This window comes from Deinococcus humi (assembly GCF_014201875.1).
GTDB classification, from domain to species: domain Bacteria; phylum Deinococcota; class Deinococci; order Deinococcales; family Deinococcaceae; genus Deinococcus; species Deinococcus humi.
In genome coordinates this window covers 1-56,734 of sequence record NZ_JACHFL010000010.1, presented here as the reverse complement: position 1 = coordinate 56,734, position 56,734 = coordinate 1, and the positions used below count along the sequence as shown (strand labels likewise).

Sequence of the window (56,734 nt, the reverse complement as noted above, 5' to 3'; positions counted from 1 at the left end):
CCCGCAGGGTGAACCGGAAGGTGAGCAGCAGCGAGAGCCCGAACAGGGACTGGGCAGCCGTCAGAAACACCTCATCGACCGACTGAGCTGTTAGGGGCAGCGATGCGATGTGCCCCCGCCCAACGCTGTACGCCAAGGGAATTGCGGCAATCAGCAGCGTCCACTGGTTGAGCTTTGATGAGATCAGGTTGCTCAGCCCCTTGCCTGCAAACACGATCATGCCGGCCCAGATGAACGCTGTCAGGCTTTCAGGAAACTCTGAGAGGAAGGGCGCGACCCACTGGATCAGGATGAACTGCGACACGCCCATCTGCCGGGCGACTTGAAGCACCGCGTCGATGAACGGTTCTGCTCCAAAAAGCAGCACGTAGGCTCCCGCCAACAGGAACAGGATGATGACCGGAGTGCGCGTTGCAGGCGGGAGATGCTTGAGGCGGGCGGCCACACCAATGTCCGCACCTTCGTCTCCCTCGTCGGTGTCCTCCGGGGGTTCGCGGCTGGCTGCCGAGTTCGAACGGCGATCCGTTTCCGTGAGGACGCCCGCAGGAGCTGGGCGCCGCTTGGACTGGCGGAACGCGGTGAGAATATAGGCGACGTAGATCGCGATGAGTATAGCCGAGTCAAACAGGCTGAATGACCGCTTCACCACCAGCACAAAAGCGTACAGGGAGGCAAGCAGCAGGAACAACAGTTCGGGCGCGTTCCGCGCGTCGAGCTGTATCTCCGTGAAACGCTGCCCCTTTCGCCGGGCACTCAGGAATGCTACGACCATAATCAGGGGCCAGCCCAGGCCGAGCAGCAACCGGTTGGCACCCGTCATGCTGGCCGCGGCCAATTCTGTCTGACCGCGGTAGGCCAGCAGAACCTCAAACGCGTACTCGGGCGCAACCTCAATCAGGGCGAGCAAAGCGAGGGCCACAGATTGGGGCACCACGGTTTCGAGGCCCTCTGTGGCCCACGAGAGGAAAAAAGCTGCGGCGATGATCGCCATCCCCAGCACCAGCGAGATGAGCAGCGGGTGCCCTTGCGCCAGGCCACTGAAGCGGACGAGGGAGAAGGGCACGAGGGTCAGGGCGGCCACCGCGATGGTGAGCCAATCGCCGCGGGTGAACCTGAAGCGCGTGCCAGGGCCAAGAGTTGGGGGTATCGGTTGACGCTGCAAGGTCGGGTTCTCCTGACATGACTGGAGTTCGGGGGGGGGCACCTGCCCCTCATTGTGCAAATTCTTTATAAATCTGTACAGATATACATCCTTTAGGAAAGCCGCTAGACTTTCACGGTGAATGAGATGGCCCCAGCACCGTCAGTCGAACCTTTCGACGATCTTCTTCAGGAGATCCGCGTGCTGCTCGCCGGTTCACAGGTGCTCACTGCCTTTCTAATGACGGTGCCATTCAGCAGCGGCTTTACTCACCTCAACGGCGTGGAACGCAACGTGTTTGCGGCAACGTTCCTGACCGTGCTGCTGAGTCTGATTCTCTTCGCCACGCCTGCGGCCTATCACCGCCTGGTCTGGCCCGTGCCGGATCGTCGGCGCTTCAAGCGGCTCTCGACGCGCCTGGTCATCGCAGGACTGGTTCCTCTGTCCATCGCCCTGGTTCTGGCCACGCAACTGGTTCTGAATGAAGTGTTCAAAGCCGCTGAAACCAGCATTGGGACGGCACTCGTGGCTGCCGTGATTCTGGGGATGTGGTGGCTCTGGCCGCTGGCCCATCGCCGTGGATCCCAGGAATGATCCTGACAGCCACAGGCACACGTGCCTTCCAGATGACGTGGGCCGTCACCGGGTCGTCTCCTGTGTGGCTCTGCGGCGGCTCCGCCGGCTTATGCAGCGCTGGAGATGGTGAGTCCGTTGCCCAGGCAAGAACAAGACAAAAGCCATGGTCAGGGAGGTTCTCCTGTATTGCTTACAGATGCCGCTTTACCGGTCACGCCCTAGCTTCCAACCCGTTCTCACCTTTGCTTGGGCATGAGCGCTGCCCCCGGCAGGTGCACTGACCATTTCACTGGGAACCCACCCTCCGGCTGTAGCGTTGACCGAACATTTTTCATCGGAGTGAACTGGCAGTGGACAGCCTGTTCCCCGTTCCTCCTGAGGTGGCCAATATGACTCATCCGAACGCTCCGCTGGTACGGCCAGAACTCCGCGTCGCCCGACGCTGGATGACTGCTGCGCTGCTCCTCACCCTCGCCGCCTGCGGCACTCCCCCAACGCCGTCCTCCGGCCCGCCTCCAGCGTCTACGCCCCCAACGCCCACTCCGACCAGCGCTCCGCCGCAGGTTCACCTCGCCAATCTGGCGACGGTGCCGTACGCCGACCGGCTGGTCTTCAACCGAATCCAGAATCCCAACCCGAGCATTCCCAACGTGGTGCACGATACCAATGTGCTGCGTCTGAGCAACACGGGGGGCCAGCCCCTGGTTATCAGCGCCCTGAAGGTGCAGGACGCCTGGCGCCTCGATAATCCCCCCAACCTCCCGCTGACCCTCGCTCCCGGCGCCAGCCAGGAGCTCACGCTGCGCTTCACCGCCACCAATACGGGCTACCACAGTGGCAGCCTGACCATCGCGTCGAACGATCCCAGCACTCCAAATCGGATGGTTGAGTTGCGTGGCCTATGGCAGGATCATTCCGAGGACAACCAGGAGCCGGCACTCCAAGACATCGTCAAGGCGCTCGGGTACCGGATCAATCTGGTGGGCAGCCCCGTCACCGAGACTGGCAACACTGCACTCAGTAACTACTTAGCTGTCCGGCAAAACGGCGTGGTGAAACCTCAGGGTGAGGAAGTGATCTCCGCATACTGGCAGCGGGCCGACGAGACTCAGCCGGTGCAGGTCACCCAGGTGGCCTCATACCACACCCAGGGCGATGCCTCGACGTTGCGCTGGTACGCTCAGGTGAACACTGGCAACGAACCCCTGCACACGATTCTGACCACCGCAGGAAACGACGCGCAGAGCCTGCTCCCCCACCAGAACGGCTCGGCGCAGCTGGCCTCCGGCTCCTTTGTGCCCGCGTCCGCTACGAGCTCGGCCGTGGCAACGTTTGGTTTCAAGGTGGACGCCGAGTGGAGCGACCCGGTCAAAAATGGTCAGACCGCTGACGTGAATCATGGGTGTCCGAGGCCGTGTGGGCAGCACCTGCGCTTCTGGCCGGTTCGTGACCGTGCTGGTCAGCGGGTGTCCGGGCAGTACCTGCTCGTTGTCGACTACGCCGGGATCAACTACGACTATCAGGATCAGATGTATGTGATCAGCAATCTCAGGCCGGCCCCCCTGCTGATCGACGTGGGCACCAGTAGCGGGTACACGGATCCTGCCGGCAATGTGTGGCGGCCGGACAGGGATCAGAACGGAGTGGCCACCTATACGCCCTCCACCGCCATCGCAGAACCCTCGACCGCGTATACCGGCGCCATCGCCGGTACCCTCAACCCGCAGCTGTACCGCACCTACCGGGGCAATGTGGGAACCAGCACCCCGCAGGATCAGCGCCTCCTGAACTTCGATATTCCGGTTGGCAACGGCACCTACCAGGTGAAGCTCCACTTCGCCGATCTGGCGTGGACGCAGGCGGGCAAACGCGTCTTCGACGTCAGTATCGAGAACCAGCTCCGGGTACCGAACCTGGACATCGCGGGCCAGGTCGGAGGCAAGGCGGCGCTTGTCGTACCGGTGGATGTGCAGGTGGCGGACGGGCTGCTGAGCCTGAGTCTCAAGGCCAGCGTGGACTTCCCGTCCATTGCCGGGATCGAAATCACCCCGCATTGAACACCGGGACGGCACCGACGGAAACACTGGAGCCATCCCCTGCACCGCCATCCCCGTCCACCCGGCCCGCAGGAGGCGCGCGGCGGGATTGAAATGCGAGATCCTCTTGCCGGGAGGGGAGGGTCAGGCAATCAGCAGTGAGAAGGAAGATGTGCCTCTCACGCAGCGCGCGGCCAGCAGACCGTCTCCAATCCGGCTGTGGAGCGTGGGCATGGTCAGACTGATGAACCTCTTGAAGGCGAGGAGCGCTTGATAGTCACGGAGACTCAGGGCGCGGACGATGCTTGGGAGCGCGGCGGAGAGCGCCGCAGGTTCTGCAGCAACAGCACGCCGCCCACGACCCAGACATCGGCGAGGTTGAAAACGGAAATTCACCCTGACCCAGGACGCGCGTCACTGCAGAAAGAGTGTGCGACGACAATGTATCCATGACCTTGCCGAGCCGCCACCCATCGAGCGAATTGCTGAGCGCTCCAGCAGCAATCAGGATCAGGGCCAGGCCGGTCAGGCGCGGAACGGAGTGGCGGGTCAGGTACACCAGCAGCCACACCCCCACCAACTGCAGCACGGCCAGGGGAAGCGCGGCCCCGGAAAAGAGGCTTCACGCCGCCCCAATATTGTAAATCAACCCCAGACTCAATACGCCGGGGATCACCTCACGGAACCTGCCGAGCGGGAACTCCCGGACTGCCCTGGCCTTGAGGGTCTGATCGAGCACCAAACACAGGAGCACCCCGAAGACCACCGCGCGCGGGGGCACGATCACGCCCGCGTGCCTCAGCGCCACAGGGCCCACCCCAGGATGGCGAGGCCCACGACGACGCGGTACACCGCGAAACCTCGGAAGGTATGCCGGGAGACATACCGCAGCAGCCAACCCACCGCGAGGAGCGCCGTGATGAACGAGACGGCCAGCCCGACCGTCAGTGGACCGAGTTGTGCTGTGCCCAGAACGCCCCGCCCTTTGACCAGGGCATACAGGGTGGCCGCGCCGAGGGTCGGGATCGACAGGTAAAACGAGAACGCGGTTGCTGTGGGTCGGTCGAGGCCGGTCAGCAGGCCGCCGATGATGCTCGACGCGCTGCGCGAGACGCCGGGCACCAGGGCGAGGCACTGAGCGCATCCCACCAGCAGGGCCTGGCGCGGGCTCACCTGCGTGAGGCCGTGCGTGGTGGCGGCCACCGGCCTTCCTTCGATCACCCACAGCACCATGCCGCCGACGATCAGGGAGATGGCCACAACAACTGGGGAAAAAAGGTAGCGCGTGATCAGGCTGCTGAACAGGAAACCCAGCACAGCCGCTGGAAGGAAGGCCAGAGCGACCCCCAGCCACAGTTGGCGGACATCCCGGTCGACGGACAGCGCCCGCGCCTGGGTGAGCAGGTCACGCCAGTAGTACGCGATCACTGCCAGCACCGCCCCAAGTTGGATGACGATCTCAAACGTGCCGCCCGAGTCCCTGAACTTCAGCAGATCGGCGGCGACGATCAGATGGCCCGTGGAGGAGACTGGCAGGAACTCGGTGATGCCTTCGACAAGGCCCAGCAGGGCCGCAGTGACAGATTGGTTCAAGAGGAAGATCCTTTGGAGGCAGGAAGTGGGATAGAACTCCCCACAGGGGCCATATTCACATGGCTCTGGCGTGCTCCAGCACGTCCGCGATCAGCCGCGTGACGTGATCGTTCGCCAGTCGGTAGTAGGCGATGCGGCCTACCTTCTTGAAGGTCACCAGGCCCAGCGCGCGCAGGTGACGGAGCTGGTGGCTCATGGTCGACTCGTTGATCCCCGCAATCACCGCGAGATCGCACACGCACAGGTCCTCCAGCGCAAGAGCGCAGAGAATGCGCAGCCGGGTCGGATCGGACACCACCTTGGTCAGGGTGGTCGCGCGCTCGATTAGGGCGTCATCCGGCAGGGCCGCCTCCGCGCGCGCCACGGCCTCTGGATGGACGCTGTGGATCTCGCAATCGGCGGCGCGATCAGTCTTGACGTCAGGAACAGTCGTGGTCATGCGCCATTGTCTCTCAGGGCAGCCTCCAGGAAGGGGCGCTGATCCTCGAATGTTCCGGAGAAGGCCTGCTCACCGACCTCGGTCACGGGGGCGATCCGGACATTGGCCCGGGCCAGCATCTCCGCGAGCGCGGCAGGATCCTCCCGCACGTTCTTCTATAGCTGACCCCCCGGGCTGTCAGGTGGCGTTTGACGGCTTCGCACGATGGGCACTGGGGGACGGTGTAAACGATGACGGGCGGCTGCATGAGAACTTCGGGTGCGGAGGATGGTGACCACAGGTGTCAGTGAGTGGATCAGGCCTCTTCAATGCTGCACGTCATGTAATCTGTACAGACATACAGTCCTTCTGGCCGAAGGAACATTAAAGCGCAACGTTCGATCCTCTGCGGCCCGGAATGCCTCATGCCGGTGAGCGGCGGGGTCATCGTCCTGGCCACAACAAAACGGTGCCGTCGTGACCGCCAGCCGACGCAAGAACCGTGCCATCCCGACTGAATGCGACGTCGCTCACCCCATCCCGGTGGGCGCGTGACAGCCACAGGAGGTCACCTGTGGCCGCCCGCCACACCCGAACCGCACCGTCGGCTCCCCCCGCTGCGAGCGACGTGCCGTGTGGATCCCAGGCGAGTGCCGTGATCGGCCCTTGGGTGCCCTGCAGAGTGCGGCGTTCTTCACCACTCGCCAGCGACCAGAGCTTGATGCTGCCGTCCGAGCTGCCCGACACCAGCGTCTGGCCATCTGGACTCACGGAGAGTGCGTTCACATAATCCGAGTGACCGAGCAGGGTCCGGACTTCACGGCGCGTGACGACACTCCACACACGAACTGTCTTGTCGCGGCTGGCACTCACAAGCGTCGCCCCGTTGGGGCTGAACGCCACGTCCGTGACGATATTCGTGTGTCCCTGCAACGTGAAGCGGAGGCGTCCGCTCTTAACGTCCCATACCTTGACACTGTTGCCAGCCCCAGACAGGGCCGTATTGTCGCCCCCGCCTGTGGCAAGGAGGGTGCCGTCCGGACTAAAGCTCACCGAAGTGGCGATGGTCGTGCTCAGGTTCATGACGCGCACTTGCCGACCCGTGGCAACCTGCCACAGACGGGCCCGGCCATCTGCGCCAGCCGTGGCAAGCCACTGCCCGTCCGGGCTGAAGCAGAGCGCCGTCACCGCCGCTCCCTGACGCAGTTCCCGCGTGGGGACGTTTCCCGGGGAGCGCCACAGTTTGATGACGCCGTCCCCGCCCCCGGTGGCAAACACCTTCCCAGGGCCAAAGGTGACGGCAGTGAGATTGGCGCCGCCCGCCTTGACCGCCTGGATCGGCGTTGGCGCCGCCACGATCGGCGTCGGCATGGCTGTGCTGGAAGTCGCGGCGGTCATGGAGGCAACTGCAGCGGTGCTGCACAGCACGGCGGCCATGGTGAGGTACCCCAGCTTCATCATCGGTGCTCCGGTCAGGCTCGAAGAGACAAGCGCCCGGCACGGCCTGTTCCGGCCGGGCGCTGATGGGAAACCGCTGCGCGTTCAGGTGAAGATGCGCTGATCCGCTGACGCCGTGCTTACTTGGGCTTGACGAGCGTGATGGTGCCCTTCACGTTGGGGTCACTCTCGCTGAGTTGCGCCACGTACAGGTTGCCATTCGAGCGATCCTCAGTGAGGTTGAGCGGACTGGGGTTGAAGTTTGTCAGGCCGTCGATGTTCGTCTGCATTGATCCCACGATCGCGCCGCCTGAACCGCTGGGATCAAGCGCCACAATGTCTTTGCCTGCGCTGTAGCGCACCACCAGCAGGTGGTGATTCAGTGCTGAGCCCGGGCGAATGTACTCAATCACGCCGTTGGCAGAGGTGTGGTCCGGGAACACGAAGGCGGGCTGACGGTAGTTGGGGTCAGGTTGGACACCCACGGGGTAGACCGGCACCTCGACAACGTCTGCGCCAGCGGTGGGATTGCCGCCGTCAAGGGTGTACTCGCAGCGTGCCGGATTGGGGTGGCCGTAGTATCCGCCCTTGTCAATACGAAACAGAAAGTCGGGTTCCGTCCAGCGCACATTGGTGATGGCAGGCGCGGCAGGCAGGGTAGTGCGGCCGTCCGCGCGCTTCGCGCAGGTGGCCGGCAGAGGGCTGGGGGTGGCAGGGGTATTGCCGCCTGCCGCCGACCCATTGGCCGGGATGTACAGCTGCCCGTTGCTGTGCCACACCATGGAGTAGCCGTTGCGAATGCCCGTCGCGTGAAGGGTGAGTGGCGCACCGCTCGCGTACGGGTTGTATGTGCCGCCCTCCTCAGTCTGAACGTTGAGCGGTGCTCCCGCGAGGTTGACCTTGGTGAGGTCGAGACGCAGGAGCGCGGCGCTCAGCGCGCGTTCCGGGCGATTGTCCCACGCCGGATCCGGGGCGCCAGAGGCGTTGTTGGCACCCTGCACGAAATACAGGACGTTCGGCTCCTTCGGGTTGAAGGAGACGTTGTTGGTCATGTGATCCTTGGTCGAGCGCGGCAGTCCCACGACAACGTCTTGGACAGTCTCCAGATTCGGTCCACTCAGCCTGGTGATCTTGCCCGTCCAGTCGGGGACCTGTTTGGTGAAATCGTAGTAGTAGTTGTTGCTGATCCACAACACCAGATTGTCGGCAGTGGACGAGGGATCAAACGCCAGGCCGATGATGCTGCGGTTGCCCTGTTGGGCCTGCAGGGATTTGATGGACTGTGCTGAGCCCAGGGTTCCGTCAGCATTGATGGGGAAGCGCAGAATCTCGCCGGTGAGCGTGGCAGCGTACAGCTTGTGATCCGGGCCGATCTCCAGGGTCGTGTAGTAGTTGGCGGGCACGCTGGCGAGGGCGACCCGGGTAAATGCGCTGGGGCCAGTGACGGCAGCGGCACCTGTCGTAAAGGTGGAGGTAAATGACTCGAAGCCCACACCGTTGAGATCCTTGAGCGCTCCCGTGACCTCGAACACGTATCTGGTGTTGGCCTTGAGGGGCGCATTGGGGTGAAGCACGATGACATCCCCACCGCCTGAGGTATTGGTCGTGGCGTCCACGGGAGTCTTGGTGCTGGCCTCGACAAGGTGCACCGCACTCGACGTGACTGTCCGGGGGTCGATGCCATTGCCGCCCCCCGGCGCGCTCAGAAGCTGGACGTCTGCAGTCACGGAGGTGGTCGTATCGACGCCCGTTTGTCCGTCGCTCGGGCTGACGGAACGCACCGACGGAGCCGTGACCACTGGAGTGGGGGGTGCGGGCGTGGACGTGCAGGCGACGAGTCCGGCAGTCAGCATGACGCCCAGCCAGGTGCGGGAGGTGGAACGAAGGCGCGGGTGGAGTTGGGTCATCAGACGTGTTGTTCCTCTCTGGTGTGGTGAACGGAAGGGCCGTAGCGGAGTGTCGTTACCGCGCCTGCTTCAGGTGCTGTCGAGGGAGTATGGCGCAGACAGCCCGGTCGGCACATGAGACGGGTACGGGCGGCGTGAAAATGAAATGGTGGATGCTCACCCGACGGCAGGCTCAAGGCGTTAGCGGTCATCAGTACGGTCAGGCCGAGGAGTGGGGTCACCAGGTCATGTCATTCAGGGCGCCCAGGACACAGAGCACAACCCCAACCACAGACAGGCGGATCGCGTTGATGCATAGGAATTTCGGGCCACGGTGGCTGCTTTGTCCATCGTGCCGCTCAGGTGGGCCACCCGTGTGGTGATGAAGGACCCGGCGGTCGTCGCGCTGCAGAGCGCAGTGAGCGCGGCGTGGTTTGTCCAGGTCCAGCCATGCACGGGGTACACGCAGACGGTGAGCACGAGGGCCAGCAGGGTCAAGCCGCTGCCGAGAATGGTTTGGAGTCCCTTGGTGCGTGCGGTCGTCACGGCCACTCCCATGACAGCCGCCAACAGCCAGGCCACGTTGGGGAAGCGAATGGGGTCACACAGCACGTCCCCCTGGCCGGATTTCCAGACGATGATCGGCTGCCCGCGGGTGTAGCGCGGCCCATCCACATCGAACAGGGCGTGAACAGGTCGCCGTTGTTCAGCGTCACCAGGTCTTCGTTTCTGGTGGACCGCTGCTCGCATTGGCCATGTAGATGTTCCCCTGGAGATGGGGATGGTGGCAATGGACGCACCCACCCAGCAGGAGGGGCAACACCAAGAGCACCATGACCAATAAGCGTGTAAGGCCGGTTGATCAACACAAGACCGAGGGAGATATGAACATCACGGCCCACACTTTATCTGTATTCCTGTACAGGCGACAGTGAACTGCCGTTGCTATCGTTCCTTACCAGCCGTGACGCCCGTCACCAGCGCTTCACGGACGCCCTGCGCGATGCCCAAAGCGACCCGGTCAAGGTAATTGGTGTCCTTGAGATTGAGGCCGTCTACAGGATGGCTGGTGTACCCGATCTCGATTAACGCGGCTGGAATCCGGCTGTTGCGCAGAACAGACAGGGAGCTGGTGTTTTTCAGGCCCCGGGAAAAAGCACCTGTGACGGCCGTCACGTTGTTTTGAATCAGCGCTGCCAGCGCGCTGGACAGTGGGTGATTTGGATTCCACCATGTTTCGACCCCGTAGCCCCTCAGGGCGCTGGCGGCCGGAAGAGCATTCACGTGAATGCTCACGAACACCTGCGTGCCAGGGGACGCCAACTCCGCCCGCATCCTCAAGTCAGTGGCCTTGTCCGGCACCAGCGCCCGGTCCGTGTCACGCGTCATGATCACGTCGACGCCCGCCTTGCTGAGCAGGTCGCGGACCCGGAGGGCCACCTCCAGCGCCACTTGCTTTTCGATCACGGCACCAATCCCTCCGGAATCGCGACCGCCATGTCCAGGATCAATCACCGCACGCGGTTTCACCAGGGCTGCACCGAGGGCCAACATGGCAGTGCCCCGAGCCACAGGTGTGGCCGGCACCGCAGCAAGCACGCGCTCCCTCGGCGTAAGGGGCGTCAGGTCTGCCAGAGAGGGTGAGAGATCAATCGCAAGGCGAGAACGGTCGGTGCCAGGCAGGGGTAAAACCAGTTGGGCCCGCCAGCCACTGCGGTTCGTAACAGGTGTGCCAGTCAGCAGCGTTACCGTGAGGCCATCCGTGCCCGGCTCGTAGCGCCAGGCCTGCAGTTCCGGACTGATGGCCTGCGCCTCCAGGGGAGCGGCGCTCACCCCCGTCAATTCGACGCGCAGGCCGAGACTGCTGGGCAACATGCGGTACGCAGCACCCGGTGGAAGCTCCAGCACCACGCGGGTCAGGCCCGGATTCTTCCCGATGCGGGGGGCGGGCAGAAGGGCCCCCGGTTGAATCCGGCCCTGCGCTTGCCCCGAGAGGGCGCTAACCTGCCCGGGCACCCCACCCGGCAGCGGGGGCGGCGCAGCAGGCGGGGTGACGCCAGACGTGGCAGACAACATGTCACTGGGCGTAACGCCTCCCGGCGTCCCTGTCCCTGCGACAGAGGCGCTGATGGCCAGCCCCTGAGGCGCCCCAGACAGCCGCGTGATCAGCCCGCGCAGGTTCTCTCCAGCCCCACCCAGGACATCAGGGCCAAGATCCAGGATCAGGACCCTTATGCCACTGGCCAGCGTGGCCTCGCTCGCCCGCCATCCTGTGGTGCGGGTCAGGGCAAACGGCGTGATCAGGCTGACCTGGGTGCCTGACACGCGCTGGTCCACCACGCTGATGCCCAGTGCCGTGCGTACAGGCGCCAGAATTTCAGCACCGGCCACATCGATGCGCAGGCCGTCCACTGTGGGGATAAGCGCGTACGTTACCCCTAACGCCAGGTCAAACACCACGCGCGTGTGGTTGCCTTCATTGCTGGATCTCGGGTTGCCAAAGATCGCGTGCTGAAACGTTGTCCCGCCGGTGGGTGCACCCATCTGACGTGAGGGGGTGGGTAGGGTCGGCCCCTGACTTTGCGCCGCCGCCGGGCAAGCGAGCAGGGCACAGCAGACCATAGCGGCGAGTCTCAGCCTGGGGGTGGGCGTCATCAGGTGAGACACGGCAGGGTGTACAGACATCTTGAACCTCAGGCACGGGTGGGCGCAGGGGCGGAGGCCGCCAAGCAAGGAAAATGGGTGGGCAGGGGAGAAAGCAAGGACACAAGGTAAGGTGACGCCTACAGCTCCCCTGACCGTTGAACACATGCGGCCAACGCCAGGAGGACTATAAAGTCCATCTGTACAGACCTACAGACGATGAGCGCCGTGCCCGGTGCGATCAGACGCTCAACGAACGTGACAAGGCTTCAGACCACCGCCTTCAAGTAGATTCCGCTCCAGCTGTTTCACTTGCCGAGGCCGCTTCCGAGAGGATCTCCCGGCCGCCATTGGCTGCAATGGCTGACACCAGCAGTCCGAGGATCAGGTCCGGCAGCTTGGAGTCCAACCACATCACCAGCGCGCCGGACAGCACGATCGCCAGGTTGACGAGGGAATCATTGCTGGTGAAAATAGCGGACGCCTTGAAGTTGACATCCTCGCCCTGATGGCGCTTGAGCAGGTGCAGACAGATCAGGTTCAGGGCCGCGTTGACGGCCGCCATGGCCATCATCGCGGGGCCGATCGGTTCCTCACCACCGAAAAACCGGCGCAGCACCTCCACGAGCAGCAGAACGCTCAATCCAATCAGCAGCCACCCGGACAGACGGGCGGCGCGCACCTTGATGGCTGCGGCGCGGCCCACCGCGTACAGGCTGACCCCGTAGACCGACGCGTCGGCCAAGTTGTCAAGGGCGGCGCCGATCACGGCGGTCGAGGAGGCCCAGAAGCCAACCGCAGCGCCGGTCAGGCACTGTGCGAGGTTGATCAGCAGCACCAGCCACAAAATGCGGCGGTCAGCGGCCTGGTTGGCGTCAAGGGTAGGTTCGTCGTTTTCACTCATGGTCATTCACCTGTTGTCAGGACCGCCATTCACCGCACGCATGCAGACTGCCTCGGTGGCGGCCACTCATTGGCGTCAACGTCCCGGGAGTGTGGTTGAGGTATCCGAAATTGGCGGTCCTGCGGCCACCCGTGACCCTTGCAAAGCACATCACGACCCGCCAGGCCGACCGTTCAAGGGGGCGGAACCGGACCAACCCCGGGTGATCAGGCAAGCCCACGTCCTCCGGGAGCGTCAGGTGAGGTGACCCTGTGATCCCCTGACGCTGCTGGGCCCGCCGCGATTGGAACGGGATTTTGTGCTCAGGGTTGAGCTGGACTGGGCCCACGGTCAACCTGCCGCACGGGCGCGGCGCCGAACCTGACTCAGCACGAGGCGACTGGCGGGGCGGGCCGGGAACCGCCGCAAGCTCATCCGGAGGTTCTGCACCGGCACCGTGTACTCCAATTCATCGGTCAGGAAATGTAGTGCGTTCTGGACCAGGTCAATGGTGATCCACTCTCCAGCGCAGCGGTGCCCCTGGAAATGATCCCCGCCGCCCTGTGGAATTAAGGTGTAAGGGCTCCCGTTCCAATGCCGAAAGCGCTCCGGCCGGAAGGTTTCTGGATCCCCCCAGAAACGTCGGTCATGGTTGGTGCCGTACAGGTCGAGCAGGGTCCGCTGTCCACGTGTGAACTTGTGCCCATGCCATTCGAAATCCTGGCGGACCTTGGCCGCTGCAAAGGGAAAGAACGGGTAAAATCGCCGCACTTCCTGTACGAAGTGCTTCCGCGCTGTCTGGCCGCCCTCTGCCAGACGCCGAGCCGCTTCTGGAAAGTCGTGAAGGGCGAGCGCCGCAAACACCACGTACAGGGCGACCGCCACCGTGGGCCTCAGGACGTTGAGTAACTCCACAGCGGCGACGCGCTCGTCCAGCAGCGCGCCCGACACGTCCTGGTGGTGCGCGATGACGTGCAGCGCGCTGGCCTGGTCGGGCGTGAGCGTGCCTGCGCGGACCTGAGCGATCAGTCTGGCCGCCCAGCGCTCTGCCCGCGCGCGGCCCAGCCGTCCCCGCCAGTGCCGGACGCCCACCGCACCGGCGCTGTCAATCATGGCGGCAAAATCCGCTGTCCTCAGGGCAACTTCCCCGCCGTGCAGCGGCACGCCTGCCCAACGGCACACGGCGCGGCACAGCAGGTCCTGCACCTCATCGAGCAGCACCACCTGGGTCTGCGTCTCCCATTTCACCACTGACGCGTGCCACTGCGTGGTGGTCAGGTTCGTCAGGTCACGCAGTCGCTCCGGCGTCATCAACGACATGAACATCTGCTTGCGCACCCGGTGCGCCTCATCATCCAGCCCCTGCACGCCGCCCTCACCCAGTAAGGTCTTCTGCGCGCGGGCTGGGGCCGCGCCGCGCCGCTCAAAACGTTCCTGGTCGTAAAACAGTTGTGCCGCTTGCTCGCCGTGCAGGCACGTCACAGGCAGCATCAGCAACCGGGTCTGAAACACGTCGGCTTGGGCCCGCTCGCTGCGGCGCAGAATGAAGGCGTAGCCGTCCCGCAAGAAGGCCAGCGTGCTGTCACCAAAGCGGCTGTGGATGGTCATGTGAACCTCCTGCTTACGGCGAAGGGGCTTGTGATTTGGGCGGGGCCGACTTGGAATGGAAGCTGAGCAGCATCAGCAGCGCAACGCCCGACACCACCCACACGTCCGCCAGATTGAAGATCGGAAAGCTGCCCTGTCCCAGCAGGCGCGTGACGGCTGAAAACGTATGGGCAGACAAGGTATCCACCACTTTGCCCAGCCGCCAGCCGTCCAGCGAGTTGCTGAGCGCCCCACTGGCAATCAGGGTGAGAGCCACGCCCGTGAGGGGCGGCACGGGACGGCGCACCAAGTACACGAGCAGCGCCGCCCCGATCACCAGGCGCAGCCCAGCGAGCGGCAGCGCCGCACCCGAAAAGAGGCTCCACGCCGCGCCCGTGTTGTACACCAGCCCGAGACTCAGCACCCCAGGAATGAAGTCGCGGAACGCTCCCTCTGCGAAGGTCTGCACAGTCCAGAGCTTGAGCGCCTGATCCAGCAGGATGCATAGTCCTGCGCCGAGGAGGAACGCCAGGCCACGAAGCTGACCAGAAGAACCTAATGCCATAAGGCCCACCCCAGAATGACGAGGCCCGCCAGCATGCGGTACACCGCAAAGCCGCGGAAGTTGTGCCGCGAGACGTAGCGCAGCAACCAGCCAATGACGATCAGTGCGGTGACGAAAGATACCCCCAAGCCCAGGAGCAGCGGTCCGAGCTGCATGCCGTTCAGCGCTTCTTGCCCTTTGATCAAGGCGTAGAGCGTCGCCAGTCCCAGCGTCGGGATGGACAGGTAAAATGAGAACGCGGTCGCAGTGGGCCGGTCCAGACCAGTCAACAGGCCGCCAATGATGCTGGAGGCACTCCGAGACACGCCGGGTACCAGCGCGAGGCACTGCGCGCAGCCCACCAGCAGCGCCTGGCGGGGGCTGACTTGAGTCAGGGCGGTGGTGCTGGCCGGAAAGGTTCGACCTTCAATCCACCACAGGACCGCGCCGCCAAGAATCAGGGAGATCGCCACCGTCAGCGGAGAGAACAAGGAACGCGTAATCTCATCACTGAACAGATAGCCCAGCGCTGCGGCGGGCAGAAAAGCCACGGCAATGCCCAGCCACAAACGGCGCGTATCGGCACAGGTGGGCAGCGCGCGCGCCTGACCCCACAGATCGCGGGCGTAGTACACGATGACGGCGAGCACCGCGCCGAGTTGAATCACGATCTCGAACGTGCCGCCTGCATCGCGGAAGTTCAGCAGGTCAGCGGCGACAATCAGGTGGCCTGTGGAGGACACGGGCAAAAACTCGGTGATCCCCTCAACGAGGCCTAAAAGGGCGGAAGCGATGAAGTCGTTCAAAAGAGAAATCCTTGGAGGAGCGGGGGTGGCGTGAGGCCGCGCGAGGCGGCCTCAGCTTCAGGTGGCTTGAGCGTGCCCCAGGATGTCCGCGATGAGGCGCGTGACGTGGGTGGTGGCGAGGCGGTAGTAGGCAATGCGGCCCACCTTCTTGAACGTCACCAGGCCCAGGGCGCGCAGGTGACGCAACTGGTGACTCATGGTGGACTCGTTGATGTTTGCGATGACCGCAAGGTCACACACGCAGAGCTCCTCCAGCGCGAGGGCGGACAGGATCCGCAGCCGCGTGGGATCGGCTACCACCTTCGTGAGGGTGGTGGCCCGCTCGATCAGTGCGTCGTCTGGCAGCCGTGACAACGCCCGCGCCACCGCCTCCGGATGAACACAGTGGATCTCGCAGTCGGCGGCCCGTTCGGCTTTGACATCAGTCAGGGTGGTCATGCGCCATTGTCTCGCAGGGCGGCCTCCAGCAGGGGGCGCTGATCCTCAAAGGTGCCGTAGAAGACCTGCTCGCCGATCACGGTGACGGGCGCGATGCGGACGTTCGCCTGAGCCTGCATCTCTGCCAGGGCAGCAGGATCCAGGCGCACGTTTTTCTCGCGATAGGGCACAGCACGGGCCTGCAGGAACCGTTTGATGGCTTCACAGGACGAGCAGTGTGGAACGGTGTAGACAGTGACGGTCATCACAAGTGCTTCTCCTGAGGATCGCTCAGCAGCCTCATCAGGGCGCTGGCGTGAAGCGCAGCAGGCGCAGGGCGTTGGCGGTCACCAGTACGGTGGCGCCCGTGTCGCTGAGGATGGCGGGCCACAGCCCGGTGAGGCCGAGCAGCGTGGTCACCAGGAAGATGGCCTTGAGACCCAGGGCAAAAGTGACGTTCTGGCGGATGTTGGTCATCACGGCGCGGGAGAGCTGAACGAGGTCACTGACCCCAGTCACGCTGTGTCGCAGCAGCGCGGCGTCTGCGGTTTCCAGGGCCACGTCCGTCCCGCCGCCCATGGCTATCCCGACGTCGCTCTGAGCCAACGCGGGCGCGTCGTTGATGCCGTCGCCCACCATCGCCACTTTGCCGCTCTGCTTGAGTTCGGCAATCCGGCGGAGCTTGTCTTCGGGCATCAGTTCGGCTTCCACGTCCAGGCCGAGGTCACCCGCGATGGCGCGTCCCGTTCGGGCGTTGTCGCCGGTCAACATCACGGCCTTCACGCCCAGGGCGTGGAGTTTGGCGATGGCCGCTTTGGCGTCCGCGCGCGGCTCATCCCGGATGGCGAGCAGGCCCAGGGGGACGGAACCATTCAGCAGCACCACGACCGTCTTGCCCTGATGTTCGAGCGCTTCGATGCGGCTCTGTACGTCGGGTGATAGGGGCGCCAACTCCTGCGCGTACCGGGGCGAACCCACGGCCAGGACGCGGCCACCGACGGTCGCCGTGACGGCCTTGCCCGGAATGGCACGGGCGTTCGCCACCGCCGGGATGGCCAGCTCCCCCGCCCGTCCCAAGATGGCTTTGGCGAGTGGGTGCGCGCTGCCTGTTTCGACAGCGGCGGCCAGAACCACGACCTCCTGCTCGGAAGCGCTCAGGGGCACAACGTCAGTGACTTGCGGCTTGTTTTCGGTCAGGGTGCCCGTCTTGTCAAACGCGATGGTATTCACGCTGCCGATGGTTTCCAGGGCGGCCCCACCCTTGATAAGTAGGCCCTGGCGGGCACCCGCGCTGATCCCACTGGTCACGGCCGCGGGCACGCTCAACACCAGGGCGCAGGGGCAGGCGATCAACAGCAGCGCCACGCCCTTGTAGATCCACTCGTGCCACGGCTGACCGAACAGCAGCGGGGGGAGGACGGCGAACAGCAGCGCGATGCCCATGGCGGCGGGCGTGTACCAACGGGAGAAGCGGTCGATAAAGCGCGCGGTGGGCGCTTTGCTGCTCTCGGCTTCCTCCACCAGGTGGATGATGCGGGCGATGGTGTTGTCACTGGCCCCCTTGTCGACCCGCACGGTGAGCACGCCGTCGGTGTTGATGCTCCCCGCGTACACCGTGTCTCCGGCGCTCTTGTGCACGGGGACGCTCTCGCCCGTGACGGGACTGTCGTCGAGGTTGGAGTGGCCCTCGGTGATGGTGCCGTCGGCGGGCACACGGCCGCCGGGCTGCACCCGGACCAGCTGACCGACCTGCAGCTGCTCGACGGGTACCTCGCGGGTCTGGCCAGCCTCGAGCAGCAGGGCGGTCTTGGGGGCGAGGGCGGCGAGGGCCTGAATGCCGGCCCGGGCGCGGCCCGCAGCGACGTTTTCCAGCAGTTCCCCGATGGCGAACAGAAAGACGACCAACGCGCCTTCCGCCGCTTCACCGATGGCGATGGCCCCGATGGCAGCGACACTGATGAGGGTGTTGATGGTGAAGGGTTCGCCCAAGCGGGTGCTGGCGAACGCTTTGAGCACGAGGGGCCACACGCCGATGAAGGTGGCGGCCGCGTACGCCCAGAAGGCGAAAGGCGGCGCGACCAGGCCAAAGATGAAGGCCAGGAGGAGCAGCGCACCGGTCAGGAGCACGTTACGCCCCTTACTGGTCCGGTACCACGGCAACTCTACCCGCGCTGGACGGGGTGCGCCCGGGGTGACAGACGCGTCCGCTTGCTGTTCGGGCGGGTAGCCGATAGAGCGCAGGGCCTGCTCCAGGGTCGCGCGCGGTGTGCGCGTTTCGTCCAACGTCAAGCTGAGCACTTGTGTGGTGAAGTTGACGTTGGATTCACCCACACCGGGCAGGCGGGAGACCACCCCTTGCACCTTGGCCGCGCAGTCCGCACAGTCCATATTGTTCACGAAGTAGCGCAGGGCGGAGGTTGCCGCTGGACCAGGCTCCAGGGTGGGGGGATACCCCAGGGTGCGGAGGGTGTGTTCCAGTTTCTCGCGGGGCAGCTGTGCCTCGTCGAGGTTTAAGCTCAGCGTTTGCGTGGTGAAATTGACTTTGGGGTCGGCCACGCCGGGGAGGCGGGTCAGCGCGCTCTGCACCGTGCGGGCGCAATCAGCGCAGTCCATTCGCTCCACGAAGTAGCGCAGGGGCGTCCCTGGGATGGAAGAACTCGTCATGCCATACAATATCTGTATGGGTGTACAGATATCAAGCACAGTGATGGAACGGTGACTGGACAGCCCGTGGCCCAGACCCGCACCGCCGTGTCCAGTCAACGCTCCTCGCTGGCGGCCCTTCTGCTGTCCGTCCTGTTGGGCGCGGGGCTGGCGCTCACGGGCCTGCCGTACAGCTGGAGCTTTCTCACGCCGCTGTCCCTTGCCGCGCTGCTTTGGTGGGTCAGTCGCCCCAAGTCCCCGCGCCGGGTGGCCGCCCGACTGTTCTGGAGCATGACGGCCTTCTTCAGCCTGCACCTGCTCTTCTTACCGCTCAGCTTCGCGCAACTCTTCGGCTTGGCGGGCGCGCTGCTCTTCCCAGCGCTGTTCGTGCTCGAAGGCGGCTTTTACGCGCTGTTGGGACTGGCCGTGGCCCGGCTGCTCCCCACATTCCTGGGGCGGGTCTGGGGCCTGGCCTTCGGCTGGGTGGTGCTGGAGTGGCTGCGGCACCTGGGGCCCTTCGCCTTTCCCTGGGGCACCCTGGGCTATACGCTGCTGCCCACTGGGCTGATCCAGGTGGCTGATCTTGGGGGGGTGCTGCTGGCCAGCCTGCTGGTCACCACCATGGCGGCGGCGCTCGCCAGCCTGGCCCAGCGAGAGGCTCGACCTCTGGCGCTCGTCCTCCCCGTCTGGGGCTTGGCGCTCGTCTACGGGCTGACGCGACCAGCAGTGGAACCGCCGACGCACCGCGCCCTGCTGGTGCAGGGCAACCTCAATCCACTGGACAAGGTTGCGGGCACCGCTGACCCGCTGCCAGTCTATGCCCGTCTCAGCGCGGCCGCGGCCGGCGACCTGGCAATCTGGCCGGAAACCGCGGTCACCGGCCGCGACACGGCACGCCTGCCTGCCCAGCCCCTGTTGATCGGCGTCGCCCGTCCGGGGCAGAACCGGGTCGAGGCCTGGGAGGGGAGCCTGTTGGGCGCCTATGACAAACGGCGTCGGGTGCCGTTCGCAGAGTATTTCCCGCTCCGTGAACCCCTGGCCCCACTGTACGGGTGGGTCTTCCGGGCGCTGGGCCTGCCCGATCTCACCGGACTGCAACCGGCCCAGCGAGATCGGCCGCTGACGCTGGGCGCGGTGGCTTACGGCGCTTACGTCTGTTACGAAAGCGTCTTCCCCGGGATCGCCCGCGGATTGGTGCAGGACGGTGCAAGGGTTCTGGTGAATGTGTCCAATGACGGCTGGTTCAATGCCGGGAATGGGGTCGAGCAGCACTTCCAGATGGGACGGGTGCGGGCCATCGAGACCCGCCGCTTCCTGCTGCGCGCGGGGAACATCGGCGTCACCGCGGTGATCGACCCAAGGGGGCAGGTGGCGCAGGCGCTGCCGCTCAAGCAGACGGGGGCGCTCCCGGCACGCTTCGCCTTACAGGAAGGGCAGACGTGTTACGTCCGACTGGGGGACTGGCCGGTCGGGGTCGCGGCCCTCGCCCTCCTGGGGATCGTGGTGAGCACCCCTCGAGGTCGGGTTGTCGTGGACAGGGGCTGAAGGGCACGACGTCAAGAAGCGAATCAGCAGGGGGGACCTGCTGATCGTGCAAAGCAATCTTCCGCTTGCGTTCAGCGGCTTTGTCGTACGGTACGCCTGAAGTGACGATCACTCACGCAATGCCGAGCAGCGTCCGCCCCGGGGCCATCTGGGTGACATTGCAGGCTTGCCACGCGCACGGAGCTGCCGGTTGTTCTGTGCCACAGGCCTGTTCAGTTCCACGGTGGGCACCATGGCCGGCCCGATGGTCAGGCAGGGTTTCGTGGGTTTGCGCATCCCGCTGGGACCTGATGCAACCGCTGGTCAACTCGCAGGTCGTGATGGGCGTGAGCGGGTTCTCCATGTCCTGCCCCTGCAGAGTCTGAGTGCGCTTTCGCCTACCCAAGCGGGCGGCGCCGTCCCTATCCGCGCTACGGACGTCCATCTGACGGATCTGAATGGCCGTCAGGTCAGCCCCTCCGGAATGTGCGGCAGGCGGTGATCGTGCTGTTCGGCGACGTCGAGTGTACGCCCTACCGGAACACCGACCGAGTGCTGCGACAGCACCAGTTGGAGCACCCCACCCTGGAAGAAGTGCGGCGGTACGACGACCAGTTTGAGTTCAGCATGGTGACAGGCGCGGACCCCGGCCATGCGATCGCCCGGCGCTACCATGCCTTGGTGCTGCCCACCACAATGTTCACCGACCGGCAGAGCGGCATCCAGACCTGCGGAACGGCTGCCTTGCCGAGGATCAGCTGCCGTAGGCAGTACAGCGCTTGGCGCACATCAGTCACAGCGGGTTCTTCGGTGACAACCAAGCCGCCAAGGCACAGGAGCTGGATGACGCGCCATCTCCGGCGCCCTAATGCGTGGCCCGTCACCGGTCCATGAACCTGCTGCATGCTCCCGAACCCCATGACAACGTGCTTGAGTGAGCGCCGGTCAGCCCTCAGGGGACCTGGGCAGGCTGCACGTTTTGCAGGACGAAGTCGGCATCCTGATAGTCCCCATTCATCCCTAGCTCGAACGCCAGAAGGTAGGCATGCGCGACTATCACACCGGCCGCGTCCTTCAGGGGATAGACCCGCACGCCATGCTTCGTCGTCCCGGTGTTGAGCGCGTCTTGTGTGTACGTGGCCTGCGTTGCATAGCCATTGGCCGGCAGGAACACGCCGAAGGCCCCTGGACCTGGATTGAAGGACACCGTGCCGGATGACAAGTCCGGCGCCAGCATCTGGTGGGTGCCTACCGCCAGCGTGCCGGTAACGTGCGTCTGCGCGGGACTGCCCGGCTGGTAGTAGCCGAACGGCACCGCTCCGTCCGGCGAATACCGTGCCACTGGCGTCAACGTCACCGGCCCCTCTGCGGCCCGCACAAAGACGGGCACGCTCACCTCGTCGCCGACCGGCGCGGCGCTGGTGCCCAGGACCAGGTTTGGAGTGCCCACGTTCACCCCAAAACCCAGGGCTTGCACAATCTGCGCCAGCGGCGGCTCGTTTTCCCCTTCCAGGCCCTTGGCACGCAAGCCATTCAAGGCCACCTCAGAAGAGGTCGTTCCGTCCACCTGCAGGCGCGCTTGCAATACACCGACCGTTGTCCCCGCCCGCAACCGCACCTGAACGGACACCGCAGTGCCCGCTGGAACCGTCCAGGGCAGAGGGGGTGTCCCAACCACGGCAAAATCGCCCGCATTCGGTCCGGCGACATCGAGGGCGGTAATGGTCGCCGGGGCTGTGCCTGGATTGCGCAGGGTGACGGACTGCGCGGTGCCCACTGCCCCTACGGTGCCGCTGAAGACCAGCGCCTGTGGCTGCACGGTCACCTGCGCAGGTACGGATGGTGCGGGCTCCGGCTCCCCTGAAGCCACAGGCGTTGATGTTCCGGCGCAACTCACCACGGCCAGTGCCAGCAGGCCATTGACCACCACGCCACGCCTGGAGCGCCCCCACCATCTTGATCGAATCTCATTTGTCTTCATGTCAACCTCTGATCGGCTGGAATTGGTAGGCGTATGGTTCACGCCGAACTGCGGGCGCCTGAGCGTGTAAGGCCAGGTACGTTGGATGGGCTCGTCCTCCCCGAACTGTTCCCAGAATGGGTTGTGTGGGTGAGTGTACCAGCCTGCTCCTGTGCCTGTGAACCGATTCCAAAACCGAGCCGATCCCAGACGCTTGTCCGGGTTCAGGGCACGCCGTCTGAACAGAGAGACGAATCAAGGTTCCCACCCGCTCTCGCCCGCGTCCACCGCGCCCTGGTACAGCACCCTGCCGTTGCCCGCGTCCACAATCACCTCCTGGTTGCCGATGGTCACATCGTAGACCAGGAAGCCGTTCTCGTTGCCAAGCTGGACGCTGGTGACGGTGTCAGGAACGGCAGCCAGCGCGGCAGCTTTGGCCTGCTCAGGCGGTCCGGTGGGGACTGGAGAAGTTCTGGGCCTACCTTCAGCTCCTGGAGACGCCATTTCCTACGACTGGAGCGTCAGATCCTCAAAGTGTCAGGTGCTGAGGTTGCACGCGATTGAGCCGTTCCAGCTCGACCAGCTCGGCATCCGTCAGGACTCGAAGAGGCTGCTTCTGACGTCGTGGCATGCACAAAGCCTACTCCTGCGTCAAGTGACCCACTAGCCACTTATGAAGAATTAAACGGGAAACCGTCTGAGCCGCTCAATTTTGGCTTGAAAGCTGCTTAAAACTGTCCGAACTATTGATCATACCTCTTTTATCACCTCTCCTTCTGCCATTTTTCCAGCAGGTCCAGCAGCAGCTTCAACTGGGCGTCCGTCAGTTTCGGGTAGGCGGGCATGGCCCCCTTACCGTTCACGGTGATGCTTCGCAGGGCCGCGCGGCTCAGGATGGACTCGCGCAGGCTCGGGCCAATGCCTCCGCCGCCCGCCGCGCCGTGGCACGAAGCGCAGCTTCCGGCGTACAGACTCAGGGCCGGATCGCCCTGATTCAGGCGGGCACGCAGGGAAGTAATCACCTCGTCGGCGTCGCGTCCGGCAGGGTTCAGGGTGCGGTAACGCTCCAGCGCAGTCAGGGCGTCCTGATCCTGGCCGAAGCGGGACAGGGCGAACCCCAGCAGCAACTGAGATTCAGGTTCCTTGGGGGCAAGCTGGGCGGCGGTGCGGATCAGCAGGGCGGCGCGCTGGGCGTCCTCGGCGTTGATCGGCGTGCCCGTCTGTTCACCGCGCGTCAGGAGGAGAATTCCCAGGCGGCGCAATGCTTCGGGCTGGCGTGGATCAGTCTTGAGCGCGTTGCCATAAGCGCTGACCGCCTGATCGTAATTGGACGAATCAAAGGCCGCCCGGCCCCAGGCCAGATAATCGGCGTTCTTCTCGGTTTTCCGGGCCGTTTCCTTCAGTGCAGGGAGTTTGAGAACAGCCTGCACCTTCCCGGCTTCACCTGTGTCCAGCGAGGCCAGTTGCCAGCGCGGAATAAAGGTCACTGCACCCGCCACCGTCAGCAGCGCCGCTACCCCCACACCGATCAGCGCCAGCGTGCGTGGGCGGCCTGGGTTTCCAGTTTTCGCGGCGGGAGGCAGGGCGTCAAGGGCGCGCAGGGTCAGCGCGGCGCGGCGTTCCAGAGCGGGGCGGCGGGCCTCGTCCTCCAGCGTGTTCAGCTCGCCGTACAGTCGGTCCCGCTCGGCAGCCAGTCGGGCGCGTTCGGGGGCGTCCGGGTCTTCGGGGGCGGCGCGGCGCAGGGGTTCGAGGACCAGCCACAGCGCCGCCGCGCCGATGAGAGCCAGCAGCAACAGGCTGAGGATCACGGCCCACCTCCACCCGTGTCGCGGCGCACCTGATCCAGGTAAGAGTCGTAGGGTTCGGCGTCCTGCGCCCCTTCGGCGGGAGCGGAGGCCGTTCCCCGGCGGCGTAAGAAGGTCCACAGCGCCGCGCCGCCGCCCGCCAGTGCCAGCAGCGGCCCGCCCCACAACAACAGGTTGCGCCCGGTCTTGGGTGGATCGAGCAACACGAAGTTGCCGTAACGCTGCGAGAAGAAGGTGTAGATCTCCGAATCGCTGCGCCCATCGGCGATCTGCTCACGCACCGACTCGCGCATCTTGATGCTGATGTCGCTGCGTGATTCGGCGACGGATTCCCCGGTGTCGCACAGCGGGCAGCGCAAGTTCTTCTGGATGGCGACGGCGCGCTGCTCCTGTGCGGGCGGCAAGGTCAGGGGGGCCGTGCTGGGGGCAGCGGCGTGGGCGAAGGAGAGCAGAAGGCAGAGGGCGGCGGGCAGAAGGCGAGAAAGACGTGTGGGGCGGGTTCGCCGCTGAACTGCATCCTCTCCTCTGCCTTCCCCCACGGAGAGGGAGGGAGCAGAGGCCCCGTTGCTCACTCGCCCGGTCATATCCCCTTCACACCGATCTTCTCCAGCCCCGCGTTCAGGCGTTCGCGGGTCAGGCCGCCCCGGTCCATGAACTGCACAATGCCTTCCTTGTCGATGAAGACGGTTTCGGGGATGCCGGACACGCCGTAGTCGACGCCCGTATTGATGCCGGGGTCTCTCAGGGTGGGGTAGGCCAGCGCGAATTCCTTGATGAAATCGCGGGCATTCTGTTCCTTGGTTTCCTGAAACAGAATGCCCAGAATGGCTGCGCCGTCCGCCGTCTGCTGCGCGCCCAGCTCGCGGAAAAGCGGCGCTTCCTCGCGGCAGGGGCCGCACCACGACGCCCAGAAATTGAGGACGACGGGGCGGCCCTTGAGGCTTGCCAGACTAATGGAAACCTCGTCCAGACTGGTCAGGGTGAAATCTGGCGCGGGCTTGCCGATCAGCGGGCCGCCGGTGGTGGCATTCTTCGCCGGACTGAGCAGGGTATAGCCCAGCACGCCCACCAGCGCCGCCGCAATCAGGGGAGGCAGCACGCGCCGCCAGATAGGGGCAGAATTGGGTTTGGATGGTTCAGCTCTCGGCGTGTCAGTCATGGTCAGCTCTCAGGCGGGTCATCTTTGCTCCTTCCTCGTCGTGGGAGTTGTCACAGGGACGCCGCGAATCTGGTATGCCGGGCGGGCACAGTCCGGAACGAGAGAGGGCCACCGAGAAGGCCAAAGAAAACGCAAGTCGCCCTGGCCCTGCTCCATCTACCATCACCCGTCAGCCCCCTCAATCCGTCGCCGGGGCCAGTCCGGCAGAGGCGGCGCGCATCTGGGGCCGTGCCGGGCTGACCAGCGTCAGGCCCGCACCGATGCAGATGATCAGGGTGCCCCACCAGATCCACGACACCAGCGGGCTCTCGATCAGGCGAACGCTGGCCCACTGCCCTTTCGGGTCAATGCTGGTGACCACCAGATACGTGTCGCCGAGCAGGCCATAGCGCACGGCGGGGGCAGGAAACAGGGCGCCGGGGGCCTGGGTGTAGGTGTTCAGCCGCGCCTCAAAAGGTCTGCCATCAATGGAGACGGAGGCGATGGCGGAGGTTCCGAAACCCAGGTCTTCCTGCCGCAGCCCGGTCAAGGCCAGTTGTTCGCGCAGGAGGGTCCTGGGGGCAGCTTTCAGATTCAGGGTGGCCTGGGCGTCCTGTCGGTACGCCCCGCTAAAGGCCAGCCCCAGCGCCAGCACCACCAGACCGACATGGGCGGTGTACGCCCCGTAACGGCGCGGCTGTGCCTGCAACGTTCGGCCCAGACCACCACTCTGCCGCGCGGCGCGGGCGGTCAGCAGTCCCAGCCCGACGAGGTTGTAGGCGGCCAGCGCCACGGTGATCAGCACGGCGGGGGCACGAACGCCGAAGATGAAGGCGACTAGCGCCGCGCCCAGACCAGAGGCCAGCAGCGGAACTAGCGCCCGCATCAGGCTCTGGCCGTTCGCACGTCGCCACGGCAGGAGCGGCCCCACGCCCATCAGCAGCAGCAGGCCCAGGCCCAGCGGAATGGCGAAGGCGTTGTAGAAGGCGGGTCCCACGCTGGCGTCCCGGCGGCCCTGCGCGGCTTCCACAAAGGTGGGAAACAGGGTGCCCAGCAGCACCATGAAGGCGAAGACCAGAAACAACCAGTTGCCCGCCAGGAACGCGCCCTCGCGGCTGATCGGGGCGGGCACCTCCGCCTCGTCGCGCAGGAACGGCGCACGCCAGGCGGCCAGACCGATGCCCACGATCAGCAGGAAGGCCAGGAAGCCCAGGAACACCGGCCCCACCGGACCGCCCGCAAAGGCATGGACGCTCTGGACGATGCCGCTGCGGTTCAGGAACGTGCCCAGCACGGTGCTGGAATACGCCAGCACGATCAGCCAGACGTTCCACGAACGCATCAACCCGCGCTTTTCCTGAATCTGGATGCTGTGCAGGAAGGCGGTGGTCAGCAGCCACGGGATAAAGGAGGCATTCTCCACCGGGTCCCAGGCCCAGTAGCCGCCCCAGCCCAGCGTCTCGTAACTCCACCAGCCGCCCGCGACGATGGCGGCGGTCAGGAACGTCCACGCCACCAGCGTCCAGCGGCGCGTGACCACCACCCAGTGGTCCGAGAGTCGGCCCGTGACCAGGGCAGCCACCGCGTAGGCGAAGGGCACGCTCAGGCCCACGAAGCCCAGGTACAGCAGCACCGGGTGAACGGCCATCATCCAGTGGTTCTGCAGCGCCGGATTGGGGCCGCGCCCATCGGCCAGCAGGGTCGAGACGGGCGTGAACGGCGAGGCAATGGTGGCACACACGCCCACGAAGAACAGCAGGCTGACAAACATCGTGCCCAGCGCCCAGGGCCGCAGGGCGTCGCGCCGCAGGGTCAAGCTGAGGACGAAAGCGTAAGCCGAGAGCAACCAGGTCCATAGCAGAATCGACCCGGAGAGTGCTCCCCAGAGGCTCGTGACCTTCATCCAGGTTGGGGAAGCCCGCATGGAGTGTTCGGCCACGTACCGTACGCTGAAGTCGTCCCCTAGCAGCGCCGCCATCAAAGTCAGCGTGCCGAGGCTCACCAGCGCGAAGACCGCCCACACCGCCCGCCGCGTCGCCTCGGTGACCCGCGAGTCGGCCCTCAGCCCGCCGACGACCGCTAGCCACGTCCCGGCTAGCGTGAAGGCGAGTGCACCCAGCAGTGCGAGCTGGCCCAGTGCCCCGAGCGCACTCGATTGGAAGGAAATCAGGTTCAGCACGGCTCTTACCTCACTAGCTCTACCGCAGGGGGTCCTTGCTCACGGCCCTGACGAACTTATCCATTGCCAGCCTCTTCCACGACGCAGCTTGACCCTGAATTCCTCACTACTCCTGAGTGAATGTCTCGCAGTGGGAAAACAGACGCTCGTGTCAAGCAGCCTCCTCCTGTTGCAATATGTATGAGCATTTGTTCATGGGTACAGTGTATGGGCAACTGAGGCTAACTGCAGGGGCACCTGTCCCACCCTTGCCGCCCCACAACCTTGCTTGAACAGACGAGGCCCCCGGTGCTGTCGTGGAGAAGTTCCATGCGGCCGCCCGGCAGCTGCGAGGAGTTTCCACGCTTGATTCTCGGTTCCGTTCGCCCATCGAGGGCAAGTTCGCCTCAGAAAGCGTGTCCTGTTCCCCTCACCCGTTCCATCGCCTGGGCGCTAGTCTGGCTGGTGCTCCTGCTGGTCCCTGACGCCTGGTCTGGGAGGTCGGGGCTGTGGCGGCCAGCTTTGAGGTGGTAGGCGAGCTGTCCGCACCCGAAACGGTCGCCCTCGACGGTCTGGGCCTGAACACCTATCCGGTGCCTCAAGCGCCTCTCGACCGCCTGCTGTTTGAACGAACACGGGGACAGGGCGCGGCGCTGCGGAAACCAGGTGGAAGGGCTGTTGCACTTCCCGACTGGCGACCCCGCCTACAGCGCTCAGCCACGACGGCCGGGGGGAGCCTTCGACATGCTGGTCGACCAGTCGCGCCAGACGCGCCGGGAACTGCTGATCGCCAACATGATCTGGGACGACGGCCCGGATGCGCCGGGAGCGCGGGTCGCCCAGGCTATCGCCGCCCTGCGGCGGGACGTGGCCGCGTTCCCCGACCGCTACCAGGAGGGCGTGACCGGGCGCGTCATGCTGGGCAACTCCAACCGGTTGGGCGACCTCCTTGATCCAGCGGCCAACGCCTACAAGGCCGCCCGGCACCTGCTGGCAGCGGGCGTGCCGCTGACTGGGGCCTCTGTGCCCGGCTGGCGGCTGGAGATCGCCAACTATGCCTATGCTCTGCCTCACGATCACGTCAAGCTTGTCGTGTAGGACGGCGAGCGGGTGCTGGTCGGCGGGTATAACATCAGCTTCGTCCACGAGCCCCAGACGGCACCGAGCGGGCGCGGCCTCGACCTGACGGACCTCGCCCTGTGGGTGCATGGCCCGGTCGCCCGGAACGCGCTGGCGGTCTTCCGCGACGGGTGGTCCCTGAGCCGGCTGCTCACGTGCCGGACCCCGCCGTCGCCAGCGACGCTGCGGCGCGACTGTGCCTTTCAGGTGCGGGCATCCCCGCTGCCGCTCGGCTGGATGGCCCCTGTCCCCGCTGCCGGGACCGCCCGGGTGTATCCCCTCTACCGCCGCCGCGACTCCCAGGACGCCGCCGAAACGGTGAGCGCCCTCTTCGCGGCGGCGGGTACGAGCATCGACGTGATGCAGTCCCAGGTGAGCGGCACCCTGGGCTGCGTGGGCAAGCTGTCCGAGCCGGGCGGCTGTGACCCTGCCTTTCACCTGCTGATGTGGCGCGCCGCCGTGCCCGCGATCCGCGAGCGGGGCGTCACGCTGCTGCTGGACTACAACCCCCTGCTCCAGGCCGAGACGCTGGTCCTACTGCGTGGCTTCCAGGCCGAACTCGCGCCGCTGGGCCTGCAAGACCACGTGCAGGCCCGCTGGTACGGCACGGCGGGCGGGCTGCACACCCAGGCCCCCTGATCGACGGGCAGATGCTCACTGGTGGGAGCCAGAACCTGCACTCTTCCTCCTTTGGGCCACTCGGCCTGGGCGCGTACACGCTCGCCACGAGCGACGCCGGCGCCATCAACGAGTACCGGCGCATGTTCGCCTTCGAGTGGGCCCGCGCCCGGACGATTCAGGCCCCCTGGCGGCTGCCCGCCGATTTGACCTGGTCGATGAAGGCCGCTTCCCCTCGGGCGTCGCCCTCCTTGTGCCACCGATGAATCAGGCTGGACGAAAGGCTGTGTGCGCGGCTGAGCTGAGCGGTAGTCTGCTGGCCGCTCTTGATCTGATTGACGATCTCCAGCTTGAACGCGCGGTTGTGGATGCGTCCGGGCAGATCAGCTCCTTCAGTACCGTCAGCCTACGGGCTGACAGTGGCGAAGTGTCTTGCCTCCTGGTCCGCTCCTGGGGGGTCAGTCCATGGACGTGATGTGCATGGGAGAGGGGATGCCCTGGTTTTCCCGATCCCTGCCTAACTGACTTTAAAGCCCGGTCCGCTTAGTTCATCGCCCTCTTCCATCCCCATTGCTGACCTCTTGTCCCCGTGTCATCGCGGTTGAGGTCAATCCAGGCACCCCTTATTCCTCCAGTGCCCCTTCGGCCAGCTCGCGGAATTTGAGCAATTCCTTGCTCTTCGGGAAGGCGTCCAGGGCGCGTCCAGTGATCTGAAGTGTTTTGGTGTACCAGCCCGCCAGCGTCCACGCCTCGAAGGCCTCCTGACGGTACAGGTAATAGATGGTGGGCACGCCCAAGTTGACGGCACGGTCAAACTGTTGTGCGGCTGTCGCGGCGTCGTCCAGCCGCAGCGTCGCCTTGGCCAGCCCCCACCACGCGTAGGGATCGCCGGGCCGTGCCTTGACGTCCTGCTCGCCGTGCATCCGGGCATGCCGCCAGTTGGCGGTGGCATTGAAATCGTCCCCCATCGCTGCCTGAACCTCACCCTCTCTGGCAGGTGGGTAGGCCACCAGATACTCACCGTTGTAGAAGCGCCACAGATCGGTCATCTCAGCGTTGCTCAGGCGCAGGGCTGGGCCGCGCAGGGGGTCGCTGAGAAGGAACGCCCCCCTGCTGTAGCCGTAAACGGTACGGAAGTGCGCCACATTGCTGCCGGACTTGAGCCGCTGTTGCACGACCACTGGAAAGCCCCGTGAGACCAGCTCGCGCAGGACTTCGACATCACCAGCGTAACGAATGACGCTCCGGAGACCGAATTTCCCCAGGTAGGCCGCGAGTTCCAGACTGCTCACCTGCGGGTCGCCGGGATAGTCCTTCATCGCCGCTGCCGCCGTCGCCTGCGTCACACTGGTGCCGTAGTACCCCAGCACGGTCAGGGCAGTGACGGGCGCGCAGTTGTCTGGCCCCTGATACTCATGACGAATGTTCTTCAGCGTCACGCTGGCGGGAAGGGCAGCGGCACTGGCAGACAGGGCCAGCGCCGTGAACAGCAGGCGAAGCGGTCTGGACATGGCCTATTGTCCCTGAACACTGCCTCAGACAGTTTTTTTGTCAAGCCGTCAGCTTCATTTAACGTTGACCAATTTGGCCCGATTCGCTCTGTCGGGGCCAGGGGGCAAGACTGGAAGCGCGCACTGAGGAGCCTGGGCTTCAGTCCACGCAGGCTGAATGGAGCCAATCCCAAAAACCGCTCCGGGTCAGGCTGGAGCCCCCGACGGGCAAAGGGTTGGTGCAATTCTGGCTCGGAACGCGCTGAGCGCTAAGCGTTCCAGTGAGGAAGGCGCCCTGACGCCAGGAGAGTCGGCGTTCCACTGTTCCAGCTTCGCTGTGGATTCCGGCCAGTCATCCGGGCTGCAGCCTGGGCCTGCAGTGTTGTCGGACTGCGCAGCTCCGGTCTGCTCGGCACCCTTGACCTGCGGTTGAACTGCTCAATCCCGAACCACCCGCTGTAGGTCCTGCAATCAAGGATCCCGTGTCCGACGACACACCTGAGCGATCTGTGGATTCTTTTGCAGTGGGGGAGCCGTTGGCTGGCATGGATATTGGAATCTAACAGACGTTAGACCACAAAGAGCCCCCCTCCCCCCTTTCACCTCCCCCTCCTCCCAGTCTCCTCCACCACGCCTCCGCCAGCGCACCAGCCCAGGACTGAAGCCCCCGTCAAGACGGCTGGACTGAAGCTGCAACACCACGAGCACACCGGTGCTGACAAGGAGCCACCGTTCCTGGAGCGGCTGGTGGGGCAATGGGGACCATAAACCGCGTCCAGCCGCTCGCATCAACACGGGAGTTGGCTGGAGGGCCCTTTGAACGCGAGGTGCGCCAGGTGTTGGCCTCCCCCAAGCTGGCCTTCCGGCCCAGCCTACCGCGCAAGCGAACGGATGATGACGAGTAGAGACGGGGCTAGCCCAAACGCTGCGCCAGACAACAAAGACTCAGCTCCGTCCGCTCGAATCCGGCGGCAGACAAACAGACCCCAACCCCAGTTCATCCAGTTCAAACAGGGGAGCCATCCCGCGCAAGCGTTTGCGCTCGATATGCTCCACCACCATGTGCGCGGCCTGGCTGGGAAGCGCCAACAAGTTCTCGGGGCGTAGATCGTGCTGATCGCCGCTCAGATGGTGAATCATTTCCCCGGCAGCAGCGCACGGCCCAGGCGGTGAACGTACACCTGCTTTTTCAGCGTGTTGTCCCAGGCCCGCTTGTACCCGTTCATACCAAGCCCTGAAACGACTTGGAAATGTCCTTTCCCCTGACAACGGCCACTGAACCTGAACGGTGTTCGTCAGGTGAGTTGCACCCAAAGCGGTGAGGCTCTTGATCTGTCCTATTGCGCATTATATCTTGACTTTGACACCGACAATCTGCCGAAATCTGTGCTAATAATGCGCCATGACACACACTGGGTTCGTGAAATTGTCAGACCTGATTGCGTTGATGGAGACGAAGATTCAGGTCAAGTACATCCGGCAGTTCCGTGAAGCCGCGAAGGCAGGCGAGATCGACTGTCTGCCCATTGAGAAGTCCTTTGCGGTGCGGGGGTCTCAGTACCGCGATCTGATGACCCAGCGGGACGAAGCGTTTACCAACTGGCACCAGCAGACCCTCAGACAACTGGAGCTGACCACTCTGCGCGGCGCAGCGGGAATCGCCTATGAGGATGACGTCATGGGTGGCAAGATTGATTTCAAGGCCCGCGCGGAGGAATTCAGAAAATCACTGAAGAAAAAGCGGAAGCGCGCCAGCAAGAAATTGACACCAGGCGAGGCGGTGGTGGACGCGGGTCAGGCCAGGAGGCAGGTTCCCAGGGCACAGCCCGCAGCCCAGGCAAACGAGGCAACGCAGAGCGCGGCGGCAGAATAGCGCAGCAGCCAGGTGAGCGCCCAGGCCTGGGCTTGGGCAGAGCAACCCCCAGTGCATGGGGTGTTTCATGTCTTGATTCTCCCCAAGCAGGCGCAATGGCGTGCTTCGGTAGAACTTGACTTTGGCATTGTTTTCCTGAACTAATACAAGTTGAATTATGAACTTTAGAGTAAATCTACGGTGTGGTCTGGTTCGGCTGGTGAGGGCAAGGGCGGCGGACGGGGGGCGAGTTTCGGCAAAGTGGGCAGGATAAGGAGTAAGAGTAATGAATTACAGATTTGCCCACTGGGACGGCTTTTTTCGGATTGAATTCTGACTACACCGCTACTCAGCAGGGTGAAGAGAAATAAATAAAAAAGAGACAGGAAATGGAGGGCGATCAGTGTCCAGCAAACAGGTGAGATTGCAGGTGGGGGTCAGCGAGGAACTGGCGAGGCGCATCAAGCAAAAGTGTGACCAGGAAAATATGTCGGTCTACGCTTACGCTGGCCATTTGCTGGAGCAGGCGTTTATTCACGATTACAAGGGCACTTCAGACCAGCTTCTGGCCCCCCATATTCGCTCTGCCGTGCGTCAGGAAATCAACCAGATGATGGAAAACCTGATGGAGATGATGGTCAGGAGTTACATGGAAGCGGGAACCGCCCGGCGGATGGTGCAGGCCAGCTTGATTCTGCCGCCTCAGCTTGACCGGGAGCGGGTGCGTGAGCTTGAGCGACGCAACTGGGACAGCACCTATAAGGAGTTGCGAGAGGACATCAAGGGCTTTGGAAACTGGAGACGGTTGCTCGTGGATGATCCGTTGATGAATCAGGCGGACGTGGAGGAGGAAGAGTCATCGCCACCATCATCAAAATGAATTTCAAGACGGCCAGTCAGGGCGCAGTGAAGGCCAGGATCGGCATGAAAAGCATCGATTACTTTACCCGGCGGCCCACCCTGGAAGCCGAGCCGGGAGACCGGGAGGTGATCACGCGAGATGGACGGTTCCGGCTTGCTGACGATGGAGAGCAGGGCAGGCGTGAGCTGGAAAAGCGATTGGAGCAGTCGAATGGAGACCATCTGTACCGGGTGGTGATGAGCAGCGGCAACGCCGGGATGACCGCTCAGGAGACGGAACGCTGGGCGCGGAGTGTTCTTGAGAGAAACAACATTGACAACTACATGCTGGTGGTCCATGCCGGAGCGCAGGGCCATACGGACCATCCCCACGCCCACGTTCTGATTCCTGCTGAAAAGTGCTTCACCGTTGAGGACATCAGGCAGCTCAGGGTTGCCGGTGACGTGGAACAACAGCAGGTCACTTATGCCCCGAGGGCCATGTCCATCCGGCAGGACTACGGGGATGAAACAAACGTGTCTGGCAAGCCAGGGGGAAAGCAGCCTGAACGGGAAACAGAAAACGACCGTTCTCAGAAGAAGAGAACGGTTGACATCCAGTTTGGAAACTAACGGTTGGAGGCCATCAGAATGAGATTCCAGTCGATCTACCTTGATATGAGACCCATGCTGACCAAGTGGCTTGGCATTCTGGCCACGTTGGTCTTCTTGTCCCTGATCATCATGAGTTTTCGCCTGGACTTTGAGCGCGCCCTCGCCCAGTATCTGAGCTTGTACAGGGCGCAGCACGAGGCAGTGGGGCATGGGAACGGTCTCCGGTTCTGGACGGCCTGCCTGAACTCCGCTGCTTGCCGAAATGGACTGCTTTCGTCTTGGACTGCGCCGCTGGTGGTCAAGAGCGCCCTGATTTCCGGGCTGGTCTTCGGCATCTTCAGCGCCTCGTTCGGTCTGTACTGGCGTCCTGAAGTGATGGCGAACCGGGACATGCGGGTGAACTCGGTCAAGGTGGAGGAGTCGCGCCAGACTTCACCTGTTCCCCCCGGCAGCACGCTGTGATCGTCAATTACAAGCTGTTCATGGTGCGCTGGTGTCTGGCCCTGCTCGTGTTCTGGGTCACCGTTTTTTTCACGATGCTGGGCCAGGGCGTTCTTGCCGCCGCATTTTTTCTCGTGGGAAGCGGGCTTGTTTATCTCTTCAAGGACAGTCGGCCCCAGGTCAGACACACCGCCCATTTCGCCCACAAGGCTGAAATTGCGCCGCTGACCAGAGGTGTGTTTGAAGGCGACGGCGTGTTGGTGGGGTTCGCCTACAAGAAACCCCTCGTGGTCCGTCCGGGCACCGCTGGGAAAAATGAGCTGGGACATTTCCTGTGGGTTGGCCCGAGCCGGAGCGGCAAGGGGCTGAGCATTGCCAGCAACCTGTACAACTGGGAAGGGTCAGCCATCGTCGTGGACATCAAGGGCGAGATCGCCGAGCAGACCGCCGGATACCGCCGCGACGTGCTGGGTCAGGACGTGTTCATTCTCAACCCATCGGGTGGGGAGAGCAGCCATCAATTTGATCCTTTCAAAGAGCTGGAGACCGATGAGCAGATCTTCAGCGCGGCCATCGGGTTCATGCAGCCGGACAAGGACGGCGCGAACGCCATCTTCGCCCAGCGCGCGAGCGCGGCGCTCGCGGCACTCATCAAGGCGGCCAAAGTTTCGGGAGCACCCACCGTCGCGTTTCTGGATTCGATGATCTACCAGCCGCACGGTCTCAAGGGAACGGCCCTCAGACTCCAGGCGCTGAATGACCCGCAGGTGACCCGGTGGCTGAACTCGTTTCTGGGGAAGGACCCGGACCAGATGGACTGGGATGAGGCGGACGGGGACCGCTTTCTGAACAACTCCTGGCAGCGGCTCAGGACGGCGGCGAGCTTTTTGATCACCCCAGGCGTCAAGCACATGACGGGTGGCAGCGATTTCATGGCTGCGGATATCGTGGACCGACCGACGACGGTGTATCTGGTGTTCCGCGAGTCGGAACTGACCCTGAACCTCGCCCTGTTCAACCTGGTCATCGACGCCATCTTCCGTTCGATCATGCGCCGCTATGACCTGGATCCTGGCCAGGAGGGTCAGAAAATCCTGACCGTCTTTGACGAGGCCTTCAGGGCCTCGCCCAACCTGCTCGCGGAGTACGCGGGCACCGTGGCCGGACGCGGCATCTCCCTGTGCATTTACGTGCAGTCGCTGGCCCAGCTCGGCGACATCTGGGGCAAGGAAGGCCGGACCGTGATCATGGAGAACGCCCACACCAAGGTCTTTCTGCCTGCCGTGGACCGCTCAGACGACGATCGAGAAGGCACGTCCGCCTTTGTCTCGGCGTCCTGCGGCAAATACATGCTGGAGGACCGGGGCCAGGCCAAAGAGGAACACGGCAAGGAGCTGAACACCAACGTCCGCATGACCGAGCGCGAACTGATCTCCGCGAGTGAGTTCGCCATGTTGGGGGCCGGAAAGAGCATCATTTTGTGCAACGACTTTCCGCCCATCCTGGCCCACCGGCTGGAGCCGTGGCGGTTCAAGGAACACGAAAGCGCGCCGCAGTACCCCACGCCCAGACCCCCTGGGCGGTCAGAGACAGGAGTCAAAGCGTCCCAGGCCGAGCCAGAGGCCGACACCCAGGCCCAGTCTTCCCCTGCACCTGGGACCCCCGCCACGGTTGGCGGCGTGCCGGAAGCTGGCGCAGGAGCTGCAGCGATGTCCCCAGCCACCGCGCCCATCAACCCGCCGCCAGAAGAGCCTGGAACAGGCGAAGATTCTGCGCCAGACGCCATTTCAACAGTTTCAACTGCACCTCTGCCAGCCGTACCCGAACCCCCAGCACAGACAATATCGTCTCTAGACGTTGACACTAGAGATCAAGACGATGACATTGATCAAGCGGTTTTTTGAGTCATTTGATTGAGAATTTGGGATTTACTCATTATGTTCGTGTCAAAATGGGTGAATGACAAAGTCATCTTCCTGGACCGCTCTGGCCCTGACGCTCTCCCTGGGGCATGGTCAGGCGTTGTCCCCGCAGGTGACTTCCACGCCTGCGACAGCGCAAAGAGCGGTGACACCCAGCAAGCCGCCCGCTCCAAGCAATGTGACCAGAAACAGCGCCGCACCAGCAGTGCCGGGCAATGCGCCGGTGGTCAAAACTGGCCTGCAAACCATTTTCACAACCAATCAACTGACGGGAAACAGCGCCGTCAAGATGATTGCCAGCACGAACTATCAGATCGTGCTGGTTTTTCCGTCCAGGGTTCAGAGCATTGGGATCAATACCAGCAAGCAAGACGCCGTGCTGGCGAGCATTGATCGATACGATGGAAGAGTCGTTTACATTGACGCGCTTCAGGCTGGCGGCACAGCCACGATCAATTTTCGTCTGCTGACGGCTGCGGAACAGAAGGCAGAGAAATCAGCATCAGGGGAGATTGCGGCGAATCCCAATTCCTCTCCCGTGATTCTCAAAGTGCTGATGGACCTCACCGACAAGGGAAGCGGAGTTCTCTCCTACACCATCAAGAACCCGGCCCCTAGGCCAGCCCCGGCCACAGCCGCCAAACCACCTGTGCAGGCCGTGAAGCCCCCAACTCCAGTGGTCAAGCCAGCTGTTCCAACGGCCAAGCCCCCAGCCCCAACAGTCAAGCCACCAGCCCTGGTGGTTAAGCCGCCTCCAGTTCCAGCTCGGCCAGTCTCAGCACCTGCCCCGGCCAGGCCAACCTCATTCGCCGGGACCAATGGCGCGCTGACCTTGACCGTGGATCTGGAAGGCAACGCCAGGACGCCGAACAGTCAGGCGCTCAGGTACACCGTGGGACTGAACGGGGCCGCTGCAGGCAAGACCTACACTCTGGACACCGCCCAGACTTCCCTCCGCGTCAAGAACGTGCCCGTCAGCGATCTGAGCATTCTCAAAGGTTATTTTCCTGTCGGGGCTGCCGCTCCATTCAAGGGAACGGTAGAAGTGCCCCAGCGGGTGCTTGAACAGGCCGGGCCGAAAGTTCTGATGTTCGTGGTCATCGAGGCCGACGCCACCACCAGGGCCACCGCGCGCAAGTACGTGGGAGTCATCCTCAAATGAGATGGCCGCTTGTCCTCTCGGGATTGCTGCTGATGGGCCACGCCACAGCCGCGACAACCGAGAAAGCCCCGAAGTATGACCGTCAGAATATTTACGACACGTCCAGCAGCCGGCCCGTTCCGCACGCCTCTTTCATGAGCGTTGAAAAGTTTAAGCAGTACAAGTCATGCGCTGCGAAAGCCAAGAATGACAAGGATAAAGCGGGCTGCGGCAAGTACCAGTACAATGTGCCATACAGCTTCAGAGATGAAACCCTTCGTGTTGGCAAGGACATACGGCAGGCATGGCAGCGTTTTGAAGACCGCTATTACTGGCGGGCGATGCTCAATCTTAACAGCCCTTTTATGAATCTCTCCCACTGCACAATAGATTTTGGGCAGAATCAGGAGGCAGCTAAACCAGAATTTATTGTCAATACAGAAGATTCAATGTATCCCAAAGAGTTGGCTGGAAAAATCCCCAGGCAAGACATTAAAGATGAATTGAATATGGATTCTTATTCCATCCTTCCGAACGTCCCCAATACGGATTACTGCGCTGGTGCGAAACTGGATCTGACGTTGATGTATCTTCCTGGTACCTGCTTTTATCTGGGATCAGCAAAGTTGTTTTGCATCGAAGGCGATCAGGAAACATTGAATCCACTTGCGCCCAGGCCGATTGCCTTTCAATATGGCGAGGCCGTCAACCGGATCAAGGCCGCCACCCTCACTGCCGAGAAGCTTTATCAGGCCGATTATCAGAAAGACATTCTGGAAGCCATCAAGCCCACGGCGAAGTTCTCTCCCCTGCTGTGGGACACCTTGCTCACTGGGGCGCTGGTGGCCCCCACACAGACCCTCAAGCCTGACTTGCTGGGCCTGGCCCAGAAGGGCAAAGATGCCGGAACCAGGTTGGGCGGTGTGTTCGCGGCCACCGCCCCGGTCTACTATGCCCAGGGCTTGACTGGGAACGCCGTCACGTTGCCCCTGCGGGTGCATACCTTGCCCGCCCTGACCGACGTGCTGGCCAATCCCAACCCGCCCGGCGTGTGGAAGCTCGAAGAGTTCAAGCGCACCTTCCCGCCGCAGCCGTCGCCCGTCTATGAGCGGTTCGGCTACACCAACTTGTTTTCGGCGTGGACGCGGCCCACCGTCAAGCTCCTGCCTGAAGCGGCGGCGGCCAAGCCCCTGCGTCAGATGATTTACATGGCCACCGGCAACAATGTCTCCATCCAGATTCCCCCTGTTGTGGTGCCCCTGCCCGCGCCAGTGCTGATTAAAGAATTCGCCGCAGGCCTGCCTTACGCCGGACTCCAAACGCACTTCACCTGGCAGAGCGTCCCGGAAGGCTACGAAGTGCCGCGCGTCAGTGGCGTCCCCCTGATCGATTACCTGTTTTAAGGAGCGCCCATGAAAACCCTCTCCATTCTTGCGCTGCTGGCGGCGGCCACTGCCACCGCCCAGGCGCAGACCCCCATCACCACCACTACCGACACCAAAGCGGTTCTCGGACTGCTCAAGGGCAACGTGGACCTGTACGGCGTGGCGTTTGGCAGCGGCGAGTTCCAGCGGGGCATCTTGCAACTGGCCCAGCAGCGGGCCATCAGGGTGCGGGTGATGACCTCCCCCAAATTCGCCCAGAACATGAAGCCGCTCAAAGCAGTGGGCGCAGCCGTCTACACCATGCCAGCGAACTTTACCAACAGTTTGATCGTCGTGCAGGGCGGGCCGATCATCATTCCTGGCAAGGCCAGTTTCCAGATCATCACCGACCCGAAGAACGCCACGGCCATGACGGGCCTGCTGACCCAATACTGGCAGATCGCCAAACCCTACTGACCTGCCAAGTGCGTTCGATTGACCTGGATTGGAACGTCCGGGCTTCTTCAGGTTGAATGACAACGTTTGTTCTCGCAGTGAAAGAATTCAGCAGATAGGGTGTATGGCCTTCCTGCTCAATACTGACTCTTACGCTGCAACTGGTCTATTTCTGAATCTCAATACCAGGCTCACTATCATCAAATCAAGGACAATGAAGATTGTAAACAGTTTCAAAATATTGACAACAGAGTGATTCATATAAGTGCCAGGAAAGAATGCAATGCCGCCTATCGCCATGCTAACCGTGACCACCAGAAGTGTCATGGGCACGGTCTGGCGACGCAGCATGTGGCCCAGCGCACACATGCCCAGCGCGGCAGCCACAGCCAGCCACAAGCCCACGGTCAGCGGACCATATTCAGCCGGAATCACCATTTACTGCCCCGCTCCAATGCCGATCATCAGCGTGAGTTGGGTGTTGCTGTCCACCTTGGCGGCGCGCGAAATGGACTGGGTGGCCTTGGGAAGGGCGAAGGTTTCACCCACACCGCCTGCCAGGATTTGCCACAGCGGGGGCAGGGCATTTGAAGCAATCGCCGCCCCGTCGCCAATGGCAATCTTAGGGCCGCTTCCGGCATTTGCGCTGAGGGCCGACTGGACAGCGCCTTGCAGGGCGTTGGCACCATTCTGGGCCGCGTCGAGGGCCAGCGTGGGGGCAATCGGCTCAATGCGGGCCGGGACACCCTGGGTCAAATTCTGGCCTTCCACCGAGTACGCCAGGGCATCGATCTCGAACACCTGACCCCCTGCGTCAATGTAGCGCCGGAAGGTCATGTCCACGCGGGCCAGTTGACCGTTGATCGTACCAACACCGACGAAAGAGCCGCCTTCTGCGGTGACCACCACCACCGGGACTGAGCCGCCGGTCAGTGCGTACACCGCCGTCACCAGCCGCACCGGCACCTGCTGGAGATTCCTGTACGGGCCCAGTGCACCCAGTTTGGAGGCCGCATTGGTGGCCGTCCCACCGAAGGGCGTTTCAGCCGGGACGGTGTTCCGCGCGGTGATGTCCCCGCCTCTTGGTGCTGACGTTCCCATCCCTCCGAAGGTCAGTCCCTCGCCTGTGATTGGAGCTGCGCTTTGTGCTGAAGCCGCCGCACTGGTCACTGCTTCGGGTGACGTCTGGGGAGGCTCTGGACGCTCACGCTCGTAAATCAGCCCGCTGGACACCCGGCGTGCGGGAGGAGCATAGGCCACCGGCGCGGCGTTCCCCGACGGGGCAGACGGATTGATGTCTGCACCGAACGACGTCTCCAGATTGGCGGCAGGAAGGGGCGCAGCAGCACGCGGTACGGCCTGCGCCACAGGCTGAGGCGCGACTTCCGCAGCAGATGGAAGCGGACTTGTCTCAGTGGCGACAGGAGCCGGAGCAACGGGCGTGGGGTCCTCTGGCACGGAGGAAGGTGCTGGAGTCGGTTCAGAGCGGAGTGCGGCAGGCTGTGGGGCCGCCGGCCGGGCGGGGATGGTGTTCCCAAAACTTTGCGCGGGACTCGCGGCGACGGGACGGTACACGTCATTCGCAGGAAGGTTGTTGGGAGGCGGGGGCGAGCTGGACACTGGAGGAGAGGGAACGACTGGCGGCGTAATGGCGATGTCCTTCTTGGTGACCGCGCCCCCAGTACCCCGCTCACCCGCAAAGGCCGTCAGGTTGTCTTTGCCCTTTGGCTTGACCAGGCCACCTTCACCCTTCCCGGCCTCACTGCCAGCCCCGGCCACAGCGCCCTGACCACGAGCTTGGACAACCGGGCCAGTTGCTTGAATCCCGGAATCTTTTGGACCACCTGGCGTTCTCGTGGCGTTCCTCTTTGAGTCAGCCTGCTTTGCTGTCTGTGACGCTGGTCCGCCCTGAACCCCAGCCGCCTGACTGAGCGGACGCGAGAGGAAATACATCAGTGGCGCAATCCCCAGGAGGAGGGCCGTTAAGCCGTAAAGCGGAGCCTTTTTCTTATCGTAGACAAAGCTCTGCCCTTCCCGCCGCATCAAAGCTGAGCGTTTGGCCTTTCGCCTCCGGTCCCGTCCTGCCGAAGCATTGGCGGGTGGCAAGTTCCCGTGGTCCTTAAAACGTCTTATTTTTCTGGAGACTTCAGCCGCCAACACATGATCTTCTGCGCTGAGATCAGCCAGAAACCTGGGAAATTGTGAAGATTCTGGATCTGGAATATCTTCCGGTCCAAAACCTGCCTTGGTCAGCCTTGGCTGAAACTGTTTGAGGACCGTGTTCCATGTCTCATTTTCATGAGAATGACGGGAAGATGCCGTTTCAGTGGCCTGTACTGGCGGTCCTTCCAGTGGATTTGCTACCATGAAAATACATTATCATAAAGATAATCCATGCTAAAGTTTAAATGTAATTATACAAGTATGTAGATTGCAAGGAGGAGACCAGGAATGCCCAAAACCACACCGTCCGCCCCCACATTGCCCACCGGGAGAAGCGCCCCCGCCCTCCTGGTCGTTCGCACCCAGGTGGCCGTCCTGGGCATTTTTCTGGCCCTGGCTGTTTCCATGGGCGCGGCCCAGGACCTCGCGCCCATCACCAGGCTGGTGTGCAGCCTCGTGACGCAGTTGACGGCGGCCACGCTGCTCGGCGCTGCTGGAACCGTCATCGTCGTGATGTTCGGCTGGAACAAGCTCATGGGTGAGACCAACGCTTTTCAGAGTCTCAAAAACGGCGTCATCGGGGGCATCGTCATCCTGGCCGCCGGCACCATTGCCACGGCCCTGTTCGGCGCAGGCTGCACGGTCTAGGGAGAGCTTGAGATGACCGGACGAGAGGCCAACTCCAAACCAGATCATCCACTCCGCCATGATTGTTACATGACAAATGGGCGAGTTGGATTCATTTCCTTTCTTGATCTCTCTGACTTTGTGGCCATTGGTCTTGCCTTCTATCTGTCCGGTCAGATTGCCAATAAGGTCATTCCCAATCCAACGATGCGTCTGCTCTTCATCATTGTTTGCACCGTAGTCACGTGGTTTGTCAATTTCGCAATCAAAAAGCGACTCTACCCTTATCCGAAGTTCATTGAATTTTTTCTGAACTGGTGGCTCAACGGGATTGACTCCTACGTCCCGGATATTGATACACACACAGTCCCCCTCATCGTGACCCGTGAAATGACCATCGGCCACTCTCTTGACCAGATTGAAAAGAAGGTGGCGCAGGAGATGGCCAGCAGAAGAAGGCTTGAGAGGAGAACCCGCCGTGTTCGGAAAGCGAAGACAAAAGAACAATCTCCGTGAAGGCAAATCCTCTTTCGGGAGGGTGTTGCCGTACTGGGATCTTTACAGGGACGTGCTGGTCCTGACCGATGGACGGCTGATGTACGGCTTTTATTTTGAGCCGCCCACGCACATCCACTTCACCCCGGACAGTTTGTTGCGCCGCAGCGCCCGCCTCAAGGCGGTGTTTGACCTGGCCATTCCTGACGGCGAGACCATGACGACCTACACCAGCCTGCGCGGCGCACACGAAGACGCCGTGGCGGATACCCGCCGGTACGCCGACGCCTGCTCGGACCCGGTGATCCGGGAGCTGACCCACGCCCGCGCCGCGCTGCTTGAAAGCAAGATCAGCAAAGGGGAGGTGTCCCACTGGCGCTTTTTTGCCACGGTGACGGTCACGCCTTCCAGAGAGGACCGCTTCACGGCAGACACCGCCCCCAGCGCCAGAGAGATCGAAGACGCCGTAAAGGGTGCACTCGCGCTCCAGGCTGGGACAGTGGCCCAGATGAATGCCAGCGGCTTCCGGGCCACGGCGATGACGCAGCAAGACGTGTTCGACGAGTGCTTCCTGTACCTCAACCCTGGCTGGCCCAGCGCGCCCGCATTCGTTCCCCAGGAGGAGCGCTCGATCAGCAGTAGCCGCCGGGGCCTGCCGGACCAGCAGACCCTGATGCGCCAGCTCACGGCCAGCGTGGGGAGCAATCTGGACGCCGGGTACTACGCCGCTGGAGACCGCTACGTGGACGTGCTGAGCGTCAGCCGCCTGCCGGAATACACCGAGACGGGTTACCTGCGGAGCATCACTGAAGACCTGCACGGCACGTATTACGTCGTGGTGCAGGCCCAGCGTGAGAGTGATTACGACGTGTCCAACGAGCTTGAGAAGAAAAAGAACGACCTCTGGACGCGGGTGCGGTCTCCTGGGGTCATCCCCAACGGCAAGGCCGTCAATCTGCTGGAACAGATTGAAATGGCCCAGCGGCTCGAAGGGCTGGAATCCCGCTTCAGGGCGGCGGTCTCCGTGGTGCTGATCGCCGGAACGAAAGACGAACTGGACACCATGAAGCGCAGGGCCAGAGGCAACATGTCACGCCTCCGCGCGGGCCTGCCGATCACCTACGGCTTCCAGGCCGAGGCCCAGTATTTCTCCCTTGCGCCGTTTGCCGGGGGCTTCAGCGGCTTCCAGTTCAGCCCGTACACCAGCAACGTGGTCGACATTTTCCCCCCGGTTTCCCCCTGGAAGGGGTTTGACGAGGGCGCGATCACCTTCCAGAACCGCGACAAGTCCCTGATCCGCTTCGATCTGTTTACCAAAAGCACCATCACGGCGCACTTTTGCGTCTTTGCCCCCACCGGGAGCGGGAAGACCGTGCTGGTGCAGTCGCTCTACAACGCCGAACTGGCCAGGTACCCGGACGCCGTGTTGCTCGTGACCGACGCCAAGCAGGACTTCGAGTCTTTCTTCAAATCCATTCAGGACGCGCAGATCATCCATTTTGGGTATGGATCAGAGACCCGCCTGAACGTCTTTGATCTGGAGGACGGAGCCGCCCTTCCAGACGGCGACAAGCTGGCCTCCTTGATGTCCTTTGTGCGCATCTTCGTCGAACCGCCCGTGAACGACCTGCGCGAGAAGGGCTATGAGGACGTGGCGATCATGGAAGGCATCATGGCCATTTATGTGCAGTTCGCCCAGGAGGACCGCACGCCGCAAATGTCGGACCTGTACCGGATGCTGACCATCATCGAGAACTACACCGACGATGGCCGCCGCATGGAACCCCAGGTGATAGACGCCGCGCGCAGCGCCGCCGTGCGCCTGCGAAAAGCCCTCGGCTCCAGCCCGGTTGCGCCGTTCGTGGACTGCCAGAGCAACGTGACCCTGAACGCCCGCCGATTGTACTTCTCCATCTACGGCATTCCAGAAGACGATGATCTGATGAAGCGGGTGGCCAACCACATCATCAAGAACACCATCTGGTCTGTCGCCAGGAAGTACGAGCGCGGCATCAAGAAATTCGTGTTCATGGACGAGTTCGAGAACCAGGTGCAGACCGACCAAGAACTGGACGCCGTGAAACGGATGCTCCGGGTGTTCCGTTCCTTCGGGGTGTCCTTTGGAATGGGCACGCAGTCTGTGGCGGCCTCGGCCCATTTCGGCGACTTGCGCGACAGTTTCTCGCACCTGTTTATCGGGCGCTACAGCAAGGACGTGGCCAGGGACGTGGTGCGGGTGCTGAGCCTGCCCGAAGTCATGGAGGAGACCCTGCCCACCCTGAACAACGTCGTGGGCCAGTACAGCGAGTTCGCCCTCCTCGTGCAGGCCAGCGGGGAGGCCGGTGGGGCCGGAACCCGTGTGGGCGACGTGATCCAGGTGCAGGAAAGCAAGCTGGCCTTGTGGATGTTCAACAGCGGCAATGACGAGGTTGCACAGAAGGGTCCTTACATCGAGCGCGCAGGGGGCGACGTCCTGAAAGGTGTCAAAAACCTCGTGCTGGACAAGTTTGGAGGCTACCTGTGAGACATGGGGCGATCCTGACCGCAGTCACCGTGGGCATGCTCAGCAGCGTGGCCAGCGCCGCCAACGGCTGGGACCATCTGGGAGGCGTCTTGCAGCAGGCGTGTGTGACGGCCAATGGCAACGTCAAAGGTGTCGGCGTCATCGACACAGGAAGGTTTGGAGAAAAGATGCAGTGGCTGTGCCAGTTGCAGAGCATCCACGGCTTCATCAACAACAACCTCTTGAATGGTGACTGGGAAGGCTTCGCCAGAGCTGTGGCTGGAAAATACATGGGCCAGCTCGCCAACTACGCGGGTGAGAACATGGGCAATCTCGGCGGCCTGAATGACGTTCTCAAGCGGCTGAACGAGGGAATGGAAACCAGTTACGGAGAGTTCAGGCAAGCCCTCTACGGCGCAACGATCAAGAGCCTTGGCAAAGGCAAGTCCCTGAACGCGAATTACGCTGAGGGCAGTGTCGGTTCAGTCGCGGAGCAGGCCATTGCCAGTAACCCCTCCCTGGCCCTGGCAAACGGCGTGGCGCGGGCCAGTGACGCCATGAACGCGGCCCGTGGGGTTCAGAACGCTTACAAGGCGCAGAAGATCCAGAAGCAGACCACGGACGCTCTGGAGGCCAACACGGCCCAGGCCATGAACGCGGCGACGAACGTGATCGGCACGCCCCTGAAAAAAGGTCTGGTGGACAAGTACACCGAAGACGCGGCCTCAGCCATCAGCGCCCGCGAGGTCAGCGAAGTGCTGGTGCAGATCACAGGTGAAGCCATGAAACAGGAGGCCACCATGTCCGTTGCGCTCCTGAATCAGTTGTCCGAAGTCGCGCAGCAGCAGGTGATGACGAACACCCAGTTGATGCTGGAGAGCCAGAACCGCGAGCAGGAGATCATTCGAAACGAGGAAAAATTTAAGGCGGAAGTCGAAGAGATGGTGGCCGAGAACAATGCGGAAGCCGCTGAGTACCAGCGCGAAATCAAAGCTGCTTACAGCAACATGTCTTCCATTATTGGCGCTGAGATTAAACTGGATCCTGTGGGGAAATGGTGAGAGTATCGCGGTTTATCGTACCACTTCTTCTCCTTACTCTGATCGGTGTGGCAGGCGCAGATACATTTGATACCTATCAGAAAGTTTTTATCGGAAATCCTCTTGAGATGGTCAACGATCTCAATACCAATTTGAAGAAATCGGGTATCGGTCGATCCATTCAAAAACTTGCCGTTGCAATTGCCGTTGCGGGTTTCTTCTTCCAGCTCTACAAGTCTCTTGGGCGCAACAACCACAGAGAAATGAGATCAACGGTTGTGCAGGGCGTAGGCGTATCGATCATGCTCACGCTTGTGCCAGGTGTGCATCAAACCATTATTACCACGTGGAATTCCACTTACTCAGCTTCAAATAGCATGTTTACCAAAGACCTCAATGCCAAGATTGAGGCTGCGGGAACTGAGATGTCAAACATGATTGCCACGGTCAGTACGGTCACGTCTATGGGGACGACAGCGGCGGCTTATGGTGCCAAAGCTCTTGGGACTGGCGTTGCACTCAAAGCGGGCGGAGATGTTCTTGCCAAAGCCGGTTCCCGCATCGGAGCCGGGGCCATTGCCCTGTCTGGATTTACCATCATGTACGCCAGCATTATTGCGATTGCCGGCTTTATCGTTCTCGCCGTGGGTTACGTCTTACCCCTGGCCATTGGGTTCACCATGTGGGGTCAGACCAACGCAATCTGGGCCTGTATCAGCAGCACGCTGGGAGCCATGATCGTGACGGCCATGATTCCCTTGCTGGCCTACAGCGCCATTGACCGGGCTTTTATCAAGCCCGCCGAGGCTACGCGAGAATTTATTGCTCAGAATGGAATTGTCGCTTCTCTTAACCGCACTGGGGCTGGTCTCGTAGAAACTGAATTCTACGATGAAACCAGTCGGCAGATGTCGGCCTGTAAGGCCAGGGCTGCTTCAACGACAAACGGCGAAACAGTGGATTGTACCGATGAGCAGTCGGCCAACATCATTGGCAAGGCTTATGATTTTGTCGCCAGTAAAATGTCCGGCTACATTGATGGTTTTGTTGGTATCGGTGCTCAAATTCTCGATGCCGTTGGAGGGGCCATCATGCAGGTTGTGCTTTCGGTGATCTACTTTCTTGCTGCCATGATTTTCATGGGCGCGGCGGTCAACTTCCTGACAACAATTCTTGGTGGGATCGCTTCCTATGCCGGAGCTGTCAGCAAGGGCGGCGGCTGATTCCATGAAAAAGCACCTTTTTATTCTTGCTGGGCTGTGCAGTTCGGCAGCCTCTGCCCAGAATGGGGAGTATGCAAGGATGTTGGAAGCACTGGAGGCATCCTCAAACGGACGTGTTTTGATCTTCGCCCCAACCATCTTTGACTTGAGCCTTGCCAACGGGATTCGCCAAACTTATCTGGATAGAGTGCGGAATACCAAGATTAAACTGGTTACAGTTCAATACTATAACTATCTTGCAAAAAGTACCATTCTCTCTCTCGCGGTCATCAATGTACCGATCTATGAAGTTCAAACCCCTGCGATTGATGGAATTATTATTATTGATAACCAGGGATGGAAGGGAAGAGATCTAGGCAAAGTTCCCAATCCGAACGTGGAGCGCATGAGCGCTCAAGAAATTAACACCATGCTGCTCTGGTTCGGCAATGCCACGAACAGGAATCCGCGGGTCACACAATACGAGGCCATTGAAAGACTGAAGCAGGTGTTGAAATGACAAACCAGGATTTGATGGACCGCACGATGGTTGGAAAGGTGGCCAGGCGTTTTGATTTCAAGTTCAATGCCTACTACACTTTTCTGACCCTTCTCAACCTGGCCGCGCTCGCCCTGGCCATCTACGACGCCAAGGGGCTGTTGATCCTCTTGATCACCATCGGCTTTTCTCTCAACATGCGGCTCAAGCTGACCCAACGCGAGGAGCAGCGAATCACCAACGAGCTGCTGGAAGAAATTCTGGAGAACAGTGTGCCGCTGCGCCCGGTCAAGTAGCCATGCTCTTCACACCTGAAGAAGTGGACCGCCGGATTCAGCAGGACTATGCCAAGCTTCTCCGCATTCTCCCTGCTGATCTTCGTCTGGAACTGGCCGCCGTCATCGGTGACTCGGAAGAAGTCAAACTTCGCTTTGGCCGCCCGCTCAAGATCAAGCATGGCGGCCGGTGGCACCAGTACCCTGAACTGGTCATCGGCCAGAACCACTTGACGGACCTCCGCAGCCGCATTGACCACATCCGCGACGACAACCGCGCCGGGATTGATGGCACCGGCCACCGCATCAGCCGTATTCCCAGCGCCGACGGGAAGGGGACGGACGGCTTCAATATCCGGGTGGCCCGCTTTTACGTGGGGGTGGCCGAGCTGCTGAGGAAGTGCGTGGAGGAAGGCCCCTCAATGCTGATTATGGGCAAGGCAGGCAAGGGGAAAAGCACGCTGCTGCGCGACTACATTCGGATTGCTGCCGAGCGGTACGACGCCAACCTGACGGTAGTGGACACGTCGAACGAGGTTGCGGGCGACGGACGCACGCCACACCCCGGCATCGGCGAGGCAGACCGCTACTTTGTGCCGATTAAGGCCGAGCAGCACAAGGTGATGTTGGAGGCCATCGCCAACAACTCTGCCCATTACGTTGCCATTGACGAGCTGCAAACCCGGCTGGAAGCTGAGACCGTCAAGGATCTTAGCGTCAAGGCCAGTTTTATTGCCACCACCCACGGCGAGAGCATCAGCGAGATCATCAAGAACATGGCGTTAGAGCCACTGTTTCATCCCGTCGCCTTGTTCAAGTGGGGCCTGGTGGTGCGCGAGATCGGCGTGTATGACCTGTACGACTTGCAGCAGGCCATCCAGGATGTGTGCGTAGGCCGGGAGCCTCAACCGCTTGAGACCATCAATGCCAGGATTGAAGAGCACAGCCTGGTCCCCGCGCCAGCACCAATGGATCCGCCGATCTCCTTACAGGCAGAGGCAGTCGATCCCTTTGGAGTTGGTGAACTCATCCAGAGAAGCGTGTTTGACAGGAACTGAGGGAGACCCCATGACCAGGGAGAATGCAATTCAAATTTTGTTACTCATCTGGCGAGTCGTCAAAGCAGTAACAGTTTTGACTGCGATTTACGGTTTCGTATTTCTGAGATTTCTTCTTAAGACCGTTGCATCTGCTCTGCCAATGCTCTTTTACTTCGTGCTGTGCTTTTTTGGTGGCGTAGCAAGTGGTGCCGCAGGTGCAGCCGCGGGCAAGGCCACATCAGGCCGCCCCTATTACCGGGTCTGGAGTGATGAGGAACACATGTCCTCCTCTCACCACCGGTAGGCCCATTGATACCCGCTCCCTGCCTTTCATTTCCTCGGCGATTGAGAAAGGCGACAACTTGGTTTTTCTCTGTCCCAGCCAATGCTCTACATGCGCAACAGATAAAATCGTCTCACACGACTGTACAGCTTCCGTATGGGCCCAGATCCACGCGCAAATAGTCGGCAGCGCATCTCCGGGTCATACGGGCCATCCTCATTCACTTAACGGTGTGGTCCACCTGCCCCGCCACTCGCCTTCGCTCCCAGCCTCACCCGAGCTGAGGCCGACGAACTGATCAGGAGGGTCAGGCCATTGTTCCAGACGTGCACCAGCGCGGTCGTATTGGTTCGCCCTGTGGCCTTTACATGGATCCCCCACCGACACAGGCGTTCGGCAACTCCGCTCCCACATCAAAACTGCGGGTTTCGACGTAAACGCTTGAGCCGCTCAGGCCAGGCAGGCTCCACGTTGGGGGTGAGCCGCAGCATCCGGTGGCGGGCATGCCCAGCTTCCTGAAGTAGGCGTTAAACCGCGTGTACGTTGTGTCGTCCAGCAGCACGGTGGCCATCAGCGGCGTCTCCTTAGCCCGGCAGCGCCCCGGGATGGGACTCAAAGGCCCCTTCATGGCCTGAATAAACCGTGCCGCCACCGCCTGAGCGTTGGCCGGCTCTACACGGTTGATCAAGGCGCGCAACCTGACCTCGTGCGCCGACTGAACCATGTAGAGCGTCATCCAGGCCCCGGATCCAGTCTTCGATCCATAGACCGTGCTCTCCTGCACGGCGCGGGGCAAGTTCATGGGATCCAGGCCGAGGGTGCCGTCCTAGTTGTCCCAGGTCACTTTAAGCCAGCTGCGGGGGATAGCCTGTCCTGCTCCCCTCGAGGCAAGGCGATTGAATTGTGCTGGACTCGGCGTGAGAGGACTCTCGCCATGCGGGCGGCCCATCCAGCCCATCATGGCTACCTTCCCATCGACCAGATAGGTAAACGCGCCCCCGTCAAGCACACCAAGGTAGGTGGTGCGGGGATCAATCCGGGCGATCACGGCGTCCTTGCACGAGAGTTCCTGACAGAGGCCGGTGGCCTTCAGCGCGGTGACCGCGCGCCGCGACAGATCAATCCGCTGACCCAGGACAGGAGCCGTGAGGGCGCTGGAGCAGAGTGCAAGGAGCGCGACCGCCGAAGTGGAACGCATCATGGTCAAAGTGTAGAAGCAAGGAGGCGGCGGCGAGGCCAGATATCAGCATGCAGGCCATGCCCTGCGCTGGCTTTCCTGGGCTGGGTAAGATCAGCCATGAATTGGAGCAGGACGACGAGCATCCGGAGTCTTCACTCTCTGGAGGAACTGCGAACCCTGATCGAGGCGCATGACGCCTGGGGCATCAGCCTTCAGGAATTCCAGCACCGGGCGGGCTACCGCAAGCAAGGCAACATGGAGGACATCACCACCTTCTCCTGGGCGTACAGTGGCACTTCCCTTCAGGAAATGTGGAACCTCGTGCAGTACATCCACAAGTATTACGGCGGTACGCAGTGAATGCCCGAGAAACGATGGAACGCCTCGCAGATCCCACCACGCCCGCCCCCGAGGTGCTCCGGCTCGCGGACGCATTGTTCAGCCGTAGCCTGATCTACGTGCAGTCTGGACAGAATCTGAGCGACGAGATGGTGCAGGGCATCCTGCACGCGGTGGTCAAAACGCTGCTTGCTCAGGAGGAGCGGGCCCTATGATGATCCGGTGACCTTCCCCCTGCTGACCGAAGATCAGCGCAAGTCGCTCGAACTCCTCCAGGGCATCATTGGACGCCTGTCTACCAACGGGTTCCTGCTTAAGGGGTGGGCAGTGACGCTGGTGACAGCCCTGCTGACTTTCAGCGGGGCGACGGGGCAGGAGCGGCTGGCGACACTGGCCCTCGTGCCGACGGTCATCTTCTGGGCACTGGACGCCTACCTGCTCGCTCGGGAACATCAATACCGGCGGATCTTCAACCTGACCCGGCAGGGGCAGCAGGATGCCTTTGACTTCCAGCTGGACGCCCTGACCGCAGAGACGTGGGCCGTCAGTGCGTTCCGCCCCGCCATGCTGGTCTTTTACGTCCCCCTCGTGCTGGTGGTGGTGGCCGTGGCCCGGGAGATCATATGACGCGCAAAAAGCTGGATGCCCACCGCGCCGCGCTGCAACCCCTCCTCCGCAAGAGGAAGCCCGAGCAGTTTGACGCCTCTGCCGCAGCCCTCAAGCTGAAGTCAGAGATCCAGCGGTGGAACCGGGAAGCCTTACGGTTGCTGAAAGGTACCCCTGGGGGACAGACCAGCGCGAAGGCGTTTGAGGCGCTGGGCCGAATGAGCTACGGCACACTCACCGACGTCAGGACGCAGTTGCGTGCCCGGCAGGAAGTGATTGACGGGTTCCTAGCGGCGAAACCGGCTGCAGCGAAACGGATCAGTGCCAGGCTCCCTGCGGTCAAAGCGAAGTCTCGCGAGAGCAACAAGGCATATCCCTTCGACGTCTGTCTCTCGTTTGCGGGCGAGGATCGCAAGTTCGTCCACCAGGTCTATGAGGCGCTCACGGCAGCAGGGGTCAAGACCTTTTACGACCGTGATGCGGATATTGAGAGCGAGTTGTGGGGCAGCAATCTCTACGAGTATCTGGACGACATCTACCGCAACCAGGCCCGGTTCTGCATCATGTTTCTCTCCAGGAACTATGTCAAGAAGGCCTGGACCAGGCTCGAACGGGAGAGCGCCCAAGCGCGGGCGTTTCTGGATCACCAGGCGTACATCCTGCCCGTGAGACTGGACGATACGGAGGTGCCGGGTGTCCGATCGACCACGGGTTTTTTGACGCGTTCGAACGGAGTCCAGCGCATCGTCAACGCGACCCTGCAAAAGCTGAAACGTCCCACTCCGGTCCGCGTCAAGACGGAGAGCGCCCGCAAGCCGGGGACGTCAGGGGCGTCGCGTGGACTTGCGGGACACGTGGTGCTCCTGGGCGACCGCCTATATCAGGCAAGGCGGGTGACCCGCGCGCAGGATGAGAGTCTAGAACTCGAACTGAACGTTCGCGGGCCGGAAGACCGCGCCGCCCTCCGGACCCTTGCCCCTCCCCACTTCGGGTATCGAAAGGTTCGCTTCGTTGACCGCCTGGATGCCCTGGATGTGCAGGTATCCCTGCTCAGCGAGACCACGACGGGACGAGTATCGACAATGACCCTGAGACTCGTCCCGGTGCAGGCCCATGGCACCGATATGAGGATCAACTTCATGGGGCAAGCGCCTGAGATCGTTGCAGAGCGTCAGCTTCGCCAACTTCTGCTTGGAGAAGCGCCTGAACCTGTTTCATTCGCGGCCTACTTTCCTGAGCTGCCAAATGAAGTGCGGGGCGGTGTCCTGCCGTACGCCCTCCGGCAGGCAGGTGAACTTGGTCAGGCACTCCAGTTGGCCGCTCTGCTTGCAACGTATTACATTCGCTCCCTCAACCTTGTCGATCACATCCGCCAGATGAACTTCAGTCGAACCACGGCAGCAAGGGTAACTGTCGTTTTCAAGGGATCGTTGAAGGTCCCGGGTGGTCAACCGCCTGTGGCCGAAGTGAACCTCAGGGGGACGGTCTCCCTCTCCTACAGCCGTGGAAAGTAATTGACGTCCTTACCATATTATCATTTTACGATGTAGGCGTATTTAATGAGGAGGATATGCCCAAAAACTAAATCACGTACGGTGCAAGCATGCAATGTCCAGCGTCTCTAACAGCTCCCGACGACCTGATGTGGTTTGCCACAGCCTCAGGGAGTACAAACCGCACACCTACTCTGACCGCCACGCACTTACTGTGTGTCACGGAGCGGCCCAGGGGCCGCGCAGCACCCGTTCCGCCGTCTGAGTTGGGCTCGAACACAGCACCCTGAAAACACAGAAGTATAGAAATATAAAAATATACGGCGACCTTTGACCGCACGTCTTTTTTGAAGAGATCAACAGATCAACAGCCCAAAAGGACCTCATCGGCCAGCCGGAAAATGTTGGCAACGGCCTCATACATTTTTCCGGCTGGCCTGCGGCCAAAGGATGAGGGCAGCGCGCAGGAAGCTGTCAAACCCGGCAGAGGGAGGCCGGGTTGCGGCTGTGGGCCGCTTCAAGCGGCCCAGCTTGACAGCAGCCAGAGCAAAGGGCAGGGGTGAAGGGGGATCCCAGAGAGGCGGGCGACACTACGGCGAACGCGAACTCTGTCACGCCGCTGGGGGCGGCACACGACGCCCCGAGGGGACGACGTGTCGGGCGGGCGCGGGACGGGGGAAAAGCCGATAGGGGCGGCAAGAGAGGGGCCTGACTTTCTCCTTGAAGTCTTGACAGTAAGTAATGAATATACTATATTGTCAATACCTTAGACAGAGGAAAGGAGCGTTCCATATGACCACAGCAGAACAGATGACTGGCCCCGCCCCACTTCGCCTCGTGACCCCAGACCCCACCGCCGATGTGGTGAATATCCCTTACAGCCGCACCTGCCGTAGCAGCCTGAACCCCCGCAAGCGGTTTGACCACGACAAACTCGTGGAACTTGCCGCCAGCATCTTTCAGCGGACCAAGTTTGACGACGCTGGGAACGTCATCCGCACGGGCATTGAGCAAAACCTGATCGGCAGGCCCAGCGCCAAAGAAAGCGGCATGATCGAGCTGGCCGCAGGCGAACGCCGTCAGCGGGCCGTCGAATTGCTGGTCCAGGGCTTGACCGTGCAGGTGCAGACTGGCGAGGATGCCAACGGGCGCCCGATCATGGGCGAGGCGTTCTATCAGGTGCCGGACAGCTACCCCCTCCCCTTCCGGATCGAGGAGATGACCGATGCGGAGCTGATCGAGGTGGCCACACTGGAAAACAGCCAGCGCCAGGACATGACGCCCATGGAGGAGGCCGACGCTTTTCTGGCGCTGATGGCAGCGGGCCGCACAGCGGATTATGTGGCGACCAAGTACGGCAAGCACCCCAACACCGTCAAAAGCCGCGCTCAATTGGCCGCAGGTCTGGGGCGCGAGGGCCGCAAACTGCTGGACGAGGGTGCCATCACACTGGAACACGCCAGGGTGATCGCGGCGGCCAGCGGAGCCATGAAGAAATCCCTCACCGAACACGCCCGCAACGGCAACAGTATCTCTACCCTCAAGAATCTCGTGAAGGCCGGGGCGTTTCTCGTGGAGCATGCTTTGTTCGATGTGGAGGCCAGCGGTCTCAGGATTGACGAGGGTGGGCTGGGGATGCTGGGCGACTTTCCGGCCAAGTTCGCGGACCACAAGACGGCCCTGAACCGACAGCTTGAGGCGCTGGAACTCATCAAGGCCCAGGAGGAGGGGAGCGGCAAGTGGGACAAGGTGGAAATTGTGCCTGTGGAGAGCGCGTATGCAAATCTCCCCACCCATGAATGGGTGACGCTGCCACAGGGCATGACCCCGAATCTGGCCCTGATTTGCAGCACGGCCACCGGAAAGATCGGCCAAAGCGCTTTGTATGTGCGCCACGCCGACGCTCAGGCGTTCAAGCGTGGGCAGGTCGAGAAAGCCAGGGCCGAGGCTGAGGTAACGGGCGAAGCCGGGAGCGGCGCGGTCACGGCTTACCCTGCCGCCAACACCAGCCCGAAGATCAGGGAGGCCGCGCACATCATGGCCCACAGGGCGCGCACCCGGGCGATTCAAGGCCATCTGGCAACGGACCCCAGAATGTGCCTCGCCCTGGCCTGCGAATCACTGGCCAAGGTCACCATCTCCCGCAACGGCGGCGGGGCAATGGAAATCCACCTGCGGGGTGTGAAAGAGGTGCCGCTGACCGAGGAAGGCCGCGCCCTGGCGGCAGAGCTGGCCTCTACCTTCGCCACGGTGTTTGCCCTGGAGGAGAGCGGACGGCTGACCTCCCGGAATTTTGGATTTGACGTGCAGGAAGCCTTGACCGCGCCGGCAGTCCAAACCGAGGACCTGTTGAAACTGTTTGCTTACCTGACGCATCAGCAGGTGGGCGACTGGGACAACAGCTTGAATCCCGCGCCGCGCCGCGTGAAGGCATTGGCCGAGCGGCTGGACGTGACTAATGATGTGCAGGAGTGCTTCACCCTCAGCACTTCGTATCTGGAGGGCCACACCACCGACGCACTCTTGAAACTGATCGAGACCATGCCCGAAGCGTTCCGTCCAGTTGGACTCACCAAGGCCAGCAAGAAAGAGATCGTGGGGCTGATTCTGGAAAAAGCGTCCGCGCTTAAGCAAGCCGGATGGCTGCCGGATCTCGTGAAGTTCTAGCAATGGAGAAGGGAGAGGCACCCCTTCTCCCCTTTCCCCAGGGAGCGCACATGGGCGGCAACAGAAACACGGCTTTGCGCGGGGCAATGCCAGCGGCAGGAATGGACAGACGCACGCGCCCAGGTGATTTTGTTTTGCTACAGGTGCCAGTGCGAATACGGAAGGCAGGTGTTCAGCACGGTCCTGTATGGGGTGACGTACCGCGACAGCCCAGGCAAAACGCATTGAAACCGCCCGTCATAAACGGCGACTGAACGCGAGAGTTGCCTTTACCAGCGCACCGGGCGCAGGCGTAAGGCGGCGTCGCTCTCGCCTACCTTCCAAGGAGCGACGCCATAAAGTGCGTCTGAAAAACGTGCTGGCGCAGGTTTTCCCTGAGCCATAAAGCGTGCACGGTGGGGCCGGAGGTGGTGCGCTCATGACCCGGCCTGCGTACCCAAACGATCTGAAAGACGCCGAATGGAACATTCTTCTTCCCTTTCTTCCTCAAGAGGCCGCCGTCGGCCGCCCCCGGAAGTGGTCGCTGCGAGAGATCCTGGACGGGATCTTTTACGTCCTGCGCGGCGGTATAGCTTGGCGGGCCATGCCACACGACTTACCCCCATGGCAGACGGTCTACCACTACCACCGACTGTGGCGACTTCAGGGCGTCTGGGAGGCACTGCACACCACCCTTCGGGAGTTGGTCCGTCAGCGTGAGGGTCGCGCCGCGACCATTGACAGTCAATCGGTCAAGACCACTGAAGCTGGTGGACCTCGCGGCTACGACGGTGGGAAAAAATTGAGTGGCCGGAAACGTCACCTCCTCGTCGACACGTTGGGTCTGGTGATGGCGATCAAGGTGCACGAGGCGGACATCCAGGACCGCACGGGTGCGGTCCTGCTCCTGCGGGACCTGCCGAATGTGTTTCCTCGCATGCAGCACGTGTGGGCCGACGCGGGATACACCGGAAAATTGGCGAGCGACATCAAGACCCATCTGGGCTGGACGCTGGAGATCGTCAAGCATCCTTGGTCAGGCTGGCAAGGGACCTGGGCACCGAAAGACGCACCTCCACGACACGTGGAGGTGCCCAAGGGCTTTGTGGTGTTGAAGCGCCGCTGGGTGGTGGAGCGAACCTTCGCTTGGCTGGGCAAGTCCAGACGCCTGGCCAAGGATTACGAAGCACTGGTCGAAACCGCAGAGAACCTCGTGTACGAAGTGATGATCCGTCTGATGGTTCGCCGCCTGGCCAAATTCCCACCCTGACGGTTTTCAGACGCACTTTA

59 protein-coding genes (1 of these 59 cut by a window edge) are annotated in these 56,734 nt (G+C 62.3%); 28 read left to right on the top strand and 31 right to left on the bottom strand.

The features are described from left to right. Positions 1-1,162, bottom strand: the 5' portion of a protein-coding gene (locus tag HNQ08_RS16980; protein ID WP_184134755.1) for a hypothetical protein. Its footprint begins 170 nt before the window's first position; the window shows 1,162 of its 1,332 coding nt (coding positions 1-1,162); its start codon is at positions 1,160-1,162; its stop codon lies off the left edge, out of view. A 126-nt stretch (positions 1,163-1,288) separates the two neighbouring features. On the opposite strand from HNQ08_RS16980, the gene HNQ08_RS16975 reads away from it, so the two are divergent. Both HNQ08_RS16975 and HNQ08_RS16970 read left to right on the top strand, forming a co-directional pair. Then, complete coding sequence (locus tag HNQ08_RS16975) at positions 1,289-1,735, top strand: DUF6328 family protein (RefSeq protein ID WP_184134956.1); 447 nt, start codon at positions 1,289-1,291, stop codon at positions 1,733-1,735. A gap of 371 nt (positions 1,736-2,106) precedes the next feature. Beyond that, on the top strand, positions 2,107-3,774 hold the full coding sequence (locus tag HNQ08_RS16970) for a malectin domain-containing carbohydrate-binding protein (RefSeq protein WP_184134753.1): 1,668 nt from the start codon (positions 2,107-2,109) through the stop codon (positions 3,772-3,774). Between the two features lie 256 nt (positions 3,775-4,030). Here HNQ08_RS16970 and HNQ08_RS27490 read toward each other — a convergent pair whose 3' ends face one another. The 17 genes from HNQ08_RS27490 to HNQ08_RS16895 form a co-directional block, all read right to left on the bottom strand. Continuing rightward, complete coding sequence (locus HNQ08_RS27490; RefSeq protein WP_229790099.1) at positions 4,031-4,312, bottom strand: signal peptidase II; 282 nt, start codon at positions 4,310-4,312, stop codon at positions 4,031-4,033. A gap of 63 nt (positions 4,313-4,375) precedes the next feature. Then, a complete protein-coding gene (locus HNQ08_RS27485; protein WP_229790093.1) occupies positions 4,376-4,561 on the bottom strand; it encodes a signal peptidase II in 186 nt (61 codons plus the stop codon). Then, complete coding sequence (locus HNQ08_RS16960) at positions 4,552-5,346, bottom strand: undecaprenyl-diphosphate phosphatase (protein WP_221284255.1); 795 nt, start codon at positions 5,344-5,346, stop codon at positions 4,552-4,554. The genes HNQ08_RS27485 and HNQ08_RS16960 overlap by 10 nt, the downstream gene beginning before the upstream one ends. A gap of 55 nt (positions 5,347-5,401) precedes the next feature. After that, on the bottom strand, positions 5,402-5,785 hold the full coding sequence (locus HNQ08_RS16955; RefSeq protein ID WP_184134750.1) for an ArsR/SmtB family transcription factor: 384 nt from the start codon (positions 5,783-5,785) through the stop codon (positions 5,402-5,404). Then, positions 5,782-5,934: a glutaredoxin family protein gene (locus HNQ08_RS28140; protein ID WP_342355709.1), complete on the bottom strand. Its 153-nt coding sequence runs from the start codon at positions 5,932-5,934 to the stop codon at positions 5,782-5,784. Before HNQ08_RS28140 ends, HNQ08_RS16955 begins: the two co-directional genes overlap by 4 nt. Next, the gene (locus HNQ08_RS16950; RefSeq protein ID WP_342355705.1) at positions 5,868-6,032 is read right to left on the bottom strand and encodes a glutaredoxin domain-containing protein; all 165 of its coding nucleotides are present in this window, start codon (positions 6,030-6,032) and stop codon (positions 5,868-5,870) included. The genes HNQ08_RS28140 and HNQ08_RS16950 overlap by 67 nt, the downstream gene beginning before the upstream one ends. A 176-nt stretch (positions 6,033-6,208) precedes the next feature. After that, the gene (locus HNQ08_RS16945; protein ID WP_184134748.1) at positions 6,209-7,225 is read right to left on the bottom strand and encodes a WD40 repeat domain-containing protein; all 1,017 of its coding nucleotides are present in this window, start codon (positions 7,223-7,225) and stop codon (positions 6,209-6,211) included. 116 nt (positions 7,226-7,341) lie between these two features. Continuing rightward, entirely contained in the window at positions 7,342-9,108 is a 1,767-nt protein-coding gene (locus HNQ08_RS16940) for an Ig-like domain-containing domain (protein ID WP_184134745.1), read from the bottom strand. 234 nt (positions 9,109-9,342) lie between these two features. Then, positions 9,343-9,762 carry a hypothetical protein gene (locus tag HNQ08_RS16935; protein ID WP_184134742.1) on the bottom strand — a complete coding sequence of 140 codons (420 nt, stop codon included), beginning with the start codon at positions 9,760-9,762 and terminating at the stop codon, positions 9,343-9,345. Positions 9,763-10,032: 270 nt separating this feature from the next. Further along, entirely contained in the window at positions 10,033-11,772 is a 1,740-nt protein-coding gene (locus tag HNQ08_RS16930; RefSeq protein ID WP_229790094.1) for an N-acetylmuramoyl-L-alanine amidase family protein, read from the bottom strand. A gap of 241 nt (positions 11,773-12,013) precedes the next feature. Next, positions 12,014-12,634, bottom strand: coding sequence for a cation efflux transmembrane domain-containing protein (locus tag HNQ08_RS16925; protein ID WP_184134740.1), 621 nt, complete (start codon positions 12,632-12,634; stop codon positions 12,014-12,016). 330 nt (positions 12,635-12,964) lie between these two features. Next, positions 12,965-14,221 carry a cytochrome P450 gene (locus HNQ08_RS16920; RefSeq protein WP_184134737.1) on the bottom strand — a complete coding sequence of 419 codons (1,257 nt, stop codon included), beginning with the start codon at positions 14,219-14,221 and terminating at the stop codon, positions 12,965-12,967. A 13-nt stretch (positions 14,222-14,234) separates the two neighbouring features. Then, positions 14,235-14,765, bottom strand: coding sequence for a signal peptidase II (gene lspA, locus HNQ08_RS16915; protein ID WP_184134734.1), 531 nt, complete (start codon positions 14,763-14,765; stop codon positions 14,235-14,237). After that, positions 14,756-15,550 (bottom strand): undecaprenyl-diphosphate phosphatase, encoded by a 795-nt coding sequence (locus HNQ08_RS16910; RefSeq protein ID WP_221284253.1) that lies wholly within the window; start codon positions 15,548-15,550, stop codon positions 14,756-14,758. Before HNQ08_RS16910 ends, lspA begins: the two co-directional genes overlap by 10 nt. 57 nt (positions 15,551-15,607) lie before the next feature. Next, positions 15,608-15,988 carry an ArsR/SmtB family transcription factor gene (locus HNQ08_RS16905; protein ID WP_184134731.1) on the bottom strand — a complete coding sequence of 127 codons (381 nt, stop codon included), beginning with the start codon at positions 15,986-15,988 and terminating at the stop codon, positions 15,608-15,610. Then, positions 15,985-16,233, bottom strand: coding sequence for a glutaredoxin family protein (locus HNQ08_RS16900; protein ID WP_184134729.1), 249 nt, complete (start codon positions 16,231-16,233; stop codon positions 15,985-15,987). Before HNQ08_RS16900 ends, HNQ08_RS16905 begins: the two co-directional genes overlap by 4 nt. A 37-nt stretch (positions 16,234-16,270) precedes the next feature. Further along, positions 16,271-18,631 (bottom strand): heavy metal translocating P-type ATPase, encoded by a 2,361-nt coding sequence (locus tag HNQ08_RS16895; RefSeq protein ID WP_184134726.1) that lies wholly within the window; start codon positions 18,629-18,631, stop codon positions 16,271-16,273. A 51-nt stretch (positions 18,632-18,682) separates the two neighbouring features. Here HNQ08_RS16895 and lnt point away from each other — a divergent pair, with 51 nt between their 5' ends. Next, on the top strand, positions 18,683-20,155 hold the full coding sequence (gene lnt, locus HNQ08_RS16890) for an apolipoprotein N-acyltransferase (RefSeq protein ID WP_229790095.1): 1,473 nt from the start codon (positions 18,683-18,685) through the stop codon (positions 20,153-20,155). Positions 20,156-20,599: 444 nt separating this feature from the next. On the opposite strand, the gene HNQ08_RS16885 is transcribed toward lnt, so the two are convergent. The 7 genes from HNQ08_RS16885 to HNQ08_RS16855 form a co-directional block, all read right to left on the bottom strand. Continuing rightward, positions 20,600-20,788, bottom strand: coding sequence for a hypothetical protein (locus tag HNQ08_RS16885; protein ID WP_184134723.1), 189 nt, complete (start codon positions 20,786-20,788; stop codon positions 20,600-20,602). Between the two features lie 298 nt (positions 20,789-21,086). Beyond that, positions 21,087-22,115, bottom strand: coding sequence for a hypothetical protein (locus tag HNQ08_RS16880; RefSeq protein ID WP_184134721.1), 1,029 nt, complete (start codon positions 22,113-22,115; stop codon positions 21,087-21,089). A gap of 234 nt (positions 22,116-22,349) precedes the next feature. Next, a complete protein-coding gene (locus HNQ08_RS16875) occupies positions 22,350-22,598 on the bottom strand; it encodes a PepSY domain-containing protein (RefSeq protein WP_184134718.1) in 249 nt (82 codons plus the stop codon). Between the two features lie 260 nt (positions 22,599-22,858). Then, entirely contained in the window at positions 22,859-23,902 is a 1,044-nt protein-coding gene (locus HNQ08_RS16870; RefSeq protein WP_184134716.1) for a c-type cytochrome, read from the bottom strand. Continuing rightward, positions 23,899-24,483: a cytochrome c-type biogenesis protein gene (locus HNQ08_RS16865; RefSeq protein WP_184134714.1), complete on the bottom strand. Its 585-nt coding sequence runs from the start codon at positions 24,481-24,483 to the stop codon at positions 23,899-23,901. Before HNQ08_RS16865 ends, HNQ08_RS16870 begins: the two co-directional genes overlap by 4 nt. After that, entirely contained in the window at positions 24,480-25,058 is a 579-nt protein-coding gene (locus tag HNQ08_RS16860) for a TlpA family protein disulfide reductase (protein WP_184134712.1), read from the bottom strand. The genes HNQ08_RS16865 and HNQ08_RS16860 overlap by 4 nt, the downstream gene beginning before the upstream one ends. Positions 25,059-25,236: 178 nt before the next feature. Further along, on the bottom strand, positions 25,237-27,216 hold the full coding sequence (locus tag HNQ08_RS16855) for a heme lyase CcmF/NrfE family subunit (RefSeq protein WP_184134709.1): 1,980 nt from the start codon (positions 27,214-27,216) through the stop codon (positions 25,237-25,239). Positions 27,217-27,939: 723 nt separating this feature from the next. Here HNQ08_RS16855 and HNQ08_RS16850 point away from each other — a divergent pair. Both HNQ08_RS16850 and HNQ08_RS16845 read left to right on the top strand, forming a co-directional pair. Further along, entirely contained in the window at positions 27,940-28,293 is a 354-nt protein-coding gene (locus HNQ08_RS16850; RefSeq protein WP_184134707.1) for a phospholipase D-like domain-containing protein, read from the top strand. Between the two features lie 12 nt (positions 28,294-28,305). After that, positions 28,306-28,953 (top strand): hypothetical protein, encoded by a 648-nt coding sequence (locus HNQ08_RS16845; RefSeq protein WP_184134704.1) that lies wholly within the window; start codon positions 28,306-28,308, stop codon positions 28,951-28,953. 602 nt (positions 28,954-29,555) lie between these two features. On the opposite strand, the gene HNQ08_RS16840 is transcribed toward HNQ08_RS16845, so the two are convergent. Then, positions 29,556-30,443 carry a C39 family peptidase gene (locus tag HNQ08_RS16840; protein ID WP_184134702.1) on the bottom strand — a complete coding sequence of 296 codons (888 nt, stop codon included), beginning with the start codon at positions 30,441-30,443 and terminating at the stop codon, positions 29,556-29,558. Between the two features lie 924 nt (positions 30,444-31,367). After that, complete coding sequence (locus tag HNQ08_RS16835; protein WP_229790096.1) at positions 31,368-31,562, bottom strand: hypothetical protein; 195 nt, start codon at positions 31,560-31,562, stop codon at positions 31,368-31,370. A gap of 280 nt (positions 31,563-31,842) precedes the next feature. On the opposite strand from HNQ08_RS16835, the gene HNQ08_RS16830 reads away from it, so the two are divergent. The 8 genes from HNQ08_RS16830 (at position 31,843) to HNQ08_RS16795 (ending at position 39,074) form a co-directional block, all read left to right on the top strand. After that, positions 31,843-32,295, top strand: coding sequence for a hypothetical protein (locus HNQ08_RS16830; protein WP_184134699.1), 453 nt, complete (start codon positions 31,843-31,845; stop codon positions 32,293-32,295). A 382-nt stretch (positions 32,296-32,677) separates the two neighbouring features. Next, positions 32,678-33,154, top strand: coding sequence for a hypothetical protein (locus HNQ08_RS16825; RefSeq protein ID WP_184134696.1), 477 nt, complete (start codon positions 32,678-32,680; stop codon positions 33,152-33,154). Beyond that, positions 33,151-33,747: a hypothetical protein gene (locus HNQ08_RS16820; RefSeq protein ID WP_184134693.1), complete on the top strand. Its 597-nt coding sequence runs from the start codon at positions 33,151-33,153 to the stop codon at positions 33,745-33,747. The genes HNQ08_RS16825 and HNQ08_RS16820 overlap by 4 nt, the downstream gene beginning before the upstream one ends. 54 nt (positions 33,748-33,801) lie before the next feature. After that, on the top strand, positions 33,802-34,191 hold the full coding sequence (locus tag HNQ08_RS16815) for a hypothetical protein (RefSeq protein WP_184134690.1): 390 nt from the start codon (positions 33,802-33,804) through the stop codon (positions 34,189-34,191). After that, positions 34,188-36,074, top strand: coding sequence for a type IV secretory system conjugative DNA transfer family protein (locus tag HNQ08_RS16810; protein ID WP_184134688.1), 1,887 nt, complete (start codon positions 34,188-34,190; stop codon positions 36,072-36,074). The genes HNQ08_RS16815 and HNQ08_RS16810 overlap by 4 nt, the downstream gene beginning before the upstream one ends. Before the next feature lie 55 nt (positions 36,075-36,129). Beyond that, a complete protein-coding gene (locus tag HNQ08_RS16805; protein WP_184134686.1) occupies positions 36,130-37,254 on the top strand; it encodes a hypothetical protein in 1,125 nt (374 codons plus the stop codon). A gap of 23 nt (positions 37,255-37,277) precedes the next feature. Further along, positions 37,278-38,636, top strand: coding sequence for a hypothetical protein (locus HNQ08_RS16800; RefSeq protein WP_184134683.1), 1,359 nt, complete (start codon positions 37,278-37,280; stop codon positions 38,634-38,636). Positions 38,637-38,645: 9 nt separating this feature from the next. Then, complete coding sequence (locus HNQ08_RS16795) at positions 38,646-39,074, top strand: hypothetical protein (protein WP_184134680.1); 429 nt, start codon at positions 38,646-38,648, stop codon at positions 39,072-39,074. Between the two features lie 129 nt (positions 39,075-39,203). On the opposite strand, the gene HNQ08_RS16790 is transcribed toward HNQ08_RS16795, so the two are convergent. Together HNQ08_RS16790 and HNQ08_RS16785 are read right to left on the bottom strand one after the other, a co-directional pair. Next, a complete protein-coding gene (locus HNQ08_RS16790) occupies positions 39,204-39,491 on the bottom strand; it encodes a hypothetical protein (RefSeq protein ID WP_184134676.1) in 288 nt (95 codons plus the stop codon). Continuing rightward, on the bottom strand, positions 39,492-40,832 hold the full coding sequence (locus tag HNQ08_RS16785) for a hypothetical protein (RefSeq protein ID WP_184134673.1): 1,341 nt from the start codon (positions 40,830-40,832) through the stop codon (positions 39,492-39,494). It lies immediately after the preceding gene. A gap of 672 nt (positions 40,833-41,504) precedes the next feature. Here HNQ08_RS16785 and HNQ08_RS16780 point away from each other — a divergent pair. The 9 genes from HNQ08_RS16780 to HNQ08_RS16740 are packed head-to-tail and all read left to right on the top strand — an operon-like array spanning position 41,505 to position 49,201. Then, a complete protein-coding gene (locus HNQ08_RS16780; RefSeq protein ID WP_184134671.1) occupies positions 41,505-41,864 on the top strand; it encodes a hypothetical protein in 360 nt (119 codons plus the stop codon). A 12-nt stretch (positions 41,865-41,876) separates the two neighbouring features. Further along, the gene (locus tag HNQ08_RS16775) at positions 41,877-42,359 is read left to right on the top strand and encodes a hypothetical protein (protein ID WP_184134669.1); all 483 of its coding nucleotides are present in this window, start codon (positions 41,877-41,879) and stop codon (positions 42,357-42,359) included. A gap of 22 nt (positions 42,360-42,381) precedes the next feature. Beyond that, on the top strand, positions 42,382-44,862 hold the full coding sequence (locus tag HNQ08_RS16770; protein ID WP_184134666.1) for a helicase HerA domain-containing protein: 2,481 nt from the start codon (positions 42,382-42,384) through the stop codon (positions 44,860-44,862). Then, on the top strand, positions 44,859-45,902 hold the full coding sequence (locus tag HNQ08_RS16765) for a hypothetical protein (RefSeq protein WP_184134657.1): 1,044 nt from the start codon (positions 44,859-44,861) through the stop codon (positions 45,900-45,902). The genes HNQ08_RS16770 and HNQ08_RS16765 overlap by 4 nt, the downstream gene beginning before the upstream one ends. Positions 45,903-45,949: 47 nt before the next feature. Next, a complete protein-coding gene (locus HNQ08_RS16760; RefSeq protein ID WP_184134655.1) occupies positions 45,950-47,104 on the top strand; it encodes a hypothetical protein in 1,155 nt (384 codons plus the stop codon). Positions 47,105-47,108: 4 nt separating this feature from the next. Further along, on the top strand, positions 47,109-47,603 hold the full coding sequence (locus tag HNQ08_RS16755) for a hypothetical protein (protein ID WP_189366235.1): 495 nt from the start codon (positions 47,109-47,111) through the stop codon (positions 47,601-47,603). Continuing rightward, a complete protein-coding gene (locus HNQ08_RS16750; protein ID WP_184134650.1) occupies positions 47,600-47,878 on the top strand; it encodes a hypothetical protein in 279 nt (92 codons plus the stop codon). The genes HNQ08_RS16755 and HNQ08_RS16750 overlap by 4 nt, the downstream gene beginning before the upstream one ends. A gap of 2 nt (positions 47,879-47,880) precedes the next feature. Then, the gene (locus HNQ08_RS16745) at positions 47,881-48,915 is read left to right on the top strand and encodes a hypothetical protein (RefSeq protein WP_184134647.1); all 1,035 of its coding nucleotides are present in this window, start codon (positions 47,881-47,883) and stop codon (positions 48,913-48,915) included. Between the two features lie 10 nt (positions 48,916-48,925). After that, complete coding sequence (locus HNQ08_RS16740; RefSeq protein WP_184134644.1) at positions 48,926-49,201, top strand: hypothetical protein; 276 nt, start codon at positions 48,926-48,928, stop codon at positions 49,199-49,201. A gap of 343 nt (positions 49,202-49,544) precedes the next feature. Here the strand turns inward: HNQ08_RS16740 and HNQ08_RS16735 are convergent, their stop codons facing one another. Further along, positions 49,545-49,982 carry a hypothetical protein gene (locus HNQ08_RS16735; protein WP_184134641.1) on the bottom strand — a complete coding sequence of 146 codons (438 nt, stop codon included), beginning with the start codon at positions 49,980-49,982 and terminating at the stop codon, positions 49,545-49,547. A gap of 24 nt (positions 49,983-50,006) precedes the next feature. Further along, the gene (locus HNQ08_RS16730) at positions 50,007-50,381 is read right to left on the bottom strand and encodes a hypothetical protein (RefSeq protein ID WP_184134638.1); all 375 of its coding nucleotides are present in this window, start codon (positions 50,379-50,381) and stop codon (positions 50,007-50,009) included. Between the two features lie 96 nt (positions 50,382-50,477). Between HNQ08_RS16730 and HNQ08_RS16725 the strand changes: the two genes are divergently transcribed. The 6 genes from HNQ08_RS16725 to HNQ08_RS16700 all read left to right on the top strand — a co-directional run bounded on the left by HNQ08_RS16725 (position 50,478) and on the right by HNQ08_RS16700 (position 56,714). Then, a complete protein-coding gene (locus HNQ08_RS16725; RefSeq protein WP_184134636.1) occupies positions 50,478-50,720 on the top strand; it encodes a hypothetical protein in 243 nt (80 codons plus the stop codon). Beyond that, positions 50,717-50,914, top strand: a complete 198-nt coding sequence (locus tag HNQ08_RS16720) for a hypothetical protein (RefSeq protein ID WP_184134634.1) — start codon at positions 50,717-50,719, stop codon at positions 50,912-50,914. Before HNQ08_RS16725 ends, HNQ08_RS16720 begins: the two co-directional genes overlap by 4 nt. Positions 50,915-50,921: 7 nt before the next feature. Next, positions 50,922-51,326, top strand: coding sequence for a hypothetical protein (locus HNQ08_RS16715; RefSeq protein ID WP_184134632.1), 405 nt, complete (start codon positions 50,922-50,924; stop codon positions 51,324-51,326). Next, a complete protein-coding gene (locus HNQ08_RS16710; protein ID WP_184134629.1) occupies positions 51,323-52,819 on the top strand; it encodes a toll/interleukin-1 receptor domain-containing protein in 1,497 nt (498 codons plus the stop codon). Before HNQ08_RS16715 ends, HNQ08_RS16710 begins: the two co-directional genes overlap by 4 nt. Positions 52,820-53,590: 771 nt before the next feature. Continuing rightward, positions 53,591-55,465, top strand: coding sequence for a ParB/RepB/Spo0J family partition protein (locus tag HNQ08_RS16705; RefSeq protein ID WP_184134627.1), 1,875 nt, complete (start codon positions 53,591-53,593; stop codon positions 55,463-55,465). Positions 55,466-55,883: 418 nt separating this feature from the next. Further along, complete coding sequence (locus HNQ08_RS16700; RefSeq protein WP_184134624.1) at positions 55,884-56,714, top strand: IS5 family transposase; 831 nt, start codon at positions 55,884-55,886, stop codon at positions 56,712-56,714. Positions 56,715-56,734 lie beyond the last annotated feature (20 nt).

What these genes read in the sequence shown, in the direction of transcription:
- HNQ08_RS16865 (WP_184134714.1), bottom strand. Translation starts at nt 24,483, where the DNA reads ATGACCGGGCGAGTGAGCAACGGGGCCTCTGCTCCCTCCCTCTCCGTG.
- HNQ08_RS16880 (WP_184134721.1), bottom strand. Translation starts at nt 22,115, where the DNA reads ATGAAGACAAATGAGATTCGATCAAGATGGTGGGGGCGCTCCAGGCGT.
- HNQ08_RS16780 (WP_184134671.1), top strand. Translation starts at nt 41,505, where the DNA reads ATGCCCAAAACCACACCGTCCGCCCCCACATTGCCCACCGGGAGAAGC.
- HNQ08_RS16730 (WP_184134638.1), bottom strand. Translation starts at nt 50,381, where the DNA reads ATGATGCGTTCCACTTCGGCGGTCGCGCTCCTTGCACTCTGCTCCAGC.
- HNQ08_RS16850 (WP_184134707.1), top strand. Translation starts at nt 27,940, where the DNA reads ATGCTGGTCGACCAGTCGCGCCAGACGCGCCGGGAACTGCTGATCGCC.
- HNQ08_RS16820 (WP_184134693.1), top strand. Translation starts at nt 33,151, where the DNA reads ATGAATTTCAAGACGGCCAGTCAGGGCGCAGTGAAGGCCAGGATCGGC.
- HNQ08_RS16925 (WP_184134740.1), bottom strand. Translation starts at nt 12,634, where the DNA reads ATGAGTGAAAACGACGAACCTACCCTTGACGCCAACCAGGCCGCTGAC.
- HNQ08_RS16975 (WP_184134956.1), top strand. Translation starts at nt 1,289, where the DNA reads ATGGCCCCAGCACCGTCAGTCGAACCTTTCGACGATCTTCTTCAGGAG.
- HNQ08_RS16710 (WP_184134629.1), top strand. Translation starts at nt 51,323, where the DNA reads ATGACGCGCAAAAAGCTGGATGCCCACCGCGCCGCGCTGCAACCCCTC.
- lspA (WP_184134734.1), bottom strand. Translation starts at nt 14,765, where the DNA reads ATGGCATTAGGTTCTTCTGGTCAGCTTCGTGGCCTGGCGTTCCTCCTC.
- HNQ08_RS16840 (WP_184134702.1), bottom strand. Translation starts at nt 30,443, where the DNA reads ATGTCCAGACCGCTTCGCCTGCTGTTCACGGCGCTGGCCCTGTCTGCC.
- HNQ08_RS16805 (WP_184134686.1), top strand. Translation starts at nt 36,130, where the DNA reads ATGACAAAGTCATCTTCCTGGACCGCTCTGGCCCTGACGCTCTCCCTG.
- HNQ08_RS16950 (WP_342355705.1), bottom strand. Translation starts at nt 6,032, where the DNA reads ATGCAGCCGCCCGTCATCGTTTACACCGTCCCCCAGTGCCCATCGTGC.
- HNQ08_RS16970 (WP_184134753.1), top strand. Translation starts at nt 2,107, where the DNA reads ATGACTCATCCGAACGCTCCGCTGGTACGGCCAGAACTCCGCGTCGCC.
- HNQ08_RS16930 (WP_229790094.1), bottom strand. Translation starts at nt 11,772, where the DNA reads ATGTCTGTACACCCTGCCGTGTCTCACCTGATGACGCCCACCCCCAGG.
- HNQ08_RS16895 (WP_184134726.1), bottom strand. Translation starts at nt 18,631, where the DNA reads ATGACGAGTTCTTCCATCCCAGGGACGCCCCTGCGCTACTTCGTGGAG.
- HNQ08_RS16875 (WP_184134718.1), bottom strand. Translation starts at nt 22,598, where the DNA reads ATGGCGTCTCCAGGAGCTGAAGGTAGGCCCAGAACTTCTCCAGTCCCC.
- HNQ08_RS16905 (WP_184134731.1), bottom strand. Translation starts at nt 15,988, where the DNA reads ATGACCACCCTGACTGATGTCAAAGCCGAACGGGCCGCCGACTGCGAG.
- HNQ08_RS16920 (WP_184134737.1), bottom strand. Translation starts at nt 14,221, where the DNA reads ATGACCATCCACAGCCGCTTTGGTGACAGCACGCTGGCCTTCTTGCGG.
- HNQ08_RS16945 (WP_184134748.1), bottom strand. Translation starts at nt 7,225, where the DNA reads ATGATGAAGCTGGGGTACCTCACCATGGCCGCCGTGCTGTGCAGCACC.
- HNQ08_RS16940 (WP_184134745.1), bottom strand. Translation starts at nt 9,108, where the DNA reads ATGACCCAACTCCACCCGCGCCTTCGTTCCACCTCCCGCACCTGGCTG.
- HNQ08_RS16815 (WP_184134690.1), top strand. Translation starts at nt 33,802, where the DNA reads ATGCTGACCAAGTGGCTTGGCATTCTGGCCACGTTGGTCTTCTTGTCC.
- HNQ08_RS16835 (WP_229790096.1), bottom strand. Translation starts at nt 31,562, where the DNA reads ATGATTCACCATCTGAGCGGCGATCAGCACGATCTACGCCCCGAGAAC.
- HNQ08_RS16790 (WP_184134676.1), bottom strand. Translation starts at nt 39,491, where the DNA reads ATGGTGATTCCGGCTGAATATGGTCCGCTGACCGTGGGCTTGTGGCTG.
- HNQ08_RS16795 (WP_184134680.1), top strand. Translation starts at nt 38,646, where the DNA reads ATGAAAACCCTCTCCATTCTTGCGCTGCTGGCGGCGGCCACTGCCACC.
- HNQ08_RS16900 (WP_184134729.1), bottom strand. Translation starts at nt 16,233, where the DNA reads ATGACCGTCACTGTCTACACCGTTCCACACTGCTCGTCCTGTGAAGCC.
- HNQ08_RS16700 (WP_184134624.1), top strand. Translation starts at nt 55,884, where the DNA reads ATGACCCGGCCTGCGTACCCAAACGATCTGAAAGACGCCGAATGGAAC.
- HNQ08_RS16735 (WP_184134641.1), bottom strand. Translation starts at nt 49,982, where the DNA reads ATGAACTTGCCCCGCGCCGTGCAGGAGAGCACGGTCTATGGATCGAAG.
- HNQ08_RS16860 (WP_184134712.1), bottom strand. Translation starts at nt 25,058, where the DNA reads ATGACTGACACGCCGAGAGCTGAACCATCCAAACCCAATTCTGCCCCT.
- HNQ08_RS16775 (WP_184134669.1), top strand. Translation starts at nt 41,877, where the DNA reads ATGACCGGACGAGAGGCCAACTCCAAACCAGATCATCCACTCCGCCAT.
- HNQ08_RS16725 (WP_184134636.1), top strand. Translation starts at nt 50,478, where the DNA reads ATGAATTGGAGCAGGACGACGAGCATCCGGAGTCTTCACTCTCTGGAG.
- HNQ08_RS16740 (WP_184134644.1), top strand. Translation starts at nt 48,926, where the DNA reads ATGACCAGGGAGAATGCAATTCAAATTTTGTTACTCATCTGGCGAGTC.
- HNQ08_RS16705 (WP_184134627.1), top strand. Translation starts at nt 53,591, where the DNA reads ATGACCACAGCAGAACAGATGACTGGCCCCGCCCCACTTCGCCTCGTG.
- HNQ08_RS16955 (WP_184134750.1), bottom strand. Translation starts at nt 5,785, where the DNA reads ATGACCACGACTGTTCCTGACGTCAAGACTGATCGCGCCGCCGATTGC.
- HNQ08_RS16755 (WP_189366235.1), top strand. Translation starts at nt 47,109, where the DNA reads ATGAAAAAGCACCTTTTTATTCTTGCTGGGCTGTGCAGTTCGGCAGCC.
- HNQ08_RS16885 (WP_184134723.1), bottom strand. Translation starts at nt 20,788, where the DNA reads ATGGCCGGGGTCCGCGCCTGTCACCATGCTGAACTCAAACTGGTCGTC.
- HNQ08_RS16745 (WP_184134647.1), top strand. Translation starts at nt 47,881, where the DNA reads ATGCTCTTCACACCTGAAGAAGTGGACCGCCGGATTCAGCAGGACTAT.
- HNQ08_RS16750 (WP_184134650.1), top strand. Translation starts at nt 47,600, where the DNA reads ATGACAAACCAGGATTTGATGGACCGCACGATGGTTGGAAAGGTGGCC.